Origin of the sequence: Parafrankia colletiae, assembly GCF_001854655.1 — a bacterium.
GTDB classification, from domain to species: Bacteria; Actinomycetota; Actinomycetes; order Frankiales; family Frankiaceae; genus Parafrankia; species Parafrankia colletiae.
Map to the genome: position 1 here is coordinate 1 of NZ_MBLM01000121.1, position 57671 is coordinate 57671.

The 57671-nt window shown below is 72.3% G+C and carries 52 protein-coding genes (1 of these 52 running past the window's edge); 25 read left to right on the forward strand and 27 right to left on the reverse strand.

Features of this window, described 5'->3' with window-relative positions:
* Positions 1 to 30 precede the first annotated feature (30 nt).
* A complete protein-coding gene (locus CC117_RS17540) occupies positions 31 to 552 on the forward strand; it encodes a TetR/AcrR family transcriptional regulator (RefSeq protein WP_256385390.1) in 522 nt (173 codons plus the stop codon).
* On the opposite strand, the gene CC117_RS17545 is transcribed toward CC117_RS17540, so the two are convergent.
* Complete coding sequence (locus tag CC117_RS17545; RefSeq protein WP_241830201.1) at positions 457 to 2118, reverse strand: class I adenylate-forming enzyme family protein; 1662 nt, start codon at positions 2116 to 2118, stop codon at positions 457 to 459. The genes CC117_RS17540 and CC117_RS17545 overlap by 96 nt on opposite strands.
* 259 nt (positions 2119 to 2377) lie before the next feature.
* Between CC117_RS17545 and CC117_RS17550 the strand changes: the two genes are divergently transcribed.
* The 3 genes from CC117_RS17550 to CC117_RS17560 all read left to right on the forward strand — a co-directional run bounded on the left by CC117_RS17550 (position 2378) and on the right by CC117_RS17560 (position 6071).
* Complete coding sequence (locus tag CC117_RS17550; RefSeq protein WP_241830202.1) at positions 2378 to 3676, forward strand: amidohydrolase family protein; 1299 nt, start codon at positions 2378 to 2380, stop codon at positions 3674 to 3676.
* A 214-nt stretch (positions 3677 to 3890) separates the two neighbouring features.
* Positions 3891 to 4862, forward strand: a complete 972-nt coding sequence (locus tag CC117_RS17555; RefSeq protein WP_071085514.1) for an LLM class flavin-dependent oxidoreductase — start codon at positions 3891 to 3893, stop codon at positions 4860 to 4862.
* 66 nt (positions 4863 to 4928) lie between these two features.
* The gene (locus CC117_RS17560; protein ID WP_071085516.1) at positions 4929 to 6071 is read left to right on the forward strand and encodes a CaiB/BaiF CoA transferase family protein; all 1143 of its coding nucleotides are present in this window, start codon (positions 4929 to 4931) and stop codon (positions 6069 to 6071) included.
* A 145-nt stretch (positions 6072 to 6216) separates the two neighbouring features.
* On the opposite strand, the gene CC117_RS17565 is transcribed toward CC117_RS17560, so the two are convergent.
* A complete protein-coding gene (locus tag CC117_RS17565; protein WP_071085518.1) occupies positions 6217 to 8667 on the reverse strand; it encodes a CoA transferase in 2451 nt (816 codons plus the stop codon).
* 1 nt (position 8668) lies between these two features.
* Positions 8669 to 10216: an AMP-binding protein gene (locus tag CC117_RS17570; RefSeq protein ID WP_071085520.1), complete on the reverse strand. Its 1548-nt coding sequence runs from the start codon at positions 10214 to 10216 to the stop codon at positions 8669 to 8671.
* A 298-nt stretch (positions 10217 to 10514) separates the two neighbouring features.
* Between CC117_RS17570 and CC117_RS17575 the strand changes: the two genes are divergently transcribed.
* The 3 genes from CC117_RS17575 (at position 10515) to CC117_RS17585 (ending at position 13739) form a co-directional block, all read left to right on the forward strand.
* Positions 10515 to 10907, forward strand: a complete 393-nt coding sequence (locus CC117_RS17575) for a Zn-ribbon domain-containing OB-fold protein (RefSeq protein ID WP_071085663.1) — start codon at positions 10515 to 10517, stop codon at positions 10905 to 10907.
* Positions 10908 to 10989: 82 nt separating this feature from the next.
* The gene (locus CC117_RS17580) at positions 10990 to 12189 is read left to right on the forward strand and encodes a thiolase family protein (RefSeq protein ID WP_071085522.1); all 1200 of its coding nucleotides are present in this window, start codon (positions 10990 to 10992) and stop codon (positions 12187 to 12189) included.
* Positions 12189 to 13739, forward strand: a complete 1551-nt coding sequence (locus tag CC117_RS17585) for an MFS transporter (protein WP_071085524.1) — start codon at positions 12189 to 12191, stop codon at positions 13737 to 13739. The genes CC117_RS17580 and CC117_RS17585 overlap by 1 nt, the downstream gene beginning before the upstream one ends.
* Before the next feature lie 47 nt (positions 13740 to 13786).
* Here the strand turns inward: CC117_RS17585 and CC117_RS17590 are convergent, their stop codons facing one another.
* The 4 genes from CC117_RS17590 to CC117_RS17605 form a co-directional block, all read right to left on the reverse strand.
* A complete protein-coding gene (locus CC117_RS17590) occupies positions 13787 to 14380 on the reverse strand; it encodes a PaaI family thioesterase (protein ID WP_071085526.1) in 594 nt (197 codons plus the stop codon).
* Between the two features lie 245 nt (positions 14381 to 14625).
* On the reverse strand, positions 14626 to 15366 hold the full coding sequence (locus CC117_RS17595; protein WP_131803087.1) for a DUF4352 domain-containing protein: 741 nt from the start codon (positions 15364 to 15366) through the stop codon (positions 14626 to 14628).
* Positions 15367 to 15724: 358 nt separating this feature from the next.
* Complete coding sequence (locus tag CC117_RS17600) at positions 15725 to 16576, reverse strand: DUF72 domain-containing protein (protein WP_071085664.1); 852 nt, start codon at positions 16574 to 16576, stop codon at positions 15725 to 15727.
* A gap of 96 nt (positions 16577 to 16672) precedes the next feature.
* Positions 16673 to 18298, reverse strand: coding sequence for an MFS transporter (locus CC117_RS17605; protein ID WP_241830203.1), 1626 nt, complete (start codon positions 18296 to 18298; stop codon positions 16673 to 16675).
* Between the two features lie 230 nt (positions 18299 to 18528).
* On the opposite strand from CC117_RS17605, the gene CC117_RS17610 reads away from it, so the two are divergent.
* A complete protein-coding gene (locus CC117_RS17610; RefSeq protein ID WP_071085530.1) occupies positions 18529 to 18951 on the forward strand; it encodes a PPOX class F420-dependent oxidoreductase in 423 nt (140 codons plus the stop codon).
* A gap of 79 nt (positions 18952 to 19030) precedes the next feature.
* Here CC117_RS17610 and CC117_RS17615 read toward each other — a convergent pair whose 3' ends face one another.
* Genes CC117_RS17615 through CC117_RS17660 form a run of 10 tightly spaced genes read right to left on the reverse strand, consistent with a single transcriptional unit; the run spans position 19031 to position 28352 of the window.
* The gene (locus CC117_RS17615) at positions 19031 to 19840 is read right to left on the reverse strand and encodes a TetR/AcrR family transcriptional regulator (RefSeq protein ID WP_071085532.1); all 810 of its coding nucleotides are present in this window, start codon (positions 19838 to 19840) and stop codon (positions 19031 to 19033) included.
* 20 nt (positions 19841 to 19860) lie between these two features.
* Positions 19861 to 20313 (reverse strand): nitroreductase family deazaflavin-dependent oxidoreductase, encoded by a 453-nt coding sequence (locus tag CC117_RS17620; protein WP_071085534.1) that lies wholly within the window; start codon positions 20311 to 20313, stop codon positions 19861 to 19863.
* 40 nt (positions 20314 to 20353) lie between these two features.
* On the reverse strand, positions 20354 to 21646 hold the full coding sequence (locus CC117_RS17625; RefSeq protein WP_071085536.1) for a cytochrome P450: 1293 nt from the start codon (positions 21644 to 21646) through the stop codon (positions 20354 to 20356).
* A gap of 6 nt (positions 21647 to 21652) precedes the next feature.
* Positions 21653 to 22468: an SDR family NAD(P)-dependent oxidoreductase gene (locus tag CC117_RS17630; protein WP_071085666.1), complete on the reverse strand. Its 816-nt coding sequence runs from the start codon at positions 22466 to 22468 to the stop codon at positions 21653 to 21655.
* 5 nt (positions 22469 to 22473) lie between these two features.
* Complete coding sequence (locus CC117_RS17635; protein ID WP_071085538.1) at positions 22474 to 22680, reverse strand: ferredoxin; 207 nt, start codon at positions 22678 to 22680, stop codon at positions 22474 to 22476.
* Complete coding sequence (locus CC117_RS17640; RefSeq protein WP_071085540.1) at positions 22681 to 23889, reverse strand: amidohydrolase family protein; 1209 nt, start codon at positions 23887 to 23889, stop codon at positions 22681 to 22683. It lies immediately after the preceding gene.
* 46 nt (positions 23890 to 23935) lie between these two features.
* Entirely contained in the window at positions 23936 to 25408 is a 1473-nt protein-coding gene (locus tag CC117_RS17645; protein ID WP_071085541.1) for an aldehyde dehydrogenase family protein, read from the reverse strand.
* A 45-nt stretch (positions 25409 to 25453) separates the two neighbouring features.
* Positions 25454 to 26659 carry a thiolase family protein gene (locus CC117_RS17650; RefSeq protein WP_071085543.1) on the reverse strand — a complete coding sequence of 402 codons (1206 nt, stop codon included), beginning with the start codon at positions 26657 to 26659 and terminating at the stop codon, positions 25454 to 25456.
* Complete coding sequence (locus CC117_RS17655; protein ID WP_071085545.1) at positions 26656 to 27111, reverse strand: Zn-ribbon domain-containing OB-fold protein; 456 nt, start codon at positions 27109 to 27111, stop codon at positions 26656 to 26658. Before CC117_RS17655 ends, CC117_RS17650 begins: the two co-directional genes overlap by 4 nt.
* Before the next feature lie 29 nt (positions 27112 to 27140).
* Complete coding sequence (locus CC117_RS17660) at positions 27141 to 28352, reverse strand: CaiB/BaiF CoA transferase family protein (protein ID WP_071085547.1); 1212 nt, start codon at positions 28350 to 28352, stop codon at positions 27141 to 27143.
* Positions 28353 to 28659: 307 nt separating this feature from the next.
* Here CC117_RS17660 and CC117_RS17665 point away from each other — a divergent pair, with 307 nt between their 5' ends.
* The 3 genes from CC117_RS17665 to CC117_RS17675 are packed head-to-tail and all read left to right on the forward strand — an operon-like array spanning position 28660 to position 31707.
* Positions 28660 to 30126 carry a class I adenylate-forming enzyme family protein gene (locus CC117_RS17665; protein ID WP_071085549.1) on the forward strand — a complete coding sequence of 489 codons (1467 nt, stop codon included), beginning with the start codon at positions 28660 to 28662 and terminating at the stop codon, positions 30124 to 30126.
* A 56-nt stretch (positions 30127 to 30182) separates the two neighbouring features.
* Positions 30183 to 30590 (forward strand): cupin domain-containing protein, encoded by a 408-nt coding sequence (locus CC117_RS17670; protein ID WP_084132303.1) that lies wholly within the window; start codon positions 30183 to 30185, stop codon positions 30588 to 30590.
* 49 nt (positions 30591 to 30639) lie between these two features.
* The gene (locus tag CC117_RS17675) at positions 30640 to 31707 is read left to right on the forward strand and encodes a phosphotransferase (protein WP_071085552.1); all 1068 of its coding nucleotides are present in this window, start codon (positions 30640 to 30642) and stop codon (positions 31705 to 31707) included.
* Between the two features lie 43 nt (positions 31708 to 31750).
* Here CC117_RS17675 and CC117_RS17680 read toward each other — a convergent pair whose 3' ends face one another.
* A complete protein-coding gene (locus CC117_RS17680) occupies positions 31751 to 33112 on the reverse strand; it encodes an HNH endonuclease signature motif containing protein (protein WP_084132305.1) in 1362 nt (453 codons plus the stop codon).
* Positions 33113 to 33598: 486 nt separating this feature from the next.
* Entirely contained in the window at positions 33599 to 35284 is a 1686-nt protein-coding gene (locus CC117_RS17685; RefSeq protein WP_241830204.1) for an LCP family protein, read from the reverse strand.
* A gap of 264 nt (positions 35285 to 35548) precedes the next feature.
* On the opposite strand from CC117_RS17685, the gene CC117_RS17690 reads away from it, so the two are divergent.
* The 3 genes from CC117_RS17690 to CC117_RS17700 are packed head-to-tail and all read left to right on the forward strand — an operon-like array spanning position 35549 to position 38977.
* On the forward strand, positions 35549 to 36397 hold the full coding sequence (locus tag CC117_RS17690) for a nitrilase-related carbon-nitrogen hydrolase (RefSeq protein ID WP_071085554.1): 849 nt from the start codon (positions 35549 to 35551) through the stop codon (positions 36395 to 36397).
* Positions 36394 to 37842: a dihydropyrimidinase gene (gene hydA / locus CC117_RS17695; RefSeq protein ID WP_071085556.1), complete on the forward strand. Its 1449-nt coding sequence runs from the start codon at positions 36394 to 36396 to the stop codon at positions 37840 to 37842. The genes CC117_RS17690 and hydA overlap by 4 nt, the downstream gene beginning before the upstream one ends.
* Positions 37843 to 37867: 25 nt before the next feature.
* Positions 37868 to 38977, forward strand: coding sequence for a TIGR03842 family LLM class F420-dependent oxidoreductase (locus tag CC117_RS17700; RefSeq protein WP_071085558.1), 1110 nt, complete (start codon positions 37868 to 37870; stop codon positions 38975 to 38977).
* A 6-nt stretch (positions 38978 to 38983) separates the two neighbouring features.
* On the opposite strand, the gene CC117_RS17705 is transcribed toward CC117_RS17700, so the two are convergent.
* The gene (locus tag CC117_RS17705) at positions 38984 to 40444 is read right to left on the reverse strand and encodes a cytochrome P450 (RefSeq protein ID WP_241830205.1); all 1461 of its coding nucleotides are present in this window, start codon (positions 40442 to 40444) and stop codon (positions 38984 to 38986) included.
* A 356-nt stretch (positions 40445 to 40800) separates the two neighbouring features.
* Here CC117_RS17705 and CC117_RS17710 point away from each other — a divergent pair, with 356 nt between their 5' ends.
* The 5 genes from CC117_RS17710 to CC117_RS17730 all read left to right on the forward strand — a co-directional run bounded on the left by CC117_RS17710 (position 40801) and on the right by CC117_RS17730 (position 44453).
* Complete coding sequence (locus CC117_RS17710; RefSeq protein WP_071085562.1) at positions 40801 to 41124, forward strand: DUF6458 family protein; 324 nt, start codon at positions 40801 to 40803, stop codon at positions 41122 to 41124.
* Between the two features lie 200 nt (positions 41125 to 41324).
* On the forward strand, positions 41325 to 41744 hold the full coding sequence (locus tag CC117_RS17715) for a YciI family protein (RefSeq protein ID WP_071085564.1): 420 nt from the start codon (positions 41325 to 41327) through the stop codon (positions 41742 to 41744).
* Positions 41717 to 43102, forward strand: a complete 1386-nt coding sequence (locus CC117_RS17720) for an RNA polymerase sigma factor (RefSeq protein ID WP_407673551.1) — start codon at positions 41717 to 41719, stop codon at positions 43100 to 43102. Before CC117_RS17715 ends, CC117_RS17720 begins: the two co-directional genes overlap by 28 nt.
* A gap of 101 nt (positions 43103 to 43203) precedes the next feature.
* On the forward strand, positions 43204 to 43938 hold the full coding sequence (locus CC117_RS17725) for a hypothetical protein (RefSeq protein WP_071085567.1): 735 nt from the start codon (positions 43204 to 43206) through the stop codon (positions 43936 to 43938).
* A gap of 125 nt (positions 43939 to 44063) precedes the next feature.
* On the forward strand, positions 44064 to 44453 hold the full coding sequence (locus CC117_RS17730; protein WP_241830206.1) for a hypothetical protein: 390 nt from the start codon (positions 44064 to 44066) through the stop codon (positions 44451 to 44453).
* Positions 44454 to 44510: 57 nt separating this feature from the next.
* On the opposite strand, the gene CC117_RS17735 is transcribed toward CC117_RS17730, so the two are convergent.
* Positions 44511 to 44882 carry a DUF1330 domain-containing protein gene (locus CC117_RS17735; protein WP_071085569.1) on the reverse strand — a complete coding sequence of 124 codons (372 nt, stop codon included), beginning with the start codon at positions 44880 to 44882 and terminating at the stop codon, positions 44511 to 44513.
* A gap of 145 nt (positions 44883 to 45027) precedes the next feature.
* Between CC117_RS17735 and CC117_RS17740 the strand changes: the two genes are divergently transcribed.
* A complete protein-coding gene (locus CC117_RS17740; RefSeq protein ID WP_084132307.1) occupies positions 45028 to 45849 on the forward strand; it encodes a mycofactocin-coupled SDR family oxidoreductase in 822 nt (273 codons plus the stop codon).
* Between the two features lie 2 nt (positions 45850 to 45851).
* Here the strand turns inward: CC117_RS17740 and CC117_RS17745 are convergent, their stop codons facing one another.
* Positions 45852 to 46463, reverse strand: coding sequence for a hypothetical protein (locus tag CC117_RS17745; RefSeq protein ID WP_241830208.1), 612 nt, complete (start codon positions 46461 to 46463; stop codon positions 45852 to 45854).
* 857 nt (positions 46464 to 47320) lie between these two features.
* Here CC117_RS17745 and CC117_RS39150 point away from each other — a divergent pair.
* The 4 genes from CC117_RS39150 to CC117_RS17770 all read left to right on the forward strand — a co-directional run bounded on the left by CC117_RS39150 (position 47321) and on the right by CC117_RS17770 (position 52859).
* Entirely contained in the window at positions 47321 to 48208 is an 888-nt protein-coding gene (locus tag CC117_RS39150; RefSeq protein ID WP_241830209.1) for a hypothetical protein, read from the forward strand.
* A 24-nt stretch (positions 48209 to 48232) separates the two neighbouring features.
* Complete coding sequence (locus CC117_RS39940; protein WP_071085576.1) at positions 48233 to 50860, forward strand: WD40 repeat domain-containing serine/threonine protein kinase; 2628 nt, start codon at positions 48233 to 48235, stop codon at positions 50858 to 50860.
* Between the two features lie 119 nt (positions 50861 to 50979).
* Positions 50980 to 51768, forward strand: coding sequence for an RsiV family protein (locus CC117_RS17765; protein WP_071085577.1), 789 nt, complete (start codon positions 50980 to 50982; stop codon positions 51766 to 51768).
* A 71-nt stretch (positions 51769 to 51839) separates the two neighbouring features.
* The gene (locus CC117_RS17770) at positions 51840 to 52859 is read left to right on the forward strand and encodes an LLM class flavin-dependent oxidoreductase (RefSeq protein WP_071085680.1); all 1020 of its coding nucleotides are present in this window, start codon (positions 51840 to 51842) and stop codon (positions 52857 to 52859) included.
* Between the two features lie 46 nt (positions 52860 to 52905).
* On the opposite strand, the gene CC117_RS17775 is transcribed toward CC117_RS17770, so the two are convergent.
* Complete coding sequence (locus CC117_RS17775) at positions 52906 to 53601, reverse strand: TetR/AcrR family transcriptional regulator (RefSeq protein ID WP_071085579.1); 696 nt, start codon at positions 53599 to 53601, stop codon at positions 52906 to 52908.
* A 234-nt stretch (positions 53602 to 53835) separates the two neighbouring features.
* On the opposite strand from CC117_RS17775, the gene CC117_RS17780 reads away from it, so the two are divergent.
* Positions 53836 to 54264, forward strand: coding sequence for a nitroreductase family deazaflavin-dependent oxidoreductase (locus CC117_RS17780; RefSeq protein ID WP_071085581.1), 429 nt, complete (start codon positions 53836 to 53838; stop codon positions 54262 to 54264).
* Between the two features lie 8 nt (positions 54265 to 54272).
* On the opposite strand, the gene CC117_RS17785 is transcribed toward CC117_RS17780, so the two are convergent.
* The 4 genes from CC117_RS17785 to CC117_RS17800 all read right to left on the reverse strand — a co-directional run.
* A complete protein-coding gene (locus CC117_RS17785) occupies positions 54273 to 55169 on the reverse strand; it encodes a class I SAM-dependent methyltransferase (RefSeq protein WP_071085583.1) in 897 nt (298 codons plus the stop codon).
* A gap of 40 nt (positions 55170 to 55209) precedes the next feature.
* Entirely contained in the window at positions 55210 to 55767 is a 558-nt protein-coding gene (locus CC117_RS17790) for a hypothetical protein (protein ID WP_071085585.1), read from the reverse strand.
* Positions 55768 to 55917: 150 nt separating this feature from the next.
* A complete protein-coding gene (locus CC117_RS17795) occupies positions 55918 to 57537 on the reverse strand; it encodes a choice-of-anchor I family protein (protein ID WP_198541894.1) in 1620 nt (539 codons plus the stop codon).
* Between the two features lie 131 nt (positions 57538 to 57668).
* Positions 57669 to 57671, reverse strand: the end of a protein-coding gene (locus tag CC117_RS17800) for a glycosyltransferase (protein ID WP_071085587.1). It continues 921 nt past the right edge of the window; the window shows 3 of its 924 coding nt (coding positions 922–924); its start codon lies off the right edge, out of view — the gene reads right to left on this strand; it ends in the stop codon at positions 57669 to 57671.

Genomic DNA, 57671 nt, shown 5'->3' on the forward strand with positions numbered 1-57671 from the left:
TAACTAAGCGGCATTGGTTTCGAGACCGGTATCGAGGACACGCGCGTCGAGGAAATCTGCCAGGCCGCCGGAGTGACAAAGGGTACGTTCTACTTCCACTTTGCTCACAAAGAAGACATCCTGCTCGAGATGGGTGTCGAGACGGCCACTCTCCTCAACGACACCGCGGATCGGTGTGTCCGCTCCGACCGTAGTCTCGATGACTCCCTGCGCATGATGCTGAACGCGTTGGCGCGCAACATCAAGAGCACGCCACCGGCCGCGGTCAGCCGTGCGCTCGCCGAGTTCCGGCGCCCGCACCGGGCTCCTGTCTCCTATCAGGGGCCGGCCTTCGCCGAGGCCTTCGAGAAGGTTTTCGCGAAGGCCCAGGAAAAGGGCGAGGTAACCGAGAACATCGAGCCCGGGGAGATGTCACAGATCCTGGAGGCGCTGGTGGTCGACTCCATCATGGAGTGGTCACACGGCCGGCTCGGGCGGCTCAACCAGGCTCTGTACCGGCGAGCGGCCATCGTCACGGCGGGGCTGCACCCCGACGTCACCCTCCCGAGCTGACTCGGTCGCCTGCGCGCCCTCGGTCTGCGGCCCCGGCTCCCGGACCTCGGCCAGGGACCGCCGGTTGAGCTTTCCCGACTCGGAACGACCGAGATCGTCGACGATCTCGAAGGTCCGCGGCACCTTGTAGGCCGCGATGTGTTCCTTGCAGTAGTCGCGGACGGACTCCAGGAACTCCTCCCGCGACAGACCCGGCGCGAGCTGCACAATGCCGTGCACGCGCCGGCCCCAGTCGGCGTCGCGCAGCCCGACCACGGCGGCGTCCGCGACGGCCGGATGCATCAGCAGCACCGCCTCGACCTCGGACACGTAGACGTTGGCTCCGCCGCTCACGATCATGTCGGTGCGCCGGTCCGCGATGTAGAGGTAGCCCTCGTCGTCCAGTGAGCCGAGATCGCCGATCGAGAGGTAGCCGCCGGGGCGGGTCCGCGGCTCGGCCCGCCCGACGTAGCGGACGGTGTGCGCGCCCCCCGCCGGGCGGAAGAAGAGCTCCCCCACCTCGCCGCGCGGCAGCTCCGCGCCGTCGTCGCCCACCACGAGGACCTCGGTACCGAGCGGGCGGCCGACACTGCCCGGGTGCGCGAGCCACTCGTCGCCGCGGATCTGCGTGCTGCAGACCCCCTCGGACGAGCCGTAGCCCATCACGAACCGCTCCGGGCCGACCAGGTCGATCCACGCGCGGATCACCCAGTGCGGGCAGGCGCCCGCACCCTGGACAACCCGTTCCAGGCTGGAGAGATCCCGCTCGCGCAGGCCGGGCGTGCGCAGCAGGCGGATCAGCATCGTCGGCACCAGTGCCAGGAAGGCGACCCGCTCGGTCTCGACGAGGTCGAGCAGCTGCTCCGGGTCGAACCGCTCCATCACGATGTTCCGGTAGTCCGCCAGCAGGGTGTGGTGGAGCAGCGCGAAGCCCTGCGTGTGGTAAAGCGGCGAGCAGATCAGGTTCACCGGGTGCCGGTGGTCACCCGTTCCGAGCAGCAGTCCCCCGCGGCCGGTGCCCGGCCCCCCGCCGGACTGCAGTACGGCCGCCTGCGAGGAGGCGATCAGCTTCGGCTCGCCGGTCGAGCCACCGGACGCGATCAGCCACGCCGGGCGGGCCGCCGGCGGCGGCTCACTGCCGGTTCCGCCAGCTCCCCCGCCTGGGCTCTCGGCGCCCGCCGCGGCCGCCGCGGCCGGGACCAGGTCGTCGACGGTGACCTCACCAGCGGCGGCGGGTGGCCGGTCGACGATGACCACGGCCGGCCGGGCGGCCGCGAGGATCCGCTCGCGTTCCCGCTCCGGCAGGTCCGGGCGGAGCGGGAGCACCGTCGCGCCGGCCCGCCAGGCCGCGTGCGCGCACACCACATGTGCCGCGCGGCTGGGAAGTTCGACACACACCACATCGCCCGGACGAACACCCAGCCCGAGAAGGCCGGCAGCGGTGCGCCGACTCGCTTCGGCGAGGTCCTCCCAGCGCAGTGTCTCGCCGCCACGGGCGGTGGTGGAAAGCGCGATGGCAGCAGGGTGAATCGCGGCCAGCTCGTCCACGCGCTGTGGCCAGGTGACCGCCGTCACGTTATCGGGCAAGGCCGCGACCTGAAGCGCCCACATGCCCGTGCCGGGCGGCCGTCAGCCAACCGGATAAGAAATCTTCGCAACCCACGATCTCGCTCCTCGGCCACGCCGGAATACCACGGGGGACGGATGGCTGTGAGGGCGGAGTGTACGCGGTTCACGGACCGGTGAGTAGGGGGCCGCGAACCGCGGATGGGGTAGCGCCCGAACCTGTACCAGAGTTAGACTCGGTTCAAATCTGAAGGCCATGATGAACTCTCTGGAGGGCGAGTTGACTGAGACCCCTCAGCTTGGGACGCGCGGAATCTATGTCGCCGATCTTGAGCAGAGCCTGTCCTACGGCATTTTCGATGCGGATCATCATCTGTACCCGCCGGCGGACGCGGTCACGCGATACCTCTCGGCTGAGATGACCGAGCGGGCCTGGCTGCCCGGAGAGCCGAGGATGCTCACCGAGGAAGAGCACGAGGAAGACGACGAGGCCGACCACGAGCGGCGCACGCTCGGTGTCCACTCGCAGCCCGAGGGCGGCCACGGCGGCGTCGACATCTCCGAGCTCCCCGCGATGCAGGGAAGTATCCCGATTCCCGGCGCGATGCTCAACAAGTTGAACCCGATGAAGGACCTCGACCAGCTGAGCCGCGCCCAGCTCGTCGAGCGATACAACGCGATGCGCCCGGCCTTCGAGAAGAAGGACCCGCGGCTGGCGCTGATGGACATGCAGAACGTCGAGGTCGCGGTGCTGCACGCCGTCGGCACCGGTTGGGAGAGCGCGTTCCGTCGCGGCGACGTCGAGGCCGGCTACGCCGTGAACCGGGCGTTCAACGACTGGCTGTGGGAGGACTGGGGCTTCGCCCACGAGAACCGGATCCTCGTTCCGGTCCCCGTCCAGCTGTACGACGTCGACTACGCGGTGGCCGAGCTGAAGCGGTGCCTCGAACGCGGTGCCAAGCTCGTCGACCTGCTGCCCGGGCCGGCCTACAACGGCCGCTCGCCGTTCGACCCCTACTTCGACCCGTTCTGGCAGCTCGTGAACGACGCCGACATCCGCGTCGCCGTCCACCTCGGCGGCACCTACGCCCGGCACGGCGCCGAGTGGAGCGAGGACCCGAACGCCCGCTACCAGAACTTCGACGGCTTCCAGTGGGTGTCCTACTGGGGCGACCGCCCGATCATGGACACCGTGACGGCGATGTTCTACCACAACCTCTTCGGCCGTTTCCCCAAGATCAAGGTCCTCATCGCCGAGTTCGGCACCGTCTGGCTGCCGTACCTGCTGCGCAAGCTCGACCACGCGATGCTTCTGGGCCGCAAGCCGAAGTGGGGCACGCTCCCCGGCCGTCCGTCGTCGGTCTTCAAGGAGCGGTGCGTCATCGCCCCGTTCCCGGAGGAGAACGTCTCCAAGGCCATCGACGTCGTCGGAAGCGACTGCCTCGTCTTCGGGTCCGACTTCCCGCATTCCGAGGGCATCCCCGACCCGATGCAGTACGTCTCGCTGATCAAGCACCTCGACGACACCACGATCCGCAAGATCATGCGCGACAACCTCGTGAACTTCCTCGCCGACTGACACCGAACCCACCCGGGCGCACGTCCCGCCCGGGACACACGCTCGGTGGGTACCGGGCGGATGGGGCCTACCGGTACCCACCGGATCTCACGAGAACACCGGCCGGCGCACCGGCCGCACGCATCGCTCCTGCCGTTCGCGGCGTCGCCGCCCGTCGCAGCCCGGCGCCGGCCCGGCGTCGCGCCGGCCGGTGCCGCAGGAAGGTGGACTGGCCATGCGCTTCGCGCTGCGCTTCGATTTCCGCAACCCGGCTTTCGCGGGGACCACGACAGCCGACCGCTACGCCGCTGCGCTGGATATCGCCGAGTGGGCCGACCGGCTCGGCGGCTCCACCATCACACTGTCGGAGCACCACGGCTGCGACGACGGCTACCTGCCGAGCCCGATCCCGATGCTCGCCGCCATGGCGGCACGCACCAGCACGATCCGCTTCAGCATCGCGGCGCTCATCGCGCCGTTCCACGACCCGCTGCGGCTCGCCGAGGACCTCATCGTCCTCGACAACCTGAGCCGGGGCCGGGTCGACGTCATCATCGCCGGTGGTTACGTCCGCGAGGAGTTCGAGCTGTTCGGCGTGCCGATGCGGGAACGGCCGCGCCGGGTCACCGAGGTGGTCACCACGCTCAAGGCGGCGTTCACCGGCCTGCCCTTCGAGTACCGCGGCCGGCGCGTCCACCTCACACCCGGGCCGCACCAGCCCGGCGGGCCGTGGATCTGCCTCGGCGGGAGCAGCGAGCCGGCCGCCCGCCGGGCCGCCCAGATCGCCGACGGCTTCCTGCCCACGGACCCGGCGGTCTGGGAGTTCTACCGGGACGAGGTGCTGCGGCTCGGCCGCCCCGACCCCGGCCCGAGCCCGATCGGGGCCACCAGGACGGTGGCCCTCGCCGAGGACGCGGAAAAGGGCTGGGCGCAGATGGGCCCCTGCTTCCTCTACCAGACGAACGCGTACGGTGCCTGGCAGGCACGGGACGGCCTGGCGAACCCCTACCGCACCGTGCCCGACATCGACACGCTGCGTGAGACCGGCCTGTACCGTGTGCTCACCCCGGACCAGCTCGTGGCGGACCTGACGGCGTCGCGGACCCCGTTCGTCAACTTCCACCCGCTCTGCGGCGGAATGCCGATCGACCTGGCCTGGTCGAGCCTGCGGCTCTTCGAGCACGAGGTGCTGCCCAGAATCCGCTGAGACCCGGCTGAGACCCGCACCACGGGACGGCGCCGCCGCGACCATCGACCGTCGAAGGAGAGATCGATGCCCGAGCCGACACCGGATCCGAAGCTGCCGCTGGCCGGAGTCACGGTGCTGGACCTCACCCGGCTGCCGCCGGGCGGCTTCTGCACCGTCCTGCTCGCCGACCTGGGCGCCGACGTGATCAGGGTCGAGTCACCGAAGGGCCGGTTGTTCGACGGGCCCATCGGGCTGAACCGCGGCAAGCGCTCGCTCGCGCTCGACCTGCGGCACCCGCGCGGCCTGGACGTCCTGCGGACCCTGGCCGGGCACGCCGACATCCTGGTCGAGAACGAGCGGCCCGGTGCGATGGACGAGCGCGGGTTCGGCTACAGCCACGCCGCCGTCGAGACGCCTCGGCTCATCTGGTGCTCGATCACCGGCTTCGGCCAGGACGGGCCGTACGCCCAGTGGTCCGGGCACGACCTGTCGTTCGCCGCGCACTCCGGGCTGCTGACCGCGCTGAACCCGGAACAGCCGTGGCACCCGCAGCTGATCCTGCCGATCCCGGTCGGCGCGCTGATGGCCAGCGTCGGCATCCTCGCCGCGCTGCGCGAGCGGGACCGGACGGGCACAGGCACCCAGCTCGACATCAGCCTCTCCGAGTCGGCGACGTGGCTGCTGTCGTCCGCCGACGGGATCATCGACCGCGGGCCGCGGGGGGTTCCGCTCGGTCCCGACCGCCGCGTCTACGAGTGCGCGGACGGGACCTGGGTCGCTGTGACAGCCGCCGAGCCGCGCACCTGGGCCGCACTGTGCGGGGCGCTCGGGCTGGACGATCTGGCCGGTTCGCTGCACCGCTGGGACGACGCGGAGGCTGCCACCGAGCGGGTCGCCGCGGCACTGCGGGCCCGGCGGGCGGAGGACTGGGTGGCCGAGCTCGGCCCGCTCGGCGCCAGTGTGGTCCGGGTGAACCGCGGGCCGGACCTGCCGGACGACCCGCACGTGGCGGCCCGCGGCCTGCTGCAGAAGGTCGGTGACCTGACGGTCCCGCGCTCCCCGATCCGGCTGCGCGACGGTGCGGCGGCCGAGGAGCGCCCGCCCGCCGCCACCTATCCGCCGCCTCCGGTCGGCGAGCACACCCGCGCCGTGCTCGCCGAGGCCGGGCTCAGCGCCGCCCTCATCGACGAGCTGCACGACAGCGGCGCGGTGGGCCGCCGCGCCTGATCCGTCCTGCCCTGTCCTGCTCTGTCTGCCGGCGCCAGCTCTGCCTGGCGCCGGCTTTCTGCTGTCTGCGCCTGCAGGCACGGCGCGGGATACCGCTGGCCGGGTGCGCGGGGTGAGGCCGAACCCGGCACCCGGCCAGCGGAGCTCAGGTCAGCCGGTTCAGCTGGGGAAGCCCGTCGGGCAGGCAGAGGACCTTGTCCTCGGCGAGCTGTTTCATCTCGGGCTCGGTGAGGCCGAGCCCGGTCAGGATCTCGATGGCCTGCGAGCCCACCGCCCCGGGGTTGGCGCCCACGACCGGCGGGGTCTCCGACAGCCACCGGCCGATGCCGGGGCGGGCGATGTCCGCCCCGTGCGGGCCGCGCTCGAAGTAGACGACGCCGCGGCCGTGCAGGTACTCGACCGCGTCGTCGATCGGGACGGCGACGTGCGCGCCGATGCCGGACCCGGTCAGTACCTCGACCCAGTGCGCAGCCGGCTGGGTGGCGAACCGCGCGGCCAGCTGGTCGGCGAGCGCACCGCCCGGGTCGCGCCAGCCGTCGGGATCCTCCGGGCGCTCGAGGCCCACCAGACCGGTCAGACCGGCGAGGGCGGGCAGGTCCGGCGGTGTGGCTGCGAGGAAGAACCAGGTGTCGCTGCCGGCGTAGAAGCGGTAGAGGGCGCTGGCGCCGTACTCGTTGCGCAGGGCGTCCGGGCCGGCGTCGTCCGGGTCCTGCGCCTCGGCGATCAGGTGCACCGCCTGGTGGAAGGTGGAGCCCTGTACCAGGGACGCACCGACCGCCTGGCCGCCCGCCCCGCGCAGCCGGGCGTAGAGCGCGACGGCCACCGCGTAGGCGCCGAGGATGCCGGTGTCGGCGTCGTTGATCGGGGTCGGCTGGTAGAGCGTCCAGCCGAAGCGCGCGCCGTAGCGCCAGCTCATGCCGGTCGCCGCGTTGCACTGGTTCTCGTAGCCGCGCCGGTGCGCCCACGGCCCGCGCCGCCCGTAGGCGGTGATGGAGCAGTGGACCAGGCCCGGGTTGATCCCGCTGACCCGCTCGTAGTCGATGCCGTACCGGGCCTGCGACTTCAACGTGAAGTTGGTGACCAGCGCGTCGGTGTCGCGGATGAGGTCACCCAGCAGGCCACTGCCGGCGGAGCTGCGGGCGTCCATCAGGATGGTGCGCTTGCCCCGGTGCAGCTGACCGACGATGCCGTCGGTGACGGCGGGCACCGGGTTGCCGACCTTGACGACGTCGGCGCCGAAGTCGGCCAGCACCCGCGCGGCGGTCGGGCCGGCGACCGCCTGGCTGACGTCGAGGGCCGTGTACCCCTCCAGGGGCAGGTCCACCGACCGCCGGCCGCCCGGACGCGCAGCCCCGGATCCGGCGGCCCCGGATCCGTCTGACCCGTGCGACCCGTGCGATCCGTGCGATCCGTGCGATCCGGTGGCCGGGCCGAGGCCGCGCAGCTCGGTGCGCAGCTCCGTCAGCATCTCGGCGAGCAGGTCCTCGCGGTCCTGGTCGGGCAGGTGCCGCGGCCGCGGGGGCGGCGGCTCCAGGCCCAGGTCGAAGCTTCGCCCGGGCATCACCAACGGGCCGGCGACCGGGTCGTCCAGAGTCAGGACGGCCCCGGACTCGCGCGCGTGGTCGGTCGCGATCCACTGCGCCGGGGTCCGGACCATCGACACCGGCATCTCCGCGGCGGCCGCCACCTCGTCCCACCAGGCCGCGGGACGGCTGCGCACCAGCTCGGCGAACATCTCCATCGCCCGGTCGCGGTGCTCCATCGAGAAGCCACGGCCGGCGATGTCGATCAGACCCTGGCGCTCCCACTCCTCGGCGACCCCGGCGGCGGCCAGCAGCGGGATGACGAACTTCGAGTGGGGCGAGAGGTCTATGAGACCACCGTCGGCACACCGGTAGGTGAGGTCACGCAGCAGGTGGCTGTCACCCATCAGCGGGTTCTCGTACACCCGCATGCCCAGCATCGTGCTGTAGGCCTCGGTGAACACCTCCGCCAGCGGGATCTGGATCTGCTGCCCGCGGCCGGTACGCTCCCGCGCGATCAGGGCCATGACCACCGACACCGCGCCCATCAGCGCGCCGAAGTTGGACGCGGTCGTGATCGGCGTGAACAGCGGCGCCGTCGGGTCGGCCACGGTGGCCTTCCTACGGCCGGACGGGTCCCAGTGCTCGTTCAGCGGCCGGTAGCCGGCGACCGCGGTCTGGATCACGCCCTCCCACGCGGCGAGCGGGGCCTTCGGGTCGTCGCCGGCGAAGCCGGGCAGCGACAGGTAGACGAGGCGCTCGTTGGTGGCGCGGACGGCACCCGACCCGAGGCCGAGCCGGTCCATCACCCCGGGCCGGAAGTTCTCGATCAGGACGTCCGCCCGGGCGACGAGGTCGTGCGCTGTCGCCCGGTCCGCGGCGTGCCGCAGGTCCAGGGTGATGCGCCGCTTGCTCCGGTTGACGTAGGGGTCGATGGGGCCCGGGGCCCGCGCGGCGTCCGGGGCGTCGACGTGCACGACGTCCGCCCCGGCTTCGGCGAGCAGCAGCGCGGCCACCGGGCCGGCGATCTGGTGCCCGAAGTCGACGACGCGGACGCCGGCGAGCCCGGCCATGCTAGTTGACCTCGCGGGTACGGCCGGCCCAGTACGGGGCGCGGAGCTTGAACTTCTGCAGCTTGCCGGTCGCGGTGCGCTCCAGGACCGCCCGCACCTCCACGCTGGTCGGGCACTTGTAGTGCGCCATCCGGGCACGGCAGAACTCGATCAGCTCGGCGGGGGTCGCCGCGGACTCGGGGCGCAGCACGACAAGGGCCTTGACCGTCTCGCCCCACTTGGGGTCCGGGACGCCGATGACCGCCGCCTCGGTGACGTCCGGATGCTGGTAGAGGCAGTCCTCGACCTCGATGGAGGAGACGTTCTCCCCGCCGGTGATGATGACGTCCTTCTTGCGGTCGGTGATGCTGAGCGACGAGCCGTCGAACGTGCCACCGTCACCGGTGTGGAACCAGCCGTCCCGGATCGCCGCGGCCGTCTCCTCGGGCTGTTCCCAGTAGCCGTCGAAGACGTGGTTCGACCTGGCCAGGACCTCACCGGACTCGTCCGTGCGCAGTCGCACGCCCAGCGCCGGGGCACCGGCCTGCGACAGCAGCCGGGCGCGTTCGAGGGCGGGCAGCTTCTCCCACCCGCGCCGGGCCCGGTTCACCGTGAGCAGCGGCGACGCCTCGGTCAGGCCGTAGATCTGGATGAACTCCCAGCCGAGCAGCTCCTCCACCCGCGCGATCACCGCGCTGGGCGGGGGCGCACCGGCGACCACCATCCGCACCCGGTCGCTGCCGGGGACCTCGCGGCCGGCCTCGGCCCGTGCGGCGGCGGCGTCGAGGATGGAGGCGACCACCGCGGGTGCCCCGCACATGAGCGTGACGCCGTCACGCTCGACCCGGGTGAGGATGTCCTCCCCGTCGATCTTGCGGATGACGACGTGCGTGCCGCCCATGCCGGTGACCGCATAGGGCATGCCCCAGCCGTTGACATGGAACATCGGCAGCGTGTGCAGGTGCACGTCGTGCTCGGTGACGGTGGTGTGCCAGCCGAACGAGGCGGCGTTCAGCCAGCAGTTGCGGTGGGTGAGGCGGACCCCCTTCGGCCGCGCCGTGGTGCCGGAGGTGTAGTTGATCGTGCAGACGGCGTCCTCGTCCGGCTCCCACTCGTCCGCGGCGCCGCCGGGGTCCGCGGGAGCGAACAGCTCCGCGTCGGACACCCCGTCGAGCACCAGCCGCTGGGGGATCTTCACGCCCGCGAGCGCCTCGGCGTAGTCCGGATCCACCAGCAGCAGTTCGGCGCCCGAGTGCTGGAGCACATAGGACACCTCCTCCGGCCCGAGGCGGAAGTTCACCGGGACCAGCACTCGCCCGCTGCCGGACACCCCGAAGAAGGAGGTGAGGAAACGGCCCGAGTTGGGGGACACGATCGCCACCCGGCCGCCGACCGGCACGCCCAGGCGCGACAGCCCCTCACCCACCCCACGCGCACGCGCCGCGAGCTCCGCGTACGRCAGCCGGCCCAGCGAACCCGCCTGRCCCGGCTCGTCGATCACCGCGAGCGCCTCCGGATACACCGACTCGGCGCGCTCCAGAAAGTCCCTGACCGTAAGAGCGACCTTCATGCCTGTCCTCCCCTCCGCACGACCGGGTTGACAGTACAGGTACTTCAACCTAGTGTAAATACAGACAGACAATCCAAGATGACTAGTCCGAGCTGAACAGTCCAAGATGACCATTCGCCGCCACGACACGCGCCGGAGCAGTTCACAGGCCAGCAGAGCAGTTGCGGGTCAGCCGTTAATAGCGCGGGAAGCGATTCGCCTTATCCGGTTACCGGCATGCCGTCAATACGCCGGCCCGGTCCCGGGCGGGATTCGCGCGCAGCCGTCGTGACGCGCACCCGAGCGCGGGGAGTTGTTCGTGGCAGAGCGGATTCCGCTGGTGGACTATCTGGTTCTCGGCGACGAGCCGCATATCGTCGCCCAGGAGTGCGTGCAGTGTTCCGCGCGCTTCTTCGACCGGCGCAACGCGTGCGCGTCCTGTAGCGGTACGGAGTTCCGGGCGGTCGACATCCCCCGGGAGGGAACGGTGTACACGTTCTCGATCGTGTCGCTGGCCCCGCCGGGCGTCCCGGTGCCGTTCGTGGCGGCGGTCGTCGACTGCGGCGGGACGAAGGTGCGCGGAGTTCTGGTGAACATCGAGCCGCGCCCGGAGAACGTCACTCTCGGGATGAAGGTGCGGCTGGCCACCGTTCCCCTGGGGGCGGACACCACGGRCGTCGAGGCGGTCGGGTACGGGTTCGAGCCGGTCTAGTGCCGGTCCAGTGCCGGTCGCGGCACCAGTGCCGGTCGCGGCACACCCCAGCAGGCTCGTGGAGACGATCGGAAGGTCAGCCATGGCGGAGGACGTCTGGATCCTCGGGATCTCGATGACGAAGTTCGGCAAGCACCGGGACAAGGACACCATCGACCTCGCGTCGCAGGCCGCGCTCGCCGCGCTCGCCGACGCGGGCGTCACCATGCGCGACGTCGGTGTACTCGCTGCCGGCAGCCTGACCGGCGGCAGCTCCAGCTTCGGCCAGCTGCTGCAGAAGCAGATCGGGCAGACCGGCATCCCGGTCTACAACGTCGCGAACGCCTGCGCCACCGGCGCGACCGCGCTGCGCGTCGCGATCATGGCGATCCGGGCCGGTGAGACCGACATCGGCCTGGCGGTGGGCGTCGAGAAGCTCGCCGGCGCGGGCCTGCTCGGCTCGCCGCCGAAGGAGGAGGACGGCACCTGGTCACGCCGGGGCCGCTTCGGCGCGCTCGCCCCGCTCGAGGGCCGGGTCGGCACCGATTCCATGCCGGGAGTGTTCGCGCAGATCGGCATGGAGTACGGCCACCAGTACGGCGGCGCCGACTTCAAGCTGTTCGCCCGGATCGCGGAGAAGAACCACGCGCACTCGACCCTCAACCCGCTGGCCGCCTACAGTCGCCGCTTCACCCTCGACGAGATCATGAACGACGTCATGATCGCCTACCCGAACACCCGTCCGATGTGCTCGGCGAACTGCGACGGCGCGGCGGCGGCGGTCGTCGTCAGTGACAGCCGGCTGCGGCGGATGGATCCCGAGCAGCGCCGACGCGCCGTGAAGATCAGTGCGTCGGTGCTCACCAGCGACCCGTGGCAGGACGCCTGCCAGGTGCTGCCGGACGTCAACACTCTCACCCGCCAGGCCGCCGCCAGGGCCTACGAGCAGGCCGGGATCGGCCCGAGCGAGCTCGATCTCGTCGAGCTGCACGACTGCTTCGCCACCGCCGAGCTGGTGCACTACGACAACCTGAGCCTGTGCGAGCCCGGCGGCGCCGTCGACCTCTTCGAGTCGGGCGCCACCTGGCGGGACGGGACGATCCCGGTCAACGTCAGCGGCGGCCTGGAGTCCAAGGGCCACCCGATCGCGGCGACCGGCATCGCCAACATCTGGGAGATCTGCCACCACCTGCGCGGCGAGGCCGGTGAGCGGCAGATCCCCGGCGCCCGCGTCGGGCTCGCGCACGTCATCGGGCTCGGCAGCGCCTGCGGGGTGCACATTCTGGAAAAAGCCGCCGCCTGATGCCGCCGAAGCAGGAGCCCGCCTCCCCGGCGGTCTCGGCGGTCCCGGCGGTCGCCGCGGAGGGCGCGGAGGCCGCCGTCGGGGACGGGCCGTCGGTCAGCGGCTCGATGGCCGTGCTGGTGATGGCCGCGACGGCCTTCTCCATCGCGCAGACCACGGTCGTCCCCGGGGTCGGGGCGCTGACCGAGGCGCTGCACACCACCCCGGCGAACGTCTCGTGGGTGTTCAGCGCGTACCTCATCGCCGCCGCGATCCTCACCCCGATCATGGGGCGACTCGGCGACATGTTCGGCCGGCGGCGGCTCCTCATCGTCGCGTTGCTGCTGTTCGCCGTCGGAAGCGTGGCGGCGGCGCTCGCCGGCAGCATCTGGCTGGTGGTGGCGGCGCGGGTTCTCCAGGCCTCCGGCGGCGGGATCTTCCCGCTGTGCTTCGGGATCATCCGCGAGACGTTCCCGGAGCGCCGCCAGCCAGGTGCCATCGGCCTGATCGCGGCGATCGCCGGTATCGGCGCCGGTGCCGGCCTGCTCGTCGGCGGCCTGCTGCTCGACCACGCGTCCTGGCGCTGGATCTTCTGGATCGGGGCGATCATGTCCGGCGCCGCCGCGGTCGGCGCGCTGCGGCTCCGGGAGTCCGGCACCCGCACCCCCGGCCGGATCGACCTGCCCGGCGCCCTGCTGCTCGCCGTCGGGCTGACGACGCCGCTCGTCGCGCTCACGCAGACGTCCAGCTGGGGCTGGGGCAGCCCGCGCACCCTCGGGCTGATGGCCGCCGGCCTGGCGATCCTGGTGTGCTTCGGGCTGTTCGAGCGCCGGGTCGCCGAACCCCTGGTCGACATGCGGGTGCTGGGCCGTCCGGTCATCCTGGCCACCAACTTCGCCACCCTGCTGGCCGGCTCCTGCATGTTCGGCGCGTTCGTGCTCGTCCCGCAGATCGCGCAGGCGCCGGAGTCGGTCGGCTACGGGTTCGGGCTGGATGCCACCGGCGCCGGCCTGCTGCTCCTGCCCGCCTCCGTCGCCATGCTGCTCATCGGCGCGAACGCCGGCCGGGTCAGCCTGCGGCTCGGTGCCCGCAAACCCCTCATGGGCGGGTTCCTGTTCGCCGCCGCCGGCCTGGCCCTGCTGGCCACCAACCACGGCAGTGAGGGCGTGGTGATCGCGACGACGTGCGTCGTCTTCATCGGGATCGGCCTGAGCATGTCGGTGGTTCCGAACATCATCGTCGTGTCCGCCCCGGCCGACGCGACCGGGCAGGCCACCGGGGTGAACGCGCTGGTGCGCTCGGTCGGCGCGGCGCTCGGCTCGCAGGTCGTCGCCACCCTGCTCGCGGCCAGCGAGACCGCGGACCACCCGCTGCCCACCGACGGCGCCTTCACCCGGGCCTTCTGGCTCGCCACCGGCGCCGCCACCTGCGCGGCCCTCGCCGCCGTGCTGATCCCCCGGCACCGCCCCGCCCCGAACGTGGACGTCACGAGCGTGCCCCCCGCCGACTCGGGCGCGGACCCGGCGGCGGCCGCGACCATGGGGCAGCCGAGGGCCGACCGGCCGGCCTGACCGTCTCCCGGGCACCGGGCACCGGGTCCGCCCCGGAGCCAGCCGGGTCAGCGCTGGCCGGGCAGGAGGGTGATGAACAGGGCCTCGGCGTCAGCGGTCACGGTCTCCCCGTCGTAGATCGCACCGGTGATGTACCGCTTGCGCCCCTCCTCCCCGCCAAAAAGGATCTCCACCCGCAGGTTGACGTCGATCGGGGTGATGTTGCGGAAGTTCACGTTCAGGTAGGCCGTGCGTGCCATCGGGCGCCCACCGGCATTCGAAAGGCGCCCCATAATCTCGTCGAACATCAGCGGGATGGCCCCGCCGTGGACCGCACCGAAACCGCCGAGATAATAGCGACCAAAGGTCACATGCCCGACCAGGCGCAGTTCGTCGGCCTCGTCGACGTGCACCACGGGAAGCAGCGCCTGCGCCCGGCCCGGGATACCGGCGATCCGGCCCGAGGCCTGCACGGCCTCCGGCACGGAATACGGCTTCATCAGGCCGGCCAGTTCTTCCATCCCCTGCCGGGCCCGGGTCGCCACCTCCACCGGAAGCCGAACACCACTGATCGTGTCCTGCAACACCCGAAGAGCATCGGACAGCCGGCCGAACTCGGATTCCTCGTCGGACAGCTGCCGATCACTGTTCCAGATATCCACCCGTCGATTATCGCATTTCAGGGTGCTTGATGGCGCCTGTCAGCGCCAGGATTGCTCAGTACCCGGCCGACGCATCTGGCACCGGTCGCGAGAACCATTGTCCCGACGCTGCCCGGGTCCGGCGCTGCCCGTGCTCGGCGCTGCCCGTGCTCGGCGCTGCCCGTGCTCGGCGCTGCCCGTGCTCGGCGCTGCCCGTCGAGCCCTGGCCGACGTGTTCTCGGCCAGGGCTCTCGGTTCGCGGACGGTCAGATGCGCCAGGAGACGCTGCCCGGGYCCGGGTCGTCGAACCGGACGAGGTCGTACCCGTCGGTGACGTCGAAGACGAGCGTCGAGGTCACCGGGGAGCCTGGCTCGCCCATGTCCATGCCGAACATCGAATCCGAGAAGAGCGGGCAGGTGACTGTGCCCTCAGGGCCCTGGATGGAGAACGCGAGGAAGTCAGGCCATACGTAGCTCGGGCTCTGCACCGTCACGTCCACCACGACGTAGGTTCCGTTGCGGGGCCGCGTCGGATATCCCCCTTCGGGGGCCGTCTCCTGCCGGCGGACGTTGTCGAGAGTGAGACTGAAGGACACGGGCCGCTCGCAGTCGAGCATGTCGTAACGGAGGACCACCGTCTCGCCCGCGGCGACGACGGGGTCTGCTTCGTCAGGTGACCGCGGGCCCAGATCCGCCACACCACCCAGGGGTTCGGGGCAGCCGGAGATCCCGCCCGACATCGCACCCATGCCCGACATCGTCGGGCCGTAGAAACCCCCTTCCTCGGGGCTGGCACCGTTCAGTTCCCAGGCGAGGTCGCGGGCCAGTTCCTCGCGGTCGTCACGGACGACCGTGAGCGCGCTCAGCGCGACGGCGGCGGCCGCCAGCACCGTGATCGCGACGAGCAGCCAGCCGTGCCACGCCGGTGTGCCCGCGGGCGCCGCGGGCGGCTGCGGCGGGTACCAGCCGTAAGGCGGCCACGGACTCCCGGGAACGCCTGGCGGCACGGGCCCGTGGTCGACCGGTGCCGCCTCTGGCCCCTGGGCCGGCGCAGGGGCTGCTGCCGCGACCGCCGCCGGTCCCGTGCTCGCTGCCGGAGCCGGGCTCGGCGCCGGAGCCGAACTCTCCGGGGCCTCCGGGGCCGCGGGAGACGGCGGCGGCGCCGGCGCGGGTTGGGAAGCGGCCACTCCGGATTGTTCCTCTGATGCTTTTTCGCGTTCCTCCGCCATACCCCACCCCTTCGTTCGGGATCCGGTGCTCCGGAATCCCGCCATACGGAACGACGCACATTAGCAGGAATGCACCACCAGCCGCCTTTTCCGCATTTCGGCCGAAGGTCGCGAGGACCGTGGACGCCGCGAAGGCTCAGAACAGCGTCAGGGGCTCCGCGGGAATCGGCGTCGGCAACGCTTCGAGTTCCGGAACCCGGGCCCGGACGTCGTCGTGGAAACGCCGGGCGAGCAGCGGCGCGTCGGCGTTGTCCGGGGTGTGGATGAAGACCGTGGGCGAACGGCCCTCGCGCAGCCATCCGGTGACGACGTCGACCCAGGGCTGCCAGCCTTCGACGGTCCGCTCCGCATCGTCCCGGCCGAGGTAGCGGACGATCGGGCGGTCGGTCAGCGCAGCTGTGCGCAGGGGTGTGCGGGGCTTCTTGGCCCAGGCGTCCCGCTCGGCGTCGCTCGTCGGCGGGCTGCGGAAGAACACCGTCGTGTCGAAGGGGATCCATTCGGCGTCCAGCGGCGCGAGTGCCGACGTGAGCAGGCTCGCCGCGCGCGGGTTCTCGAAGAACGCCGGATGACGGACCTCCACCGCGTACCGGTGGCCGGTGCCGAGCCCGCTCAGGAACCGGCCGAGCAGCGGGACGTCGGCCGGCCCGAAGGCCGCGGGCAGCTGTGCCCACACCGCGTGCACCCGGGGGCCGAGCGGCTCGATCGCGTCCAGGAAGGAACGTGCGATGTCGTCGACGTCGGTCAGGCAGCGGTCGTGGGTGATGGTTTTCGGCAGTTTGACGACGAGGCGGAACCCGGGGTCGGTCTGCCGGGCCCAGGAAAGCGCCGTCTCGCGGTTCGGGGTGGCATAGAACGTGGTGTTGCCCTCGACCGCGTTGCACCAGCTGGCGTAGCTGCGCAGCCGCTCGTGTGCCGGCAGCGGATGCGCCAGGAAACGCCCCTGCCAGGACCGGTGGCTCCACATCGCGCATCCCACGTGAAGGCGCATGTCACGCAGCATATGCACCGCCGGCACCGGAACCGCACCCTGACGGGTGCGGTTCCGGTGCCGGCCGGCGGGTGCCGGGGGTGGCGGGTGGCTCCGTCAGACCGCGGTGCCGGAGCTGCCAGAGCCAGCGGTGCTGGCCGTGCTGGCGGTGCTGGCCGTGCTGGCCGTGCTGGCCGTGCTGGCGGTGCTGGCGGTGCTGGCGGTGCTGGCGGTGCTGGCGGTGCTCGCGGAACTCGCTGACCGGCCCCGCGGGATGGTCAGCGCCAGGACCGCGGCGATCACGGCGGCGGCGGCGCACATCGCGAACAGCTCCTGGTAGCCGTCGAGCGAGGGCAGCTCGGCAGCGCCGACGGACACCGTCTGCGCCGCGAGGATGCTGCCGCCGATGGCGCTGGCCAGCGAGCTGCCGATCGAGCGGAACAGCGCGTTCAGGCCGTTCGCCGCCGCGATCTCGGTCGGCGGGGTGAAGGCGTTGATGAGCGAGGGCATGGCGGCGTAGCCGATGCCCGTCCCGATCCCCACCACGGTGTTGCCGAGGATGATCTGCGTCAGCGAGTCGGCGAAGATGATGCGCGTACCCCAGCCGAGGGCCACCACGACGGCGCCGACGGCGAGCGTGGGCGCGCCGCCGAACCGCGTGACCATCCGCGCGGCTACAGGTGCCAGCAGCAGCATGCCGATACCGCTCGGCAGCATCGCGAGGCCGCCGACGACCATCGACGAGCCGAAGCCGTACCCGGTCTCCTCCGGCGCCTGCACGAACGAGGCCGTGCCGATCATCGAGGCGAACAGGGCGAAGCCGAACAGCAGCGAGGCGATGTTCGTCAGCAGCAACGGGCGGCGCAGGAAGGCCGCCATGTCGACGAGCGGGTCACGGATCCGGCGCTCGACCGCTCCGAGCGTCGCCAGCAGGACCACACCGAGGGCCAGCAGGCCGAGCACCCACGGCGAGCCCCAGCCCCAGTTCCCTGCTTCGGCGAGCGGGAGCATCAACGCGACCAGCCCGGCGCTCAGCAGCGCCGCTCCCACCAGGTCGACCCGCCCCCCGGTGCGGCTGGGAGCCTCGGGAACGACCGCGAGAATCATCGCGAACGCCAGTACACCGCCGACAGCGGTGATCCAGAAGAGCACGTGGAAGTCGGCGTGCTCGGCGATCAGGCCCGCCAGCGGAAGGCTCAGTGCCGCGCCGACACCGAGCATCGAGCTGATCAGTGCGATGGCCGACCCGACCCGCTCCTTCGGCAGCAGCGACACCAGCAGGCTGATCCCGAGCGGAATCGCGGCTGCGGACAGGCCCTGAACGGCCCGCCCGACGATCAGCAGCGCGACGTTGCTGGTCAGTGCGGCGAGCAGGGATCCGACTGCCAGGGCAGCCATCGACAGGAGCAGCATGCGGCGCTTGCCGAACATGTCCCCGAGGCGCCCCATCACGGGTACGCCGACCGAGGCGACCAACAGCGTGGACGTCAGCAGCCACTCGACGTTCGTGTGCGTGGTGTTCAGCTCGGTCGGCAGGATCGACAGCACCGGCACGAGCAGCCCCTGCGCCATCGACACCATCAGCGCGGCGAAGCCGACCACGACGAGCTCGAGGCTCGCGCGGCCACGGGACGTGTGGGATCTGATCCCGGCCTCCGCCGCGGCCTGACGGTCGGGCGGGCCCGTGGTCTGGGCGGTCCCCTGTGGGCCGGCGTTCCCCACCGGCACGGACACCTCGGTCATACCTGGTCCCTCGGGGTCTTGTGTGCTGACGGCCCCGCCCGACCCGCGGGCCGACGGCAGAGCCGAGCGCTACCGGAAGAATTTCCTCCATTTACGCTAGCACAACCGGACGACGACCCTCCGCTTAGCCCTGGCCGACTCCCCTGCAGGTCACGTCACCCGAGCCGGAGCCGTCGGGTAGGAAGGAGGCCAGCAGGATCCGGCGTCCCGTCGGGTCGGGAGGAGGGGCCGTGGCGACGCAGTCCGTGCCCGAGGAGCTCGGTCAGCTGCTCACCGCGCCGAACCCGAGCGTCATCACGACACTGCGGCCGGACGGCCAGCCCGTCTCGGTGGCGACGTGGTACCTGTGGGAGAAGGACCGCATCCTGGTCAACATGGACGAGGGCCGCCGGCGCCTCGACTACCTCCGGGCGGACCCGCGGGTCTCGCTCACCGTCCTGCGCAGCGGCGACTGGTACACCCACGTCAGCCTGCAGGGCCGGGTGGTGGAGCTGGTGCCCGACACCGGGCTGGTCGACATCGACCGGATCTCCACGCACTACACCGGCGGGCCCTATCCCGACCGGGTCCGCGGCCGGGTGAGCGCCTGGATCGAGGTCCTGCGCTGGCACGGCTGGCAGGCGGGCAGGAGCAGCGGCGGCACCACCCACTGACCACGGCGAAAGGCGCGGGCACGGGACGACCTCCGAGAGGTACCCGCACCCGCGCCCGGCGACTCAGGCCCGTGGTGGCTCAGCCGGTGGCTGTTCCGCCTGCGGCGGCCCCCGCGACGGAGCCGGCACCGGCGCTCCCGGCGGCGGCATCGGCGCTGGCACCGAGGCCGCGTAGGCAGAACGCCCAGACGCGGTCACCGACCTCGGCGGCCGACTCGTTCTTGTGGGATGCGAAGGCGTAGTGGTGGAACACCGCCCTCACCAGCAGGTTGACGAACTCCGCGGCCTCTGCGGTGTCGATGGGCGCGATGAGCCCGGCGTCACGCGCCGCTTCCAGCTCGCCGGCGACGAGACTGGCGAAGGGGCGGGTGGCGTGCTCGATCTCGTCGGGGTAGAGCTGGTGCAGCCGCCAGTGCTCGGCGGTGATGAACCGCGCGCCGCCGCCCACACCGAGCCTGACGCCGTTGCCGCCGCCTCCACCCCCTCCGTCGGAACCGCCGCCCTCGCCAGCGCCGGCACCGTCACCAGATCCGGCACCGGCGGCCTCGCGGTCGCGGTCGATGGAGGACAGGGCCGCCTGGATGTGCAGGCGCAGGCGGGCGAGCGGGTCCGGCTCGTGTGCCGCCCGCTCCCGGTAGTGCGTGGTCTGCTCGCTGATGACGTCCTCGATGACCGCGAGCAGGAGCTGGTCCTTCCCGGGGAAGTGCCGGTAGAAGGTCTGCATGGCGACACCGGCCTCCTTCACGAGGTCCTGCGTCGTGAAGGAGGAACCCCTGCTGGTGATCAGTCGCCGCGCGGCGTCGACGATCACCTTCATCTGCTGCATGCTGCGGGACCGGGACCGCTGAACCAGCGGCGACCGGTCCACGGCACGGTCGGCCCAGGACACTCCTCCGACGGTACCGGTGTCTAGGCCGCGGACGCCGCGGGCGCCGGGGACAGCACGACCACGGGTATCGGGCGCTCCGTTCTGGCCTGGTACACGTCGTAGTTCGGCCAGACCTCGGTCATGATCTTCCACAGTCGAGGCTTCTCCTCGTCGGAGGCGGTCCGCGCGACCACCGGCAGGTGCTGCGCGCGGACCTGGATCTCCGCCGCCGGCTGCGCGGTCAGGTTCTCGTACCACAGGGGCGCCGTCGGCGACCCGCCCTTGGAGGCGATGACGAGGTAGTCGTCACCGTCCCGCCCGAAGATCAGCGCGGATGTCCGAGGCTGCCCGGAGCGCCGACCGGTCACGGTGAGTAACAGGGTTGGCACGCCGTTCCATTCATAGCCGACCTCACCGTCGGTCTCCCGGTAGCGCGCGATGTGCTCCGCGCCGCGGAGAGAGATATCCGGCGGGCGGTATCCGGGCTCACTCATGCTGGACTGTCTCCTGCCGTGTCAGTGCTGCGAAGCGGGCTCAGCGGTCGAACAGGACGGGGATCTCGGTCGCGCCGCGCTCGTACATGCCGATGAGGCGCGGAGGCTCGGCGGCCGGGTCGAGGCGCAGGTTCGGCAGCCGGTCGAGCAGCGCACCGATCCCGACGGTGATCTCGGCCCGGGCGACGTGCATGCCGAGGCACACGTGGGCGCCGCTGCCGAAGCCGAGCGAGCGCTTCATCGGGCGGTGGATGTCGAACTCGTCGGGCCGGTCCCACCGGGCCGGGTCCCGGTTCGCGGCTCCCAGGCAAAGGTGCACCACCGACCCGCGCGGGATCCGCAGCCCACCGAGCTCGACGTCCCGGGTGGCGAAACGGGCGAACATCGGGTCGGTGGGTGACCAGCGCACCGACTCCTCCACGGCCGGGCGCAGCAGCGACCGGTCGGCCCGGACGGCCTCGAGCACCTCGGGACGGCGCAGCAGGGCGGTCAGCGTGATGCCCATCTGCTTCCAGGTGGTGCCGGAGCCGGCGAGCAGCAGCAGGATCGCGAACGTGTAGATCTCGTGGTCGGACAGCTGGTGGCGCACCCCCTCCTCGTCAGTGATCTCCGCCTGGACCAGCACGCTGATCAGGTCGTCCTGCGGCGCCTCGCGCCGGGCGGCGACGATCGGCGCGAGCATGCGGATCACCTCCGGCGGGTCGTTGAGCACCTCGCGGATGTGCAGCGCCTCCTCGACGGCGACCCCGAAGCTGCTGGTGATCGTCAGCACCGGGATCGCCGCGCAGAAGTCGACGTTCAGCTCGGCGGCGCCGTCGCCGGCGAACCGGTCGATGAGGGCGTGCACCGTCTCCTCGATCCAGTTCGTGATCCACCACGGCCCGCGGGCCGGGACGAACGACGGCTGGACGAGCGCGCGGTAACGGCGGTGCTGGGCGCCGCCCATCGACAGCATGCTGCTGCTCGCGCCGATCTGGCCCCCGGTGGGGTCGACGGCCTGCGGCGACGACGCGAAGGTCTCGTTGTCGCGGAAGACCTGGTCGCACACGTCGAACGAGAACACCGAGAAGTGTGGCCGGTCCGGGTAGGGCAGGCCCTGGAACATGGCGGGCCGGTCGTAACCGGTCAGCTCGTGGACGATGCCCTCGTGCACGGGGCCCCGCTCGCGCAGCTCCCGCCAGACCGGGTTGGGGTCATCCTCGTAGTCGCCGCCGCTGCGCGCGTTGTAGCTGCTGCGCAGGTCGAACAGCTCCCGCAGCCGTTCCCGGTCGAGCACCGCCGCCGTCGGCGGGGCACCGCTGCCGCGGTCGTTCACCTGGGTCACTCCGCTCATCCGTCCTCACCTGGCCAGATATCCGCCGTCGACCGGGAGGAGGACGCCGGTGATGTTGGCGGCCCGGTCCGAGACCAGGAAGACCGCCGCCTCGGCGCAGTCCTCCGCGGTGATCGGCCGGCCCAGCGGGTGGTTGGCCCCGGTCTGGCGGGCCAGCGCCGCTGTGGTCTCCTCGTCGCTACCCATACCGCCGGCGGTCATGAAACCGGTGTACGGCATCCCGGCCGGGCAGATCGCGTTGGCCCGGATCCCGAAGGGGGCCCCCTCGATCGCGACGGCCCGGGTCAGCTGGTGCACGCCGCCCTTGGTCGCGCCGTACACCGAGCCGCCCCAGGCGACGATCCCGGCGACGGAGCCGGTGTTGAGGATGACTCCGCCGCCGCCCTGCCGCTTGAACCGGAGCACCGCGTGCTTGCTGCCGAGGAACACCCCGCGCAGGTTGACGGCGACCAGGCGGTCGAAGTCCTCGACCGAGTGGTCCTCCAGCTTCGCGCCGAGGCGTGGGGTCGGCACACCGGCGTTGTTGAACACGATGTCGAGGGTGCCGAACCGCTCGGCGGCGTGCTCGAGCGCGCCGGCCACGTCCGCCTCCACGGAGACGTCGCACCGCACGGCGACGGCCCGCGCCGCGGCGCCGGACGGCCCGCCCGGCCCGTCCGGCCGCTCGAGCTTCTCGATCTCGCGGACCGTCTCCTCGGCACCGTCGAGGCTGATGTCCGCGCACACGACCCGGGCGCCCTCCGCGGCGAAGCGCAGGGCGGAGGCCCGCCCGACCCCCGATCCGGCGCCGGTCACCACGGCGACCTTCCCGTCGAGCAGCATGCTCGTCACGTTCCCTTCTCCTGTGCCAGCCGCAGCGCGCCGGTCGGGCAGGCGTCCACGGCGGAACCGATCACGTCCTCCTCGTCACCCATCGGGTCCAGGACGACGACCTTGGCCACCTCGTCGTGGGCGAAGCTGTCCGGCGCGTAGAGGACGCACATCCCACTGCCGACACAGCGCTCGCGGTCGACGGCGACCGAGGGGGCACCCACTCAGACGCCGCTGAGGACGGGCGGCTCGGCCGGGGTGAAGCGGTAGAGCCGCTCCGCGTTGCCGCGCAGGATCTTGTACTGCGTCTCGGCCGGGAGGTGGCCGATGATGCCCTTGACCGTCTGGATGCAGTTCGGCCAGGTGGAGTCGGAGTGCGGGTAGTCGGTCTCGCACATGATGTTGTCCTCGCCGATCTCGGCGATGCTGGCGATGCCGTGGTGGTCCTCGATGAAGCAGCCGTAGACGTGCTCACGGAACGTCGCACGGATGTCGAGCGTGTCCAGGTCGAGGTTGGCGGCGGCGGCGTGGTCGTTCCACTGGACGCCCTTCTTGACCCAGTGCCGCTGCTTGTCGAGCACCTGCTCGGCGCGCTCCAGGTAGTACGGCATCCAGCCGATCTCACCCTCGGACAGCGCGATCTTCAGCTTCGGGTACCGCTGGAACATGCCGCTGAACAGCCAGGAGAGCATCGCGCCCGAGGTGCGCATCGCACCCCAGGTCAGGTTCGCCATGAACGGCGCGTCCGGGGCGATCTTCGGCACCTGCGACGACGAGCCGACGTGCATCGACACGACCATCTCCAGGTCRTTCGCCGCGGCCATCACCGGGTCCCWGTACCGGTCCTTGTCGTGGATGGTCGGCAGGCCGAGCGGCGCCGGGTTCTCCGAGAAGGCGAACGTCGTCGCGCCCTTGGCGGCGCAGCGCTCGAGCTCGGCGGCGGCGAGCTTCGGGTCCCACAGCGGGATCAGCACCAGCGGGATGTAGCGGCCCGGCGCGGCGCCGCACCACTCCTCGATCATCCAGTCGTTGTAGGCCTTCAGGCAGACCAGCCCGAAGTCCCGGTCGCTGGCCTCCATGAACAGCTGGCCGCAGAACCGGGTGATGGTCGGGAAGCACAGCGAGGCGAGGATGCCCGCGCGGTTCATGTCCTCGACGCGGGCGGCGGCGTCGTAGCAGCCCGGCCGCATCTCGGAGTACTTGAGGGGGTTCGGGCTGAACTCCTCCTTCTCCTTGCCGGCGACCGCGCTCAGCCCGGAGCTGGGGAACCGCTTCCCGTCGTAGACCCAGGCGTCCATGCCGTCGGCGTCGAACTCCATGTGCGGGGCCCGGTCACGGTCCTTCGCCGGGAGCCGGTCCAGCCACAGGTTCGGCGGCTCGAGCACGTGGTCGTCGACCGAGATCAGCCAGTCGAGCGAGAGGTTGTCAGTCATTGCCGCTCCTTGTCGATCGTCAGTCCGCCTGGTCGGCGGGCGGTCGTCAGCGGGGGTCACTGATCGCAAGATGCTTGACCTCCTGGAAGGCACGGATACCGTCCGGCCCCCGCTCGCGGCCCAGGCCGCTCTGCTTGTAGCCGCCGCTCGGCGCGTACGCGCTGAACATGCCGCCGACGTTGACGTTGACCGCGCCGGTGCGCAGCCGGCGGGCGACCGCCGTCGCGGCGGCGACGTCCGCGCCGAAGACCTGGCCGGACAGGCCGTAGTCGCTGTCGTTGGCGATGTGCACGGCGTCGTCCAGGTCGCGGTAGCCGATGATGCTGATCACCGGGCCGAAGATCTCCTCTCGGGCCGCCGGGTTGGTGTTGTCCCGCAGGTCGAGCACGGTCGGCTCGAAGTAGTAGCCGCGGTCGAGGCCAGCCGGCCGGCCCCCGCCGAAGGCGACCTTGCCGCCGTGTTCCTCGGCGGTGGCGACGAACCGCTCGCAGCGTTCCCGCGCCGCCGCGTTGATGACGGGGCCCATCCGCGCCGTCGGGTCGCTGGGCGGGCCGACGGTGATGGCCGCGTACGCCCGCGCCACCGCCTCGACGACCTCGTCCTTGTGGTCCTGCGGCACGAGCATCCGGGTGGCGGCGACGCACGCCTGCCCGGCTGTCGCCGCGACCACCGCGGCGGCACCCGCCGGCGCCCGGCCGACGGCGTCCGGCAGGTAGATCTGCGCCGACTTGCCGCCGAGCTCCAACGCGACCCGCTTCACCGTCGGCGCGGCCTGGGCGAGGATCCGCCGGCCCACCGCGGTCGAGCCGGTGAACGAGACCATGTCGACGAACGGATGGCTGGTCAGCAGCTCCGCGCCGATGGAACCGGCCTCCACGACGACGCTCAGCGTGCCCGCCGGCAGCCCGGCGGCGTCCGCCGCCGCCCCGAACAGCAGCGAGGAGATCGGGGTGAGCGGACTCGGCCGCAGGATCACCGAGTTGCCCGCCATCAGCGCCGGGATGAGCTTCTGGAACGCCATGATGATCGCGCCGTTGTACGGCGTGATCGCGGTGACCACGCCGACCGGCTCATGCCGGCGGATACTCAGGGCCGCCCCGCCGCGCAGCAGGTCGTCGACCGGCAGCGGGTTGTGATCCTCGTGCTGCATCGACAGGTACAGGTCGATCGTGCCCCGCGCCAGCGCCACCCCGGCGCCGAGCTGGGCCCGCTCGGCGAACGCCGCCGGCTGGCCCGCCTCGGCGACCATGGTGGCGACGAACGCGGCGCGGTGGGCCACGATGTGGTCGACGAAGGCGTGCAGCACCCGGGCCCGTTCGGCCGGCGGGGTGTCCGCCCACGTGCCGGCGTCGAAGCAGCGCCGCGCCTCGGTGACGGCCCGCTCGATCTCGGCGAGCGGGGTGACGGAGACGTCGGTGACATGCGACTCGTCCGCCGGGTTCTCCACGGCGAGCGGCTCGTCGCCGTCCACCCAGGTGCCGGCGACGTAGGAGCGCCGCTCGGCGATGAGGTCATCCACCGGCTCTCTCGCTTTCTCGGGGTGCGGGCGTGCGGGGTGCGGGGGTCAGGACGGTTCGGCCGTGTAGACGACGGCGCCGCCGTAGTGCGGGGAGGAGTGGCACGCGACACCGACCGTCGCGCCGGCGCGCTGGCGGTCACCGGCCCGGCCGGCGAGCTGCAGGTAGCACTCGAGCATCTGCGGGATGCCGTGCATCCGACCGTTGCCGAGCGCGCCGCCCCCGGAGAGCACCGGCAGGCCGTCCGGGCGGTCGCTGTCGATCCGCCCGTCCTGGACGAACCGGTGCGCCTCGCCGCGCGGGCAGAAGCCGAGGGCCTCCAGCCAGAAGTAGACGAACGGCGAGAACCCGTCGTAGAGCTGTGGCAGGTCGACCTCGGCCGGCCCGACCCCGCTGGCCTCCCACAGGCGGCGGGCGGTCTCGGTGCCGACGTCCATGATGTCGTCGAGCGGCCAGTGCAGCGGCAGCCGCCGCCGCGCCGGCAGGCCGCTGGCGTAACCGGACACGTACACCGGCCGGTGCGGCAGATCGGCGGCGTGCTCGGCCGAGGTGAGGACGAAGGCCGCCACCCCGTCGACGGGGATGTCGCAGTCGTACCGGCAGACCGGGTCGCTGATCATCGGCGCGGCCAGGTACTCGGCGGCGGTCAGCGGCCGCTTGTGCCAGTACGACCAGGGAATGCGGGACCCGTTCTTGCGCGCCTCGACCACGACGGACGCCATCGCCGCCCGGTCCGCGTTGTACCGCTGCAGGTACTCGTTGTACGGCAGGCCGATCATGGCCAGCGGGCCGAAGAAGCCCTGCGGGGCGGTCCACTGCGCCGGGCCGGCGGCCCGTTCCATGCTGTTGGCGTGGTACTTGCCCGGCGGGTTGTGCAGCGCCCGGTAGACCAGCACGGTCTGGGCGGCACCGCTGGCGACGGCGTTGACCGCCATGCCGACCATGCCGGGGATCTGGCCGATGCCGTGGAACCCGGCGACGTGGCGTGCACCGCTGGAAAGCCGCTCGGCCAGCCAGGTCGCCGGCACGGAGCTGACCCCGTCCTGGACGGCGTGCGACCCCGCGGTGGGGAACAGTGCCGAGGTGACGATCCCGTCGACGTCCGCGGGGGTGAGCCCGGCGTCGGCGATCGCGGCCCGGGCGGTCTCCAGCGTCACCGCGCCGAGCGGGCGCGCGGCGTGACGCTGCACGGCGCTGTGCGCGTACCCGACGACGGCCACCTTGTTCCGGGCCGCGAACCGCCGCCCGCTCACCGCACACCTCCGGACGGTTCAGTGACACCGGACGGTTCAGTGACGGCGAGGGTGAACGCGGGGACGCCGACACCGGGGTGGACGTCCTCGAAGGCGACCCGGACCCGGGCGCCCAGGCGCAGCGCGGGATCGCTGCCGGCCAGCGCACCGGGGCCGTCGAGGAGACGTCCGATCATGCGCAGTTCGGTCTGCTCGGCGAGCTCCACGTCGACGAGCACGAACGGCAGGTCGGCGGCGAACCCGGGCAGGCCCGACTGCCGGACGACCGTCCAGGAGCGGACCGTGCCGCGGCCGCTGACCGGCTCGAACGCGTAGTCCGGGTCGGTGCTGCGGCAGTGCGGGCAGACCTGGTCGGGCGGCAGGGCGAACGACCCGCAGCGGGCGCAGCGGGCGAGCGCCAGGATGTGGTCGGCCGCTGCCGACCAGTAGGGACCGGACGTCTCGTCCGGCATGGGTAACGGGCGCGCGGCGGCGGGAGTGCTCACGGGATGACCCCGGTCTCGGCGAACGTGCCGATCTGCTCCCAGGTGTAGCCGAGCTCGAGGAGCACCGACTCGGTGTGCTCGCCGTGCTCGGGGGCGCGGCGCAGCGCGGGTGGGTGCTCGTCGAACTGCACCGGGCCGGTCGGCAGCCGGTAGGACGGGCCGCCCTCGGCGGTGACCTCGCCGAGGTAGTCGTTGGCGAGCACCTGGGGGTCGGTGAGCAGCTCCTCGACGGCCTGCACCGGCGCCCACGGCGCGTCGATCCCGCCGAGCAGGTCCTTCCACTCCGCGAAGGTCCGGTCGGCGAAGATCGCCGCGATCTCGGCGACGCAGGCCGCCCGGTTCGCGGCACGGGCCGCCAGGTCGGTGAAGCGCGGGTCGGCGACGAGGTCCTCGCGGCCGACCAGGCGACAGAAGTCGGCCCAGTAGCGGTCCGGTTCGAGGAACACCAGCTGGATGTGCCGGCCGTCCTTCGTGCGGTACGAGCCCACCAGCGGGTTGCGGTAGGCGTCGACGCCGGAGGCCGCGCGCGGGGTCTGCCCGGTGAGGGCCGAGAGGATGTCGGAGGACAGGGTCCACATCGCGGTCGCGAGCAGGGAGACGTCGACGACGGTCCCGCGGCCGGTGCGCTCGCGTCGCAGCAGCGCCGAGGCGATCCCGAACGCGAGCGCCATCGCCCCGTTGCGGTCACCCATCGCGCCGCGCTGACTGATCGGGGCGTCCCGCTCGGGCGGGGTCAGCACGTGCGCGAGGCCGCCCTGCGCCCAGAACGCCGAGGAGTCGTAGCCGGGCCGGTCGGCGCCGGGGCCGCGCACGCCGTAGCCGTGACCGCGGGCGTAGACGAGGCGCGGGAACCGCGCGGTGAGTGTGTCGGAGTCCAGCCCGAGGCGGCGTAACGCGCCGGGCCGGAAGTTCGTGAGGAAGACGTCGGCGGTCTCCAGGAGCTGGCCGAGTACCTGCCGGCCCTGCTCGGAGCGCAGATCGATGGCGAGTGAGCGCTTACCCCGGTTGGCCAGAGCCACGGAGAGGTTCACCCCRCCACCGTCCGTGCCGATGCCCTGCGTGGCCAGCCCCCGGTAGGGATCACCCTCCGGACGCTCCACCCGGACGACGTCGGCACCCCAGTCGGCCAGCAGCGCGCCGGCCACCGGCACGAACACCCACTGGGCCAGCTCGACCACGCGAACACCCTCGAACGCGGCCTGATCCACGCTGACACCTCCCCTCGACCTCGGCAAACAAGCACGTAGGGCGCAAATGTAGAACGTCACTCTCGTGTTTGTGAAGACGTTGACTTTCCTCACTTTGCGTGGAAACATCCAGTCCGGCCGGAACCGGCCGGCGCCGCGTCCGTCAGGTCAGGCCACCCGGACCCGGACCGTCGCGAGCAGTCGCGGATGACACAGCCCATCCCCGTCCCACAAATCTCCGTCTCACGAAGTAAGTGAACGCTCTTTTTCTGGTGCGGGAGTGCGGCGGTGCGCCCGGCGCCGCCTGACACGGCCGAGAGGAACGCCTGTGGACATCCAGATCAGCCATGCCCGCCGCATCCGTGAACTCGCCGCGACCCGTCCGGACGAGGTGGCCGTACGCAACGTCTCCCTCGACGGGACCACGACCGCGGCGACCTGGGTCGAGCTCGACCGCCGCTCGAGCCAGCTCGCCGGCGCGCTCATCGAGCGTGGGCTCACCGTGGGTGACCGCCTCGGCATCGGGCTGCGCAACTCCCCGCAGTTCGTCCTCGGCGTGCTGGCGGCCTGGAAGGTCGGCGCCGTCCCGGTGCCGGTGCGCTGGGACATACCCGGATGGGAGCTGGCCCGCCTGCGGGAGGTCATCGACCCGCGCGTCTTCCTCGGCGACACCGACATCCCCTGGATCGACGCCACCGCCGGGCTCCCCGTGCCCTTCCTGCCGGACGCGGTGTCCCCGCAGATCAACGGCATCTGCAGCAGCGGCTCGACCGGGACGCCGAAGGTCATCCTCACCGACCGGCCGTCGCTCTACGACGAGCGGACCACCGTCCCGTTCATCGCCGCGTGGAACCCCGTGCCGCGCCCGCAGACAATCCTCGTGCTCGCGCCGATGTACCACGCGAACGGTCTCACGACCCTCTACACCCTTCTCGCCGGCGACCGCCTGGTCATCATGGAGAAGTTCGACGCCGCCCGGGTCGTCGACGTGATCGAGCAGCACCGCGTCACCACGTTCACCGCGACGCCGACGATGCTGCAGCGCATCGCCGACCTGCCCGGCATCGAGCAGCGGGACCTGTCCAGCCTCGTCTGGATCCTGCAGGGCGCCGCGCCGATGCCTCCGTCGCTGGTGCACCGCTGGGCGAAGCTGATCGGCGCCGAGCGGATCGTGATGGCCTACGGGATGACCGAGGGCCTCGGGTCCACCGCCCTGCGCGGGGACGAGTGGATGGCCCACGAAGGCAGCGTCGGGCGCCCGTTCCGCGACACGGAGATCCGCGTGCTCGACGACGACGGCAACGAGCTGCCCGCCGGCGAGGCCGGGCTGATCTACCTGCGCTCGCGGATCACGGGCAGCTACCGCTACCTCGGCGACGCGCCGCCGCTACGGAAGACCGAGGACGGCTTCAGCACCGCCGGGGACGTCGGCTACCTCGACGCCGACGGCTGGCTGTACGTCCTCGACCGGCGCGTGGACATGATCGTCACCGGGGGCGCGAACGTCTTCCCGGCCGAGGTCGAGGCCGCCCTCATCGAGCACCCCGAGATCGCGGACGTCGTCGTCATCGGCCTGCGCGACGCGCAGTGGGGCCGGCGGGTCCACGCCGTCATCGAGCCCGCCGACCACGCCAACCCGCCGTCGAGCGGTGAGGTCATCAGCTATGCCAAGAGCCGCCTCGCCCCCTACAAGGTCCCGAAGACCGTCGAGTTCGTCGACGCCATCCCGCGCAGCGCCGCGACGAAGGTGAACCGCGGCGCCCTCGTGGCCGCCCGCGACGCCGCGCAGGCCTGACGCCGTGCAGCCCGACACCGCGACAGCCTGAGAACGATCAGAACCGGGAGGATCGGATGCCAGTAAGCAAGCCGAGCGAGTTACCCAGGGGCGGCGGCGGCCGCTGGCCGGCCAGCGGCAGCGGCTTCAGGTCGGCGCAGTGGGGTGACATGGAGGTCGGCTACACGGCGACCGGCCCGCTGGACTGCACGCCCGGCTACCAGGGCCTGCCCGGCGGGGTCTGCCCCTGCCCGCACTACGGCTACGTCTTCACCGGCCGGGTTCGGGCCATCTACCCCGGCACTAACTGGCCGGACGAGGTGGCCACCGCCGGCGACGTCTACTTCTTCCCCGCCGGCCACTCGCTGATCTACGAGGAGCCCAGCGAGGTCCTCGAGATCAACCCGGCAGCGGCACTGCAGCAGGTCATGGCGCACTTCGAGTCGCTCGCGGGCACCGGCCGCCTGGCAGCCGACGGCGGCTGACGCCGGGCATCCAGCCAGCCCGCCCACCGACACCCCAGGAGGAAGCGACGTGTCCGACCTGCCCACCGCCACGCCCGCCCGCGTACCCGAACAGCTCGAGGAAATCCTCTCCCCCGGATGGCTGACCGCGGCGCTCGGCGCCCGCTTCCCGGGCATCGAGGTCACCGAGGTCACCCCCGGCCCGGTCGTCAGCCGGATCTCGACCAACGTCCGGTTCCGCATCACCTGCGCCGGCGGTTTCCCCGCCGGGCTGTCGCCCGACCTGTGCGTCAAGGGCTACTTCTCCGAACGGACCCTGYCGGCCCGCCACGCCGGCATCCCGGAGACCCTGTTCTACCGCGACCTGGCCGCGCGGACCGGGGTGCGCACCCTGCGTAGCCCCTACGCCGAGGTGGACACCGCGACCGGCGCGAACGTCCTCATCACCGAGGATGTGATCGCCGCCGGCGGCTCGTTCCTCGACGGCCAGCACCCCTACTCCCCCGACCAGACCGCCGCCAGCCTCGAACAGCTCGCCCAGCTCCACGCCACGACCTGGGGCGACCCGAGTCTGGCGGACGCCAGCTGGCTGACCTCGCGGATGGGGCCCCGCACCGGCCCCACGTGGCGGGAGAAGATCGAAGCCAACTTCACCACCGCCACCGGCGCCGGCGCCCCCGAGGAGGTCCGCGACGTCGGGCGGCTCATCGCCGCCTACAGCGCGCTGGCCGACCTGGTCACCAACACCTCGCCGTGGACGATCGTGCACGGCGACCCGCATGTCGGCAACATCTTCCTGGACAGCGAGGGCCGACCGTCGCTGCTCGACTGGCAGCTTGTGCAGCGGGCCCCGTGGTACATCGACGTCGGCTACCACATCGCCTCCGCTCTCACCGTCGCCGACCGCCGCACCCACGAGACCGACCTGCTGCGGCACTACCTGGACGCGCTGGCCGCCGGCGGGATCGAGCCGCCGTCGTGGGACGAGGCCTGGCTCGGGGTGCGCCGCAGCGTCCTGCAGGGCTTCTACCTGTGGAGCATCACCTCGATGGTGAACCCGGCGATCACCGCCGTGCTCATCGAACGCCTCGGCACCGCCGTCGCCGACCACGACTCGTACGCCACCGTCGGCCAGTAATCCACCGACCAGGCGCCATCGAGGCCTGGCTCCGCACCGGGCTCTACCTGCCCGGCGGGCGTTGTTCCTGGCCGGTGAGGTAGTCGTGCGGGTAGGTCGTGGTGGTGGTGCCGGACGGTCCGGTCCACTCGAAAGTGCCCGGGCTCGGCTGGCGGACCTTCCACAACCGGCCGGGTTGGTGGCGCATCCGGTGATGCCTCCGGCAGCAGGGGCCCAGGTTGATCGTGAGGGTCGGCCCGCCCTGCGCGTAGGGGGCGGTGTGATCGGTGTCGGTACGGGTGGCCGGGCGAGTGCAGGCGGGGTGGGTGCACTGCCGGTTCCGCGCCCGGACATGGCGGACCTGTGCCGGGCTGGGAAGCCGGCGTTCGGCGACCTCGACCAGCGTCCCCCGCTCGTCGGTCAGCAGACGCCGCCAGGTCGACTCCGGGCGCATCGCGATCTCCCGGGCGACCGCGGCAGGTAGCGGCCCGTAGCCATCCAGCTGACCCGGATCCCGGCCCACTCCCAGCAACGTGGGCAGGGGGACAACGACCTGGATCTCGCAGCCGATCGGCGCGGCATGCTCCCCTCGGCCCATCAGCAGATCCACGAAGACATCGGCGCGGATCTGCTCCCGCGTGCGCTCATCACCCTGCGCCCGGTCATGAGCGATGCCCTCCGCGAGCCGTTCCACCCGCTGGTAGCAGGCGGCCGCGTCCCCGGCGGCCAGCAGCGCACTCAGCCGACTCGTCGCATCCCGGCCCGGGATGATCCGCACGGTACGGTCCGCGCGCCGCTTCTCCGCGCGCTCATCGGCACCGTCAGGATCGACGCGGATCACCGCCTGCGCGCATCCCGCGGCGAACGACCGGCGGTTACGCCCCGGCCCCTCCTCGAGCATCCGTGCCGCCCCCTGCGCGGCGAGGTCGTCGCTCAGGGGGCGGGTGGCGTTCTCCAACGACACCAGCCGCGGCAGATCGAGCACCCCGGATTCCAACGCGGCCACCGCCCGCGGCAACCGCCGCACGACGRCCTGGGCCAGTTCCAGCTGGGAACGGGCCTGCGGCCCCGTCACCGCCAACACCCCCGCGATCTCCTCCGGAGCATAGAAAGCGAACAACCCCGCCGGATCCAACTCCCCCGGCGCCGCCACCTCCGCCACCGCCGCCACCGCACGCAACAACCGCGCCTGCCCAGCCGCGACCATGCGCGCTGCGGCAGCAATGGTCCCGAGCGCACCCCGCAGACGCAGCACGAACGCCTCTTCGGCATCCACGGCGAAGTCCTTCTTCCCGCCCAGAGCACCGCTGGGAGCTCCGCCGGCCACACCCACCGGATCACGGCCGGAAGGTCCGCAGGTCGGCTCGGAACCCGCGGCTCCGCCCGCGGGGTTGTGGGTGGTGCTGATCGGGTCGGTGGGGGGCATGCAGCCACCTCCAATCCTGGGACATGGGCAAACAGACGCCCTTGAACCGAACGTGTGTTCGATTCCGAATTCGATCCTAGGACGCCGGACCGCCGCGCGAGAGGGGCGAGCCGGCGAGACCACAGGGAGCAACAGCCACCCCTGTCGGCCTTTGACCCCGACGCCAGTCCAGCGCAGGATGACCGCGTCCCGCAGCTGCGCAACGTGATCGGGAACGGCAGGCCCACCGGGCCGGCAACTCGACCGAAGTCGGCAGGCAGGCCGGTGTGCCGCCACAGGCGGAGACGGCTACGACAGTGCACACGCCCGAGGCGGAATAAGCCCGACGCGCAGCGCAGCGTCAGACAGCCCAGGTAGCCATATCAGGAGGTCGGTGATGTCGCGGTGAACCGTTCTGGTGGCGGCAGAGCGAGCGCCAGGTCAGGGCCCTACCGGCCCCGGCCGCACCATTCGGTGTCGATTCTGGCTGCGTCGCGGTCGGCTCGGTCAGTACACGCAGGTATCAGGGGCCTGTGGGGCGGGAGCGGAGGGAGAAGGTTCGCCTACGGCGGCCGTCGGAGCAACTGCGCGCGCGGCGGACGGAGCAGCGAGGACGGTACGGCCCGAACCGTCCTCTCCGGCTGCGACGCCGGCTGCCCCGGCCGCGAGTGCCCCGCCCGTGCCAGCCCCGCCACCGCCGGCGTCTCCGGAGTCGGGGGCCGGATCAGCGAGAGCGCGGAAGGTCGAGCCGACGATCAGCTGGACGCCGTCAACGTCGTTGTCCGCCAGGAGTTTCGCTCCGGGGATGTGAGTCAGCAGCATTCGAGCCGTGGCTTCGGCGCCGGTGCCGTACCGGATCCAGCTGGCGCGGTAGTCAGTACGAAGGGCGCCGGCGGCAGTGTCGGTGTCGGTGTCGACACTGACGCCCCGGGAGGTGAGTGCGCGGGTCACCCGCCCGGCGAGGCCTGCGGTCCTGGTGCCGTTGACCACCGAGATCCTGGCAGCGCCAGCACCGGCGGCAGCGTCACCACCGGCATCGGAACCACCAGTCAGGGAGGCGAAGAGCGCATCCAGGTCCGCCTGGTTGTAGCTCTGCACGGCGCCGACCGCATTGCTGATCAGCCCGTAGTTGTCGACGGCGCCTTCGGCCCTGGTGGCCGTGTGGACAGGCACCGTCTGCATGCCCAGCGAGCCGGTGGTGATGCCCTGCAGCCGGCTGGCCAACCGGCGCAGGTCGAGCAGTTCGGTGCCGGCACCGAGATCGAGCGACGGGCCGACGGCGCCAARCAGACTCGCGACCCGGCCGGGGTCGCTGAGCACTCCGCCTTCGGTGACCTTCGCCAGGATCCTGCTCAGGAAGTACTGCTGGCGTTTGATGCGGTCGATGTCCCAGTTCGGGAGCCCGTAACGCTGACGGACGAAGGCGAGYGCCTGCTCGCCCTTGATTTCGATCGTGCCCGGCCCGCCCCGGAAACCACTGTAGGGATCGTTGGTGTTCGTGCTGACAACCGTCCGCCCGGTCATCTCGTCCTTCCGGCTCTGGGACCCTTCCAGCGGACGAATGCAGACCTCCACACCGCCGACGGCCTCCGAGACGGCTCTGAAACCAACCAGGTCGACGGCGACGTAGTGGTCGACACGCAGCCCGGTCAGCCGTTCGACGAGTTTTATCAGCAGCGTGGCGCCGCCGAGCGCGATCGCCTGGTTGAACTTGTTCTCCTGCGGCGGGTGCACGTCGCCGTCGCCGTCGGTGTACTCGGGGATGAGCACGAACATGTCGCGGGGGAAGGAAACCATGGTGACCCGGTCGTCCGCCCCGACGTGGGCGAGGATCGTCGTGTCGGACCGCTGCCCGCCGACGTCGCCGTAGGCATCGCCGGCGCCCTCCCGGCTGTCCGTGCCGACCAGCAGGAACGTCTTCTCGTCCGCACGGGCGGGTGGGCGCTTGCCCAGGTCGCCGATCGCGACCCGCTCGATTCTGGAGTCGAGGTAGGCGTAGATGGCCCAGCCTCCCACCGAGCCGAACAGAACCAGGACGGACAACAGCATGGCGAGCCCGTAACGCAGGCGCTTCGCTGCTGTCGGCCGCTGCCGAGCACCGGTGAGGTCGAAGGGGAGCACACCGCCGCCATCGGCGGGGAGCGCCCGGCTGCCCGCGACCGAGCCGTTCGGTTCCGTCCCGAGGTCTCCCAACCCGCGCTCCTTTTCGCCAACCTGGACACATGGGGCCTTTCCGGTTGGATGCTAGCCGACCGGAAAACAGCGTTCTCATCCGGGAAGAGCCCTATGACTCGGACATTAAGCGCGAAAGGATCAGATAGACCTAGTACGGTCCTTCGACCTGCAGAAATCCATCCCGGAACGGGGTCGCCGGCCTGGCGTGCTGGCAGAGCCAGGGCGCTGCGATGACGATGGCGGCGACATCCGACGTCGTCAGTCGTGAGGAGCGGGCCCGGGATGGCAACGGTACGTGCCGCGATCACACAGGTGGCCTGGACGGGCGAGCAGGAGTCGATGGTCGCCCGGCACGAGGAGCTGGCCCGCGAGGCCGCCGCCGGAGGTGTTCGGGTGATCGGGTTCCAGGAGCTGTTCACCGGTCCCTACGTCGGGGCGGTGCAGGACCAGCGCTACTACCACAACGCAGAGCCGATCCCCGGGCCGACCGTCGAGCGGTTCCAACGGCTGGCCAAGCAGCTCGGCCTGGTCATGATCCTGCCGATCCACGAGGTCGCGGCCCAGGGCGAGTACTACAACGCCGCCGCGGTGGTGGACGCCGACGGCAGCCTGCTCGGCCGGTACCGCAAGCACCACATCCCGCAGCTGCCGTCCTTCTGGGAGAAGTTCTACTTTCGTCCCGGAAATCTCGGCTACCCGGTCTTCGACACCGCGGTGGGCCGGGTCGGCGTCTACATCTGCTATGACCGGCACTTCCCCGAGGGCTGGCGCGAGCTTGGGCTGGGGGGCGCCCAGCTGGTGTTCAACCCGTCGGCGGCGAAGCCGGGCCTGTCGAACCGGCTGTGGGAGATCGAGCAGCCCGCCGCCGCGGCCGCCAACCAGTACTTCGTGGCGGCCAACAACCGCATCGGCCAGGAGACCGGCGAGTTCGGGGCCGACGCCCCCCGGTTCTACGGCTCGTCCTATTTCGTCGACCCGCGCGGGAACGTCGTCGGGGAGGTCGCCTCGGACGACAAGGAGGAGCTCGTCGTCCGCGACCTGGACCTCGACGAGATCACCCGGGCCCGGGACGACTGGCAGTTCTACCGGGACCGCCGCCCCGAGACCTACCAGCGGACGGCGCTCGGATGAGCACCCTGCTCATCCACGGCGGGACGGTGGTCGACCCCGCCGGACCCACCCGCCAGGATGTCCTGGTCGAGGGCGAGACGATCGCGGCGCTGCTACAGCCCGGATCGGCCCTCGCCGAGGCGGTGCGCACCGGTGCGGTGCACCCCGACCGGGTGATCGACGCGACCGGGCGGTACGTGATCCCGGGCGGGGTCGACGTCCACACGCACATGGAGATGCCGTTCGGCGGCACGCGCGCGTCCGACACGTTCGAGACCGGGACCCGGGCCGCCGCCTGGGGCGGCACGACGACCATCGTCGACTTCGCCGTCCAGACCCGCGGGCAGCGGGTGCAGGACCAGCTCGCGCTCTGGCACGCGAAGGCGGCCGGCAACTGTGCCGTCGACTACGCGTTCCACCAGATCATCGGCGAGGTCGACGACGAGTCGCTGAAGGCGATGAGCGAGCTGATCGACGAGGGCATCACCAGCTTCAAGCTGTTCATGGCCTACCCCGGCGTGTTCCTCTCCGACGACGGGCAGATCGTGCGGGCGATGCGGGCTGCCGCCGGCAACGGCGGGCTGATCATGATGCATGCCGAGAACGGGCCGGTGATCGACGTCCTGGTCCGGCAGGCGCTGGCCGAGGGCCGCACGGGGCCCTACCACCACGGCACGACCCGCCCCTGGCAGACCGAGCAGGAGGCCACTCATCGGGCGATCATGCTGGCGGACCTGACCGGCGCCCCGCTCTACGTGGTGCACGTGTCGGCCCGGCAGGCACTCGCCCGCGTCGCCGAGGCCCGCGACGCCGGGCAGAACGTGTTCGCCGAGACCTGCCCGCACTACCTGTACCTGTCGCTGGAGGAGCAGCTCGGCGCCCGCAGCGCGCAGTGGGGGGACTTCGAGGGCGCCAAGTGGGTCTGCTCGACGCCACTGCGCGCTCGGTCCGAAGGACACCAKGAGGCACTCTGGCGTCACCTGCGCACCGGCGACGTCACCGCCGTCTCGACCGACCACTGCCCGTTCTGCATGACGGACCAGAAGGAGCTGGGCCGTGGTGACTTCTCCCGGATCCCCAACGGGATCGGCGGCGTCGAGCACCGTCTGGACCTGATGTTCCAGGGCGTGAGGGAGGATCGGCTGAGCCTGGGGCGGTGGGTGGAGGTGTGCTGCGCGGCCCCGGCGCGCATGTTCGGCCTGTACGGCCGCAAGGGCGTGATCGCGCCGGGCGCCGACGCCGACATCGTCGTCTACGACCCGGACGGGCACACCTCCATCGGCCTCGGCCCGGGGCGCAGCCACCACATGAACATGGACCACTCGGCCTGGCAGGGCTGGGAGATCGACGGGCACGTGGACGTCGTCCTCTCCCGCGRCACGGTGATCAAGGACGAGACCGGCTACGTGGGGCGCCCGTCCCACGGCCGGTTCGTCCGGCGCGGCCTTTCCCAGAACCTGATCTGACCGACTCCGCGGAGGCAGCGGCATCATGGACTTCGGCGTCGTCCTGCAGACCGACCCGCCGGCCTGGCGGGTGGTCGATCTGGCCCACCAGGCGGAACAGTACGGCTTCAGCCATGTCTGGACGTTCGACTCGCACCTGCTGTGGCAGGAGCCGTTCGTGATCCACAGCCAGATTCTCGCCGCGACCCACCGGGTCACGGTCGGGCCGATGGTGACCAACCCGGCGACCCGCGACTGGACGGTCACCGCCTCGCTGTTCGCCACCCTGAACAGCATGTTCGGCAACCGCACCGTGTGCGGGATCGGCCGCGGCGACTCCGCGGTGCGGGTCATCAACGGACGTCCGGTGACCCTGGCGCAGCTCGCCGAGGCGATCGAGGTCATCCGTCCGCTGGCCAACGGCGGCGTCGCCGAGTACCGGGGTGGCAAGCTGCGGTTCCCCTGGGGCGGGGAGTCCCGGCTGCCGATCTGGGTGGCGGCCTACGGCCCGCGGGCGCTCGCCCTCGCCGGCCGGCTCGGCGACGGCTTCATCCTGCAGCTGGCCGACCCGGACATCATCGCCTGGTCGGTGGCCGCCGTACGCCAGGCCGCCGCCGACGCCGGGCGCGACCCGGGCGCCGTCACGATCTGCGTGGCCGCCCCGGCCTACGTCACCGACGACTCCGCGGCCGGCCTCGCCCACGGACGCGACCAGTGCCGCTGGTTCGGAGGCATGGTCGGCAACCACGTCGCCGACATCGTCGCCCGCTACGGCGCCGGCACCAGCACCACGCCCGCCGCCGCCGCCGGCGACAGCGACAGCGACAGCGACAGCGACGACGGTCGCGGGGAACCGAACTCAGCGGCGGTGCCTGCCGCACTGGTGGCTTCCATCGCTGGCCGCGGGGGCTACGACTACAACGCCCACGGCAAGGCCGGCAACGCCCACACCGACTTCGTGTCGGACAAGGTCATCGACCGGTTCTGCCTGATCGGCCCGCCCGCGACCCACGTGCGGCGCCTTGGCGAGCTGGCGGCCCTCGGTGTCGACCAGTTCGCGCTCTACCTGCAGCACGACCACAAGGACGCCACCCTCGCCACCTACGGCGAGAAGATCATCCCGCAGGTGACCACGCACCTCACTGCCCGTCCTTAGGCGTCCTCAGCCCTGGCTCCCTCCTGCCCGCGCGCTGTCACGCCGATCGCGCCGGCGGTGGGCGATCATGGGCACGCCGCCCCGCGGGCGGAGGGTGAACGACGGTTCCGGGCGCACCCGCACATCGGGCGCGGGCGTCAGCGACCACTCCCGGGCGATCGTCGCCAGCGTCAGGACGCCTTCGGTGATCGCGAAACTGGTGCCGATGCACTGGCGCGTCCCGCCACCGAACGGGAAGTAGGCGAACCGTGGCCGCCCGGCAGCAGTCGCCGGGTCGAGCCAGCGGCCGGGGTCGAACCGCTCCGGCTCCGGCCACCAGCGTTCGTCCCGGTGCATCACCCACTGCCCCAGGACCAGGGTCGACTCCGCCGGGAGGAGGTAGCCGGCGACCACCCGGTCCTCCAGCAGATGGCGGACCATCGCCCAGACGGGCGGGTACAGCCGCATCGATTCGCGCAGCACCGCGTTCGCGTAGACCAGCCGCGGCAGGTCGGCCACGGTCGGCGGCCGGTCACCGAGGACGGTGTCGAGTTCCGCCCGCAGCCGGGAGGCGACATCCGGTGCCGCACCGAGAAGGTGGAACGTCCACGTCAGGGCGTTTGCCGTGGTCTCATGGCCGGCGAGCAGCAGGGTGACCGCCTCGTCCCGGATATGGGTGTCGTCCATCCGCTCGCCGGTGTCGGCGTCCTGGACGGCGAGCAGCAGCGACAACAGGTCGTTGCCGGACGCCCCGGCGGCGCGGCGCTCGGCGATCAGCTCGTACACGGTCTCGTCGAGCGCGGTGGTGGTGGCGCGGCGGCGCCGGGCCGCGGGCAGCGGGAAGCGGTCGACGTGCCCGAGGCCAAGCCCGCTGGCCTCCTGCGGCGCCGATCCGGCCATCGTCTCGTCCAGGGCAGCACGCACGACGTCCACGACATGGTCACTGATGTCGACGTCGAACAGGGTCCGGGCGACTATCGCCAGGGTCAGCTCGGTCATCTCGGCGTGCACGTTCATCAGCTGCCCGTCCTGCCAGCTCTCGGTGGCCGCGGCGGCGAGCGCGACGAACTGCTCGCCATAGCCCGCGATCCGCTGCTTGTGGAACAGCGGCTGCATCAGCCGGCGCTGGCGCAGATGCGACTCCCCCGTGCTGGTCAGCAGACCGTCGCCGAGCAGCATGCGCAGCGGCTGGACGAGGTGCGTCCACGAGCCGGGACCGTGCATGACGGCACCCTTGCCGTAGGCCCGGCTTCCACCCACGAGGATGTCGGCGATCGCGTCCGGGTCGCTGACGAGGAACAACGACACCGGACGTCGGACCAGCCGCACCAACGGCCCGTACCGCTGGTGCAGCTCGGTGAATCGGGCCAACGGATCCCTGCGCATGCGGAGCACGGCTACGAACGGGCCGCCGGGCGGCCCGGGGACCTCGTCGACGGAGTGGGGCGGCGGCTTCGACAGCCGCGGCGGGGTCACAAGCGAGGACACAGCGGACACCACGCGGACCTTTCGCGATCGAGAACGATGGTCGTGGTCAGGCGCACGAACACGCTCACATCGGCCGGCCGGGCGACGCGCAGGCTGGGCGCCGGCCACACGGCCGGACACCTTCCCCACAAGCACGGTATGCCCGTCCGCACCGGCCCGCACCCGCCCGCACCCGCTCTGGCGCCGCAGCCGGCCCGGTGACCGGAATCGTCCGTACCGATCGGACGAACGGGAATCAGGTGCGAAATCGGAGTACGGGCGGAGATGACGGGTAACCCGGATGCATCCGCCTCCCCGCGAGGCCCGACCGCAACGAAGCCTCCCTGGGGGGAGGTCCTGGAAAGGAGCGCAGGCCAATGGGCATCGGTGCCGCCATCCTGTTGATGGCTCTCGGCGCGATCCTCACCTTCGCCGTCGACTTCAGCGTTTCCGGGCTCGACATCGCAGTCGTCGGCGTGGTCCTGATGTTGGCCGGCGCCGCCGGGCTCATCCTCGACCTCGCGTTCTTCGGCCCCCGCCGCCGCGGCGGCGTCGTCTACGACAAGGCGCCGACGGAGACGAGCACCACCGAGGTCTACCCGGAGACCCCCGACTACCAGCGGTCCACCGAGGTCTACGAGGACCAGCCGGTCGGCCGGTCCTGGCGTCGCCGCCGGGTCACCAACGTCTATCGCGACTGACGGACAACCGCGCGAACGGGCCCACGGCTGTCGTAGCCGTGGGCCTTTCGCATTCCTCCGTCGGCGCCCGCGCCGCCCGGGTGCCCCGACTCCCCCGGTACCCAGAACTGCCGAGGTCGCCGTGTCGATCCGCGGCGGTGCCGTTCGACCTCCAGGTGAGAGGGTCGACAGGCAGCCCGCAGACAGGAAGGACGCCGGCGATGGCGAAGTACATGATGATCATGAGGAGCACGGACGAGGACCTCGCGAAGATGGCGGACATCTCGTTCGACGAGATGCTGGCGATCGTCGGGCGCTTCAACGAGGAGCTGATCCAGGCAGGCGTGCTGGTGGCGGCCGAGGGCCTCGACGACCCGGCACAGGGCGTGGTCGTCGACTTCAGCGGCGAGACACCGGTCGTCACCGACGGGCCGTACGGCGAGACGAAGGAGCTGTTCGGGGGCTTCTACATCATCGAGGTGGCCTCGAAGGAGGAGGCCGTCGAGTGGGCCAGGCGGATGCCGTCGCTCGGCGGTGGGAAGTGCGAGATCCGCCGGGTGCCGAGCGTGGATGAGTTCCCACAGGACAACGAGTGGATCGCGCGGGAGCGGGCCTGGCGCGAGCGCACCGGTCAGCTCTGATGCCAGCAGCTGTCGACGGCCCGCCCGGCGCCGGTGGCAGCGCTGCTGCCGGTGGCGGTGGCGGCGACCGCGGCGCCGAGCCGGTGCGGCGGGCCGTCGAGGCCGTCTGGCGGATCGAGTCCGCGCGGATCGTCAGCACGCTCGCCCGCTACACGGGTGATTTCGCCCTTGCTGAGGACGTCGCCCAGGAGGCGATCGCGGAGGCACTCGCCAGCTGGCCCCGGGCCGGGATACCGGCGAGCCCGGCCGGGTGGCTGCTCACGGCCGCCCGGCGCCGCGCGGTCGACAGCTTCCGCCGCCGGTCGGCGCTGGACGAGCGGTATGCGCTGCTCGCCGGCCCGCTGGTCGAGGGCGAGGCGATCTCCGGCGCGCCGGCGCCACGGAACCGGCCCGAGGACGACCTGCCGTGGGACCCGGACCGGGTCGACGACGACGTCCTCGCGCTGATGTTCATGGCCTGCCACCAGGTGCTCGCGCCGGAGGCCAGGGTGGCGCTGACCCTGCGCGCGGTCGGCGGCCTGTCGAGCGAGGAGATCGCGCGCGCCTTCCTGGTACCGGTACCGACCGTCCAGGCTCGGATCACGCGGGCGAAGAAGACCATCGCCGCGGCGAAGGTGCCGTTCGAGCTGCCCCCGGCCGAGGAGCGGCGGACGCGGCTCGGCGGCGTCCTGAGTGTCCTCTATGTGATCTTCACGGAAGGCTCCACAGCGACGTCCGGTGACAGCCTGCTGCGCCCCGATCTCGCCCACGAGGCGATTCGGCTGGCCCGGATGCTGGCCGCGCTGCTCCCGGACGAACCGGAGGTGCACGGGCTGCTCGCCCTGTGCGAGCTCACCGCGGCGCGTTTCCCCGCGCGGACCGGGCCCGACGGCGAGGCGGTGCTGCTGGCCGACCAGGACCGGCGCCGGTGGGACAGGTCGGCGATCCGCCGCGGCCTGGCGGCGCTCGGCCGGGCCACGGCCGCGGGGCGTGGCCTCGGGCCCTACGGCCTGCAGGCCGCGATCGCCGGCTGTCACTCGACGGCGCCGTCCACCGCGGAGACCGACTGGGAGCGGATCGTGCTGCTCTACGAGGCGCTCGGCCGGGTGGCGCCGTCCCCCGTCGTCGAACTCAACCGCGCCGTCGCCGTCGCGATGGCGAACGGCCCACAGGCGGCACTGGCCATCGTGGACGAGCTGGTCGCCACCGACCGCCTGGCCGGCTCGCACCTGCTCCCGAGCGTGCGCGGAGAGCTGCTCGCCCGGCTCGGCCGGACGGAGCAGGCCCGGGCCGAGCTGGAGCTGGCTGCCCGGCAGTGCCGCAACCTCCGTGAACGGGCGGTCCTGCTGCGTAAGGCAGCCGCCCTGCCACCAGCCTGAACATCCGGCACCCGACCCACCCGACCCACCCGACCTGCCCGTCGGCGATCCTGGACACCGGCGTCGGAGCGCGCCGGGCGGCTGCGGAACGGAGACAGCGGATGCGCACGGGTGATGCCGACCGGCTGGCGGCCTTCGTCCAGCTCGCCCAGCCGACGGCCGCGGCCGTCGTCAGCCTCACCGGACCCGTTCCGGACCGGCGGGAACACGCCGACCGGATCGTGCGCCACTGGCGCACCGAGCTGGCTCCGCTCTCGGCTCTCCCCGCCTTCGCCGGGCGCTTCGGCGCGCCGATCCGGGATGTCCTCGCCGCCACGGTGCAGAGCCTGCTGGTGCTGTCGCTGGCCAGGCTGTGCGAGGTCACGGACGTCCACAGTCAGGTCCGGCTGCTCGCGCACGCCGTGCTCGACGAGGAGCTCCCCGCCGGCTGGCGACCACCGGCCGGCGCGGAGGCTGACGCCGCCACCGGCGTCATCGTGCCCGGCACCACCGGTACCGAGAGCCCCGGTACCGAGAGCCCCGGTGGCGCCGCCGGCCTCGTCGCTCAGCAGGGCGGCACCGAGGTGGGCATCGACGGGACCGCTGAGGAGCGGGCGCAGTGGGTCCGCCTGATGCGCAGGGTGCCCACCGGGATCGTCCGGCTCGCGCGGGAGATGTGGGGAGTGCGGCGTCTGATCGACGGTCGCGCCGAGGGGCGGCTGTGGCACCGTGCCGTGGCGAACGTCCCCGCTGTCGGGGTGGTCGGCGCGACGCTCGGCGAACGCCACGCCGCGACGGAGATCGCCGCCCGGGTGTACGTCGCGCTCAGCCTGGCTGACAACCTGCCCGGCATCTGACCCGGCGTCTTCTGACCCGCCTGCCACCTGGCCCGCCTGCCACCTGGCCCGGCGACCGGCACCGCCGCGCGACGGCTCGCCCGCCGCGCTTGACAGAAAGATCTGCCGCGGCCAGGATCGAATGTATGTTCGATCTCCTCGGACTTCGCGCCCGCCCGCACCATTCGCCCGGCCCGTCACGCCGGCCGCACAGCCTGCACAGCCCCAGCCCCAGCCCCCGCGACGAACAGGACGTGCCGAGCGGCTCGGTTCCCGCGCAACGGGGCCGCGCCACTCCGGCCCCCCTGCCGCCGAGCGTGGCCCGGGTGGCGGCGCGGACGAGGCTGTCCGCCGAGCTTCTCGCCGCCATCCTCACCGTCGACGGCCGCACCAGAGCGACCCTCGACGACATGGAACGTGCGGACGCGCTCGCCGACGTCATGATGACGCGCCGACGCGAGCGGGTCAGCCGGCACCACCCCGAGGGTCCTGTCGCCGCCGGGCACGACGACGGTGCGCTTCGCTGGTCGGCCTGACCCGCCGGAGCGCGGCCGGCCAGGGCGCCGGTTCCGACATCGGCCCCGGCAGCGCGGTCAGCGCCCGGGCACAGGCACGGTGACCTGCAGAACAGCCTCCGTCAGGGCCTCGGTGCGGAGGCTGACCGTCTCCTGGTACTCGGGGTCGGCGACCATCTGGAGAAAGGCCGCCCGCGACGGGTAGCGGATCAGCAGCACCGCGTCCCAGGCCTGCCCCGGCTCGGCGACCAGCGCAGTCGAGCCCTCGCCGAAATAGACGAGCTCGCCGCCGTGGCGGGCCAGCGCCTTTCCGGCCCGCCGGGAGTACTCGGCGTAGGATTCTCGGCCGCCGTCCGGCCGGAACCGCAGCAGGTTCAGCATCACGAAGGGTGCGTCCGGCAAGCTGTCAAGAAGGCTCTGCATATCGGCACTGCTCGGGTTGACCGCCATAACATCCTCCAGTCGACCGTCCGTGGTGTAGCCACGTGCGGGAGCTGCAAGGCTACGACAGAAGCAGGCCAGGTGAGGGGTTCATCGGCCACCAGATCAGGGCTAGGATCCGGGCTTCGGAATCGACTCCAACAGGAGGTCCGGCATGAATCCCGGTGGCATGAACCTTGGCGGCAAGGTCGCTTTCATCACGGGCGTGGCCCGCGGGCAGGGGCGGTCACACGCGGTCCGGCTCGCCCGGGAGGGCGCCGACATCATCGGTGTCGACATCTGCGCCGACATCAATTCCGCGGGTTATCCCCTCGCCACCACCGAGGACCTGAAGGAAACCGTGCGCCAGGTGGAGGCACTCGGGCGCGGCATTCACGCGACGGTGGCCGACGTTCGCGATCCGGATGCCTTACAGGCCGCACTGGGCGCGGGTGTCGCGGCGCTCGGCCCGGTCGACATCGTGATCGCGAACGCCGGAATAGCGCCGTTCTCGCCCGAAGGTATCGGCGGGGAATGGAAGGATGTCGTGGACGTCAATCTCACCGGTACCTACAACACCGTGCAGGCCGCCGTTCCCGGCATGATCGAGCGCGGCGCCGGCGGGGCGGTCGTCATCGTCAGTTCCACCGCGGGGCTCACCGGCATGGCCGCGGGCACACCGGGGGTGCTCGGCTACACCGCCTCCAAGCACGGCCAGGTCGGCCTGATGCGGACCTGGGCGAACGCCCTGGCACCGCACCGCATCCGTGTGAACACCCTGCACCCCACCGGGGTGAACACACCGATGGTCGTCAACGACATGATGCTGCGGTTCCTGCAGAGTGATCCGAAGATGTCCGATCCACATGCACTGCCCGTCGGCATGCTCGAGACCTCCGACGTCTCGGATGCCCTGGTGTGGCTGGTCTCCGACCAGGCCCGGTACGTCACCGGCGTCACGCTGCCGGTCGACGCCGGCTACGTGAACAAACGCTAGCGTCACGCCGCGCCCGCGTCGGCGTCGATACCGGCGCCGGCGTCGGCGCCGGCGTGCGGCGCATGCAGGCGGCTCCCGGCGACGACGGCGAGGAGGGTCACGCCGAGCGTGATCGCAAGGTCGGTCGGCGGCGAGGGTGCCAGCAGCCGCATAGCCGAGAGAGCGAAGACCACGAGCAGCCCCAGGACGCACCCGGCCGGGACGAAACGCAGGCCCCGCAGCTTCGACGCCCCCGGCGACAGCACCGCGGCGGCGAGAAGCAGACCGGCCAGGACGAGCAGGCCCAGGCCGAGCAGGCCGTAGGTCGACAGCAGCGAGCCGTGGACCTGCGCTTTCCCGTCCCGCGCGACGACGGTGTCGAGGTCTGTGTCCCGGATCTCGACCCGGATCGGTATCAGGCCGGTGGCCCGCCCGGTGATGTCGCGCAGATCCAGGTCGACGGTCCAGTTCGCGGTGCCGCGGGCGGGCACGGTTGTCCGCACCCGCGTGTCGTAGTCGAAGAAGGTGAGCCCGAGCACCATTCCTCGCAGCCGGACAGAATCGACGTCCAGCGCCGACCCGCCGAGATTCTCCACGCCCACGACCAGGCGGGTGGCTGCCGCCGCGTCCAGCACGACGTCACCATCGAGTGGTCGGCCGTCGATGCTGACGGACAGCCTTGCCGTATTCTGATTCGCCGCCCAGGCGGCTGACGCCGGGAAGACGCCGATCCATGTTGCGAACACCACAACAAATGCGAGCACGCGGCATTTTTGTGCCCGTCTCGGCATGCGCGATCCGGAAATCACATCTCCCCCCCATGGACCAGGTGGTCGCCGGCTGCGATGTTACGCTGGCAAACAGGTAGGCACGCTTCCACCGAAGGTGTATTCACGGCAGGCGTATTAACGGCGGGATCCGGGGGCTGCCGATGTCGGGCGACAAACAGGCTGTGGGAATGCGCGCGGCAGCGCGGCTGCTGCCACGCGTGTTCTCCCTGCTTGTGCTGGCCACGCTGCTCGTGGCCGTGCTGGCCGGTGCCACCCCGGCGACGGCTGCCCAGGTCCCATCCCCACCGGCGGGGACCGGCGCCGCGCCAGAGCCGGCGTCCACTCCGCCTGACGAGCCTCCGGCCAGCGCGCCGGCTGATGTACCGGCTGGTCCACCGGCTGACCGGCCGGCCGGGCCGCCAGCGGATCGGAGCTCACCCGGCATCCCGGATCCGCGGCCGGCGCAGGACGCCTCCGCACCGCCCGCGCCGCCCGCCCCGCCCGATGACGGGCCGACCGCGGATCCTCCCGTGGCGACGCCCGACCCTCCGACGACCACGCCGGAGGCCCCGGCGCCCTCGCCGTCCACGAGCCCGGGTGAGGGCGAGGGCGGTTCCCCGGAGCCGTCGTGCCGCCCGCGCTGGCGGCCGCGCTCCACGGCGGCGCCTGACGGGAGCTGCGCCAGCAGCGGGCCGGTCGTCTGCCCTGGTCCGGGCGGGCCCATGGACGACGTGCCGATCCCGGGCTGCCCGCCGCCCAGCGAGCAGCCCACCGGCCCCTCCGCCAGCCCGCCCGCGGGCGGCAGCCCCGGTACCGGCGGTACCGGCGGCAGCGGGGGTGGTGGGGCCGGGGGCGGCACCGGTGGTGGTGGCGGCGGCGACCAGGGGGTGCGCTGTGCCGACGGGTCGCGTGCCCCGTCCGCGGCCGACTGCCCGGTCGAACGGGTCCAGTGCCCGAACAGCCCGGTGAGTGTGGGGCCGGGTGAGTCGTGTCCCCGGCCGGTTCCCGCCCGGCCGTCGTTGGTGGCCTGCTGGGATGGTTCCTCGGCCACGTCCACCGCCGGCTGCCCGCCGGGGCGGATCTTCTGCCCGGGCGGGGTGACGGTGCCGGTCGGGGCCAGCTGCGCCGAACCGGTGACAGCGGTGACAGCGGCCTGCCCGGACGGCACCGTGCGGGTCCTCGGGGTGTGCACACCGATCGCCGCGCCGGGCTCACCGGCACCGCGGCCGGGTGTGCCGGTGGCCCGCGTGCCGGTCCCCGGGGAGCTGCGCTTCGACCGGTACGTGTTGTCCGCTGGTGACCTCCTCTACGCGCAGGGCGCCGGCTGCACGCCCGGTGCGGAGACCACGCTGACCGCCGGCGGAGAGCTCGTCGGGCGTACCGTCGCCGACCAGGACGGCCGTTTCGAGACCGTCGTGCGCTTCGCGAGCTTCCGGCCCGGCTACCGGCAGGTCGACGCCGAGTGCGGGATCCGGCTCGGCTCCGGCGTCGAGATGATGCTGGTCTCCGCGCACACCAGTGCCTCCACTCCGTCCCTGCTGCTGCTGTTCTTCCTGGCCGGCGGCGGCCTCGCGGTCCGGCCGGGGCGGCTGACGCCGCGGTCGCGGTAGCGGTGGCGGTGGCGGTGGCGGTCGATGGCGGGTGACCACGGGCCCGACCCGGACGAGGTCGGGCCGTACCGGCTGCTGCGGCGCCTGGGCGCTGGCGGCATGGGCACCGTCCACCTCGGTGTCGACCGTGCCGGCCGGCAGGTCGCGGTCAAGCTCATCCGCCCGGACCTGGCCCGCCGTCCCGAGTTCCGGGACCGCCTGAAGCGGGAGGCGGACAGCGCGCGCCGGGTAGCCCGGTTCTGCACCGCCGCTGTCCTGGACGTCGATGTGACCGGCGACGTCCCGTTCCTGGTCACCGAGTTCGTTGACGGGCCGACGCTGGCGGAGTCGGTGCGGGCCCGCGGGCCGCTGAGCCACGGCGAGCTGCACCAGCTCGCGGCCAGCATGGCCACCGCACTGATGGCGATCCACCGGGCCGGGATCGTGCACCGCGACCTCAAGCCGGGCAACATCGTCCTCTCCCGGCTCGGCCCGAAGGTGATCGATTTCGGTATCGCCCGTGCGCTCGACACGACCTCCGCCCTCACCGGCGAACATCCGGTGGGCACGCCCGCCCTGATGGCGCCCGAGCAGGCCCGCGGCGGCGTGATCACCTCCGCGGCGGACGTCTTCGCGTGGGGCGGTGTGCTCGTCTACGCCGGCACCGGCCGCTACCCGTTCGGCAGCGGCCCGCCCGCCGCGCTGCTGTACCGGGCGGCCAACGACCATCCCGTGCTGGACGGTTTCGAGGACTCGCTGCGCCCGCTGGTCGAGGAGGCGATGCGCAAGGATCCGCAGGAACGGCCGTCCGCCGAGGAGCTCTACGCCCAGCTGCTCGACCTGCGCATGACCGAGACCGCGTCGCCGGTCGGGCCGCCGCTGGCGGAGGTGGCGGCGCTGGTCGAGCCGGTGTCCACGCCGTCGCCGACATCCCTGCCGACACCGGTGACCATCCTGCCCCGGCCGGACTCCGCGGCCGCGGACGAGACGGTCACCGTCGCCGCGGGAACGCCGCCGCCCTACCTGACACTGCCGACGATGCTCTCCCCGGATGCCGTCGCGCAGCGCCCGGAAGCCCCCGGCCGCGGGCGCAGCGGCTCCCCGGCCGGCCCGGCGAAGCCTGGTCGGCGCGCGTCCTCCGGTGCGGCGGCCTCCGGTACCGCGGCCGCCACCGGCGCGGCGAAGTCCACCGGCCAGGCGAGATCCACCGGTGCCGCGGGGTCGACCGGTGTGACGGGGTCGACCGGTGTGACGGGGTCGGCCGGTGCTGCCGGGCCCGCCGGTCCGGCCGCAGCAGCTGGGCGGCCCCACACCTCCGGGAAGTCCCGCCCGTCCGGGGAGTCCCGCCCGTCCGGGAGGGCCCGCGCATCCGGGCCGCGCGGGCTGGCCGGGCCGCGCCTGCTCGGTGTGCTCGCGGCGGTGCTGGCGGTGGCCGTCGCGGCGGTCGTGCTCGTCGTTCTGGGCCGGGGCGGTGAGCCCGCGGGGACGAACACCCCGGAGCAGGTCGCGGGCCGGGCACTGCGGCTGCAGGACCAGGACCGGCCGCTGGCCCGCCGGCTCGCGCTCGCCGCCTACCAGCTGGCGCCGGACGCACCCGCTACCCGCCGGGCGATGGTCGGCCTGTTCGCGGCGGACGTCGACCCGCTGGCCGTGACGCTCGGCAGCCGTCTGCTGAGCGCCGCCGTGCGGCCGGACGGGCGTCTGCTCGCCGCTGGCACGGACACCGGGACGGTCGAGCTGTGGGACCTGACGGACGGCGCCAACCCCGTACACGTCGACACCGTCACGGGTGTCGGTGACTGGGTGTACACGGTGGCGTTCAGTCCGAACGGGACGACACTGGCGGCCGGCGCGGGCAACGGGGACGTCCGGTTGTGGGATGTCACCGAGCCCGGTCGGCCGCGCGCGCTGGCCACGCTCACGTTCCACCGTGACCGGGTCCGGTCAGTGGCCTTCTCCCCGGACGGGGCGACGCTCGCCTCCGGCGGCGATGACGGGCAGGTCGCGCTGTGGGACGTCGCCGATCCGGGCCGTCCGCAGCGGCGGTGGGTGGCCGACGGCGCCACCGCCGGGATCCGTTCGGTGGTCTTCTCGCCCCACGGCGGACTGCTGGCGTTCGGCGGCGACGACGGCACCGTCCGGCTGTGGGACGTCGTCGATCCGGCGCGGCCGAACCCGCGCCCGGCGCTGCGCGGCAGCGGGCGGACGGTGCAGTCCGTCGTGTTCTCCCCCGACGGTTCGACCATCGCCGCCGGCGGCCTCGACGGCTCGGTGCGCCTGTGGGCGCTCACGCCGTCGGGTACCTCCGAGCTGGGGTCGACACCCGGCGGCGTCGGCGGGGTGACCAGCGTCGGGTTCGGCACCGACAGCGGCGGTGGCCTTCTGGTCTCCGCCAGCGAGGACGCCGTCGTCCGGCTCACCGACGTCTCCGTCGCCACCAGCCCGGTGCCACTCACCGACCTGCACGGCCACACGAAGGCGGTGAACGCCGCCCTGTTCGTCCCGGGTGGGCGGACGATCGTCTCCGCGGGCGGGGACGGATCGGTCCGGCTCTGGACGGTCGACCCGGCCGCGCTCACCGGGGCGGCCTGCGCCGACCCGGCGAACCTGATCACCGAACGGGAGTGGCGGGACGCCTTCCGGACCGTGCCGTTCGCCCCACCGTGCCGCTGACCCGGACATCCTTCGATCGGTCACTGTGAGGCCGGCTCCGCGGGAGCCGTCAGGAAGCCGACCGACGCGGTGTCGTCTCCGCTCCAGCGCACGGGGCCGTCTCGGACCACGATCAGCCGGTGCTCAGCAGACAACGTTCCACCACCGCCACGTCGGCGACGGTCGCCATAGCCGGCCTGGTCCTGACCTGCGCCGCCGTCCTCACCGGCTGCGGCCCGGAGGCCGGGGTCGGCCTGACCGCGGCTACTACCGAGCCGAGCGCGGCTCCCGTCGAGCCGAGCGCCCCCGCCCCGGATCCGTCCGGCGGGCCGCAGGCAGCGGAGTACCAGATCACGATCCGGCATGAGGAGGGGCGGGTCGACCCGGAGGCCTCGTTCCGGGCCGACGTCCCGGTGCTGTCGGGGCCTGATGCCACGGTGGTGGGTCGGGTGAACGCGGCGATCGCCGACTACGTCCGCGACGAGAAGGCGCAGACCGCGTACGAGTCCCTCACCCTGACGGCGGGGAACCCCCACGTGGGCGCGCACGTACTCGCGCTGTCCTTCGGCGGGGACCGCTACCCGCCCGGCGCGGCGCACCCCGCCGAGCTGGCCAGCGGCCTGGTCTTCGACCTGCGCAGCGGCGCCCGCGTCACCATCGAGGACGTCTTCACCTCGACGCCCGCGGGGCTGCGCAGGCTGGAGTCGATCGTCCGCACCGAGCTGGACCGGCGTTTCCCCGACGGCCCGACCGGTGGCGTCACCGACCCGGACCCGGTCAACTACCGGCAGTTCGTCGTCAACCCGCAGGGCCTGGTGGTGATCGTGGCCGAGCTGCCGTACGTGCTCGGGCCGCAGAGCGTTCTCGCGCCCTGGGACCAGCTGGACGGACTCGTCCGGCCGGAGCTCGCCGACGTCCTGCGTTCCTGAGCCGGGCCAGCAGCCGGGCCGACCGCCGGCCGCCGGGGAATGCCGCCGGGCGGAGCGGAATTGACGTGGACGTGACTGTCGTTGCAGGTTCGCTTCCACTGGCCGTGCTCGACTTCGTCGGCATCGAGCACGGGGAGAGCCCGGCCGCGGCGATCGCCGGCGCGGTGGCCGTCGCGCAGACCGTCGAGGCGGCCGGCTACCGGCGGTACTGGGTCTCCGAGCACCACAACATGCAGAGTCTGGCGTGCAGTGCCCCGGAGCTGCTGACCGCGCATGTCGGCGCGCTGACGTCCCGGATCCGGGTCGGTGCCGCCGGCATCATGCTGCCGAACCACGCTCCGTTCAAGGTCGCGGAGATGTTCCGGACCCTGGTGGCGATGTACCCGGGGCGGGTCGATCTGGCGCTCGGCCGGGCGCCGGGAACCGACCCGCTGACCGCGCACGTGCTGCGCCGCGGCGTCGCCGCCGACGCGGGAGCGGAGTTCCCGGGGCAGGTCGGCGAGCTGCTCGCGTTCCTCGACGACGGCTTCCCGGCCGATCATCCGTACGCGCGGCTGGTGGCGGCGCCGGTGGTCGACGAGCAGCCCGAGCTGTTCGTCCTGGGGTCGAGCGGCTACGGGCCGCGGTTCGCCGCCGTGAACGGGCTGAGCGCGGTGTTCGCCCACCACATGAGCCCGGAGCTGGCGTTCGACGCGCTCCGGGCCTACCGGCGCGACTTCGCCCCGCGGCACGACGGTGCGCAACCCTACTCGGCGATGTCGGTGCTGGCCTTCGCGAGCGAGGACGAGGAGGCTGTCCTCGACTTCGAGGCGGCGTGGACGCTGACCATCCAGAACATCAGCCGCGGGGTGCGGGAACCGCTGCGCCCGGAGGACGTCCGCGGGCTCGCCCGATCGGCGCGGTTCCGTGCCGACCGCCAGGACGACGGCCGGATGGTGACCGGGGAGCCGAAGGCCGTCGCCGAGCGGCTGCTCGACATGAGGCACGCGGCCCAGGCCGACGAGATCGTCGTCGTCACCCCGAGCCTGGACCGGGCGCGACGCCAGGCGAGCTTCACCGCGCTCGCGGACGCCTGGCGCCACGCCGCCTGAACCGGCCGTGCCTCAGGGGGTCGCTGATCCGGCGGTGGACGGGATGTCAGCTCGTCGCCGGGCCATCGGGGCCATCCGGACCGTCCGGGCCATCGGGGCCGTCGCCGGCGCGGATCGCGGCGCTCAGGGTGCGGACCACCCAGTGCACGGCCCGGGTCGCGCGGGCGACGTCGAACTCCCAGGTCACCGTCAGGCGCTCGTAGGACGGGACGTTCCAGAAGACGTCCAGCATGGCGGCGGCCACCGCCGCCTCCTCCTCGGACCAGCCCGGCGCCGCCTCGGTGACAGCGGCGACGAGCGCGGCGCGGCGGCGCCTGTCGACGTCGGCGAAGGTGGGCTCGTCCGGCGGTGGCTGGGCGGCGGGGAAGGACGCCAGATAGTCGAACATGCGCGCGATGACGTCGCCGAAGCTCTCCAGGCGCAGACCTTCCAGGTCGACACCGGCCTCCTGCTGCAGCCGCTGCATGACCGCGTCGCGCAGCCGTCGCTCGTTCGAGAAGTACCGGTAGATGGTGCTCTCGTTGACCTCGGCGCGGCGCGCCACCGCGCGGATCGTGAGCGCGCCCCAGTCCCAGGTCGGAAAGCCGTGCACCATCTCGACCGCGGCGGTCAGGATGCGCTCACGGGTCAGCGCGGCCTGCTGACGGCGCAGCGGGCTCTCGTACGAGCGGCGACGCGCCCCCGCGGTCGCCTCGCCGGCCGGGGACCGCGGCCGTCCCCCCTCGGACCCGCCCGCCGGCATGAACCACCAGCCCCTTCCGCACCCGTCGTCACCACCGGCAGGCGCCGGCCGCGATCGAGCGACGGCCCCGCCACCCGATCGACTATGCCGGACGTCCCCCGCCGCCACCCGCCAACGTCCGCACCGACCCCGCCGCCGGTCCGGCCTGCCCCCGCGCGACGCGGGCGCCGCCATCCCCGCAGGATGGACCTGACCAGCCAGGGCATCACCCGTGGGATACCGGGAGGGAACGCAGTGACAGCAGCGAACGACTGGAACGCACAGGTGATCGCCGAGTTCCGCGCGAACGAGGGGCGCGTGGGAGGAAACTTCGCGGGCGCACCGCTGGTGCTGCTGCACCACCGGGGCCGCCGGAGCGGCCGTGAGCACATCAGCCCCGTGATGTACCTGCCGGACGACGATGACGCCGACACGATCTACGTCTTCGCCTCCAACGCCGGGCAGACCGCCCATCCGCAGTGGTACCACAACCTGACCACGGCCGGTGAGACCAGCGTCGAGCGTGGAACCGACAGCTACCGCGTGGGCGTCCGCGAGGTCACCGGCGACGAGCGGGACCGGCTGTACACCGAGCAGGCACGGCGTTACCCCGGGTTCGCCGAGTACGAGGAGAAGACGGCGGGCGTCCGAACCATCCCGGTCCTCGCCCTGAGTCGCGCCTGACCGACCGGTCAGCCCGGCCGGTCGGCGACGGCGACGCGGCCGCTGCGCAGCGAGGCCCGCCGGGCGGTGGACGCCGGCAGCCGGGTGGCGACCGCGAGCAGGTCGTCGTCACTGCCGACCGTGAACCCGTGGCGGCGCAGCAGGTTCGCCATGGCGGTCGCCGTCCACAGCGAGCGCCAGGGCTCGTTCGCCCACATGCTGCGCCGCCCCGCCACGAGGTACGCCGCCCGGGAGATCAGCTGCCCGACCGCGATCGCGGGCCGGCGCGCCTGGTAGTTGACGATCAGCCGGCTGCCGGGGGCGGACAGCGCGGCGAGCGCGGCCGTGGTCCGCTCGACCTCGGCACGGGTCAGGTAGGGGACGACACCCTCCCAGATCCAGGTGGTGGGCAGGTCGCGGCGGTACCCGGCGGCGGCGAGAGCGGCGGCGAGCCGGTCCCGGGCGAGGTCCACGGGGACGAACCGGACCGGTCGGACCGGTCGGACCGGTCGGGCCGGCTCGGGCAGCCGGGCGACCCGCTCGCGCTTGTCCCGCTGCGAGGCCGGGTGGTCGACCTCGAAGACGGCCCGGTCCGCCAGCTCCGGCAGGCGCCACGCCCGTGTGTCGAGACCGGCACCGACGATGACGACCTGTGCACTCGGGTGGTGGCGGACGGCGTCGTCGATCGCGACCGTCCGCGGCACGGCGATCGCCGCGCAGGCCCGGACCGATTCGTACTCGAGGCGTTCCAGCCAGGTGGAGGGCGGTGTGTTCGCACGCACCTGCTCGACGGGACGACGCTCGTCGTCCCGCAGCAGCTCCACGGCGACGGGGTCGGCGAAGCGGCCGGGTGAGGCCAGCCCGTCCGCGGCCGCCCGCCCCTGGCAGACGAGCACGGCCGTCCGGCTGCCACCGGCCGCCTTCATCGTGCGTCCACTCCCCGCGCGTCCACTCCCCGCCCGGCACTCATCCGTTCGCCCGGCCGCCGGTGCGGCCACCGGTCCGGCCGCGGGTGCGGGCCGGGACGGCGAAGGCCTCCTCCACCGCCCGCAGGCGCAGCGCCTCGATCTCGTCGGCCTGCGCCTTCGCACGGTCACACAGATGGTCGAGGAAACCCGCCTCCAGGCGGTCGTCCTCGACCGCGGCACTGCGCAGCGTCCGCCACAGCCGGGACTTGCCGTTCACGCCGAGCCACAGACTCTCCAGCTCGACCACCGAGCTCATCGGTGACCGTCGCCAGAGCCTGCGGTTCGGTTTGAGCCTGCCCACCTTCTCGGCGAGCCTGCCGAGCAGGAACGCGTGGCGCCGGCGCGGAACACCGAGATCGCTCATGATCTGGATCAGGACAGCCCGGTCCTGCGCGATGTCCGCGGCCATGTCGGCCAGGGCCGGGCCGGCGGGCATGTCCCGGTGCTCCCTGGCGATGCGGCGGGCGAGGTCGACGCCCGCGGCCGCACCCGTCAGATGGTCGGTCAGGTAGGCGCCAAGCAGGCGCGGGTCCGGCTCGTTGGTGACTTCGGCCATGCAGACGAGCTGCCCACGCAGCGCCCACTCAAGCTCGCACCGAGGCGAGCCTGAGCGGGCGTTGTCTCGCGACAGCGCTGCGAGCGCTGCGACAGCGCTTCCGCGGTGCCGCGGTGCCGCGGGCGGCCCGGCTGCGGGAGTGCGGAACTGTCAGCGGCGGCCGGCGAGACCGTAGAGGCTGACGGTGCCCGTGATCTCGTTGGAGACGATCACCAGCGGCCGGTGGGTCGGGCTGTTCCGGGCGTCGACGAAGTCGATGACCTCCGGTCCGCTGTCCGGGCCCACGGTGTCGGTCAGGGTGAAGTCCCGGTTGTTGAGGTACTGCACGATCTCCGGGTCCTTCGGGTTGCTCAGGTCGACGACGGCGAATCCGCCGACCCGCTCCATGCCGACGAAGCCGAACGTGCGGCCGTTGATCTCGCCGACCGCCACCGCCTCGGGCTCGGGGCCCTTGTCGTCGCTGCGGTTGTCGAACGTGTTCTCGTCGTTGTTGGAGTTGAAGTTCGCCGGCAGTGCCGCGGCGATCGTCTGCTCCAGCTGGTCACCGCTGTCGGCGACCAGAGTGCCCGTCGAGCCGTCCCACACCGTGAACGAGCGGGTGCCGAAGGCGTAGGCCTTCGACTGCCCGGACGGCTGGCCGGGGGTCGCGGTCGTCACGTTGAGCCGGCCGGCGGCGGTGTCGGCCCGGGCCGGGCCGAACGAGGCGTCGGTGGTCGTCGAACGCAGCCGCGCGGCCTCCACCAGCCCGTCGTACTCGCGCGCGTCGCCCTCGTTGGCGGACAGGACGTAGCCACGGCCCCGCACGCTGAAGGCCGCCAGCGCGTCCGGCTGGTACATGCCGAGGATGTTCGGCCAGGTGCGGATGTTGATCCCGCCGTCCCGGTCGCTCGCGTCGATGCCGTTACCCGGGGCGGAGAGATCCTTGAAGCCGAGCGCGTTGATGCGGCTGACCGTGAGCCGCTTCAGGTCGAGCACGGCGATCGCGTTGTTCTCCTGCAGCGAGACCCAGGCCGTGTGGCCGTCGGCGGAGACGGTGACGTACTCCGGCTCCAGGTCGAGCGACGGCAGCGGCGAACCGAACACCCGCACGCCGGCCGGCAGCTCCTTCGCCCGGCGGGCACCGGGGTCGAAGTCCTGGAAGCCGATCGTGGTCACCTTCGGCTGGCGCGGCGTCAGGTCGATGACGCTCACGGAACCGGCCGGGTCGACGTCACCGGGTTCGTAGCCCGAGGGCTCGCCCTCGTTCGCGACCAGGATCCGGCGTCCGTCGGGAGTGAAGGTGACCATGTCCGGGCCGGCGCCGACGGCGACAGCGCGCAGGTCCCCGCCGTCCGGCGTGAACAGGACGACCTTGCCGGGCTCCGTGTCCGACTCGACCGCCGCCGCGATCTGGTTGCGGCCCGCCGCCACGCTGGTCACGGTCTCGCCGTAGGCCGAGAGGTCGATCCGGCGCAGCAGCCGGGGCGCGGCCGGGTTGCGCGCGTCGACGATGTCGACCGAGGCGTCGGTGGCGTTCGTGACGTAGAGGCGTCCGTCGGCGAAGTGCGCGACCTCGCCCGAGGTCGCTCCCTCGGCAGGGTCCGCGAGCCCGGTGCGGTAGCTCCCGATCAGCTCGAAGGTCGGGTCGGCCGCCCGGCGGTAGTCGGTGTGATGGCTCGGACCGCCGCGGCCGTCCTGGCCGCCGGACCCGGCGCTCGCGGCCGGGATCGCCACGGCGGTGAGGGTGACACCCGCCACTGCGGCCACAGCTGTGCGCAGTCGTACTCGCACGTGTTTGCACCTCCGGTTCTGTCTGGAGGACGAACGCTGGAGCAGGGAAGTTACGGGACTGCGCCCAGCCTCGCGGCCTCAGCCTGAACACCGGCACAACATCTGGGCACCTGGATGCAGGTGGCAGCCGCTCA

Coding starts and splice junctions, on each gene's coding strand:
- CC117_RS17670 (WP_084132303.1), top strand. CDS start 30,183: ATGCCAGTAAGCAAGCCGAGCGAGTTACCCAGGGGCGGCGGCGGCCGC.
- CC117_RS17730 (WP_241830206.1), top strand. CDS start 44,064: ATGTTCGATCTCCTCGGACTTCGCGCCCGCCCGCACCATTCGCCCGGC.
- CC117_RS17630 (WP_071085666.1), bottom strand. CDS start 22,468: ATGCTGCTCGACGGGAAGGTCGCCGTGGTGACCGGCGCCGGATCGGGG.
- CC117_RS17655 (WP_071085545.1), bottom strand. CDS start 27,111: ATGCCGGACGAGACGTCCGGTCCCTACTGGTCGGCAGCGGCCGACCAC.
- CC117_RS17690 (WP_071085554.1), top strand. CDS start 35,549: ATGGCAACGGTACGTGCCGCGATCACACAGGTGGCCTGGACGGGCGAG.
- CC117_RS17585 (WP_071085524.1), top strand. CDS start 12,189: ATGCCGCCGAAGCAGGAGCCCGCCTCCCCGGCGGTCTCGGCGGTCCCG.
- CC117_RS39150 (WP_241830209.1), top strand. CDS start 47,321: ATGGACGACGTGCCGATCCCGGGCTGCCCGCCGCCCAGCGAGCAGCCC.
- CC117_RS17740 (WP_084132307.1), top strand. CDS start 45,028: ATGAATCCCGGTGGCATGAACCTTGGCGGCAAGGTCGCTTTCATCACG.
- CC117_RS17565 (WP_071085518.1), bottom strand. CDS start 8,667: ATGGCCGGGCTCGCCGGCGTCCGCGTCGTCGACTTCGGGCACCAGATC.
- CC117_RS17620 (WP_071085534.1), bottom strand. CDS start 20,313: ATGAGTGAGCCCGGATACCGCCCGCCGGATATCTCTCTCCGCGGCGCG.
- CC117_RS17600 (WP_071085664.1), bottom strand. CDS start 16,576: ATGCGCCTTCACGTGGGATGCGCGATGTGGAGCCACCGGTCCTGGCAG.
- CC117_RS17785 (WP_071085583.1), bottom strand. CDS start 55,169: ATGAAGGCGGCCGGTGGCAGCCGGACGGCCGTGCTCGTCTGCCAGGGG.
- CC117_RS17725 (WP_071085567.1), top strand. CDS start 43,204: ATGCGCACGGGTGATGCCGACCGGCTGGCGGCCTTCGTCCAGCTCGCC.
- CC117_RS17580 (WP_071085522.1), top strand. CDS start 10,990: ATGGCGGAGGACGTCTGGATCCTCGGGATCTCGATGACGAAGTTCGGC.
- CC117_RS17555 (WP_071085514.1), top strand. CDS start 3,891: ATGCGCTTCGCGCTGCGCTTCGATTTCCGCAACCCGGCTTTCGCGGGG.
- CC117_RS17715 (WP_071085564.1), top strand. CDS start 41,325: ATGGCGAAGTACATGATGATCATGAGGAGCACGGACGAGGACCTCGCG.
- CC117_RS39940 (WP_071085576.1), top strand. CDS start 48,233: ATGGCGGGTGACCACGGGCCCGACCCGGACGAGGTCGGGCCGTACCGG.
- CC117_RS17560 (WP_071085516.1), top strand. CDS start 4,929: ATGCCCGAGCCGACACCGGATCCGAAGCTGCCGCTGGCCGGAGTCACG.
- CC117_RS17605 (WP_241830203.1), bottom strand. CDS start 18,298: ATGACCGAGGTGTCCGTGCCGGTGGGGAACGCCGGCCCACAGGGGACC.
- CC117_RS17790 (WP_071085585.1), bottom strand. CDS start 55,767: ATGGCCGAAGTCACCAACGAGCCGGACCCGCGCCTGCTTGGCGCCTAC.
- CC117_RS17700 (WP_071085558.1), top strand. CDS start 37,868: ATGGACTTCGGCGTCGTCCTGCAGACCGACCCGCCGGCCTGGCGGGTG.
- CC117_RS17625 (WP_071085536.1), bottom strand. CDS start 21,646: ATGAGCGGAGTGACCCAGGTGAACGACCGCGGCAGCGGTGCCCCGCCG.
- CC117_RS17735 (WP_071085569.1), bottom strand. CDS start 44,882: ATGGCGGTCAACCCGAGCAGTGCCGATATGCAGAGCCTTCTTGACAGC.
- CC117_RS17775 (WP_071085579.1), bottom strand. CDS start 53,601: ATGCCGGCGGGCGGGTCCGAGGGGGGACGGCCGCGGTCCCCGGCCGGC.
- CC117_RS17710 (WP_071085562.1), top strand. CDS start 40,801: ATGGGCATCGGTGCCGCCATCCTGTTGATGGCTCTCGGCGCGATCCTC.